Raw genomic sequence first — 57,061 nt, 5'->3', positions numbered from 1 at the left:
GCGGATGGCGCTGGCCTGGCCGATCGGCAGCCAGCTGAAGTAGGGCGACGTCCCCGGCGGGTTGCTGTAGCGCTTGAACTGCCACGCGGCCTTGTAGACCTGGTTGTAGAAGCCGAGTGTGGTCGTGTCGCAGCCGCCGGTGTCGGGGCACGCGAAGCCGGTGGCCTTCTGGTACTGGCCGGCCGTCGGCGAGGTGTCCGTGACCAGGCTCTGCTCCTTCTGGAGCAGGACGAGGATCACCTTCTGGCTGATGCCGCACGCGGCGCCGACGCGGGCGATGATCGTCGCGGCCGACTCATTGGCCGCACCGGTGTAGGCGGCGCACATCGCGTCCGCCGCCCGGGAGTACGTCGACTCGCGGTAGTCCTTGAGGCAGGTGTAGCCGGCGTCGCACGCCGGCACCTGCACGTTGAGCCACGCCTGGATGTTGCCGGCGTCGACCGCACTCCCGTTGTAGAAGTTGGAGTCGCTGATGATGTAGCCGGGCTGGAAGTCCGCCGCGTTCGCCGCCTCGGCCCGCTGGGGCGTCGCGGCGAGGGCGCCGACGAGCACGACCGCCATCACCGAGAGCACGGCGGCGAGCATGCGGAAGGGGTGGCGAGTCGGCGTCACGCGGGCCAGCCTAGCCCGGGGTCGCGCAAGACCCCGGGCGCGACGCACGGAGTGTGCGCTACTCGCTCAGCAGACGCATGAGGTAGCTGCCGTAGCCGCTCTTGACGAGCGGTGCGGCCAGCGCCTCGAGCTGCGCGTCGTCGATCCAGCCCGCGCGCCAGGCGATCTCCTCGATGCAGCCGACCTTGAAGCCCTGCCTGTCTTCGATGACGCGCACGTACTCGGACGCCTGCATCATCGACTCGAACGTCCCGGTGTCGAGCCACGCGGTGCCGCGGTCGAGCACCTGGACCTGCAGGTTGCCGGCCTCCAGGTACCGCTCGTTGACCGTGGAGATCTCCAGCTCGCCGCGCGCGCTGGGCTCGATGGTCTTCGCGATCTCGACCACGCTGTTGTCGTAGAAGTAGAGGCCGGGGACGGCGTACTTGGACTTCGGCTTGGTCGGCTTCTCCTCGATGGAGAGGGCCTTGAAGTCGTCGTCGAACTCGACGACGCCGTACGCGGTCGGGTTGCTGACCTGGTAGGCGAAGATCAGGGCGCCGTCGATGCTGCTGTGGTTGCGCAGCGACGAGCCGAGGCCGGTGCCGTGGAAGATGTTGTCGCCGAGGACGAGCGCGACCGACTCGTCGCCGATGAACTCCTCGCCGATGATGAAGGCCTGCGCGAGGCCGTCGGGCGACTCCTGCACCGCGTACTCGAGGCGGATGCCGAGGTGCGACCCGTCGCCGAGGAGAGCCTTGAACTGCTCGTTGTACTCGGGCGTCGTGATGATCAGGATCTCGTCGATGCCGGCCATCATCAGCGTCGACAGCGGGTAGTAGACCATCGGCTTGTCGTAGATGGGCATGAGCTGCTTCGAGATGCCCTTGGTGATCGGCCACAGCCGGGTGCCGGATCCGCCGGCGAGGATGATGCCGCGCATCGTCAGTTGCCTCCCTTGTCGGTGGATGCGTCGAGCGACGCGTAGTAGGCGCGGGCCGCGTCCCAGGTGGGGAGCAGACCGGCCGCGGCGGCCTCGGCGAGGGACGGCGCCTCAGTGTCCTTCGGGGACAGCAGCGGCTCGCCCGCCTCGTCCGGGAACCGCAGCGCGATGTCCGGGTCGAGCGGGTTGATGCCGTGCTCGCGTCCCGGGTTGTAGACGTCGGTGACGAGGTAGCTCACGGTGGCGTCGTCGGTCAGCGCGACGAAGCAGTGGCCCAGCCCCTCGGCGATGTAGATCGCGCGCCGGTCGGTGTCGTCGAGCAGCACCGAGTCCCACTGGCCGTAGGTCGGCGAGCCGAGGCGGATGTCGATCACGTAGTCCAGCACGGCACCCCGCGTCGCCGTCACGTACTTGGCCTGGCTCGGCGGGATGTCGGCGAAGTGGATGCCGCGCACGGACCCGCGCCGGGACACGGAGGTGTTCGCCTGCCGCAGGTCGAGGCGGTGGCCGACGGCCTCCTCCAGCCGGTCGAAGCGGTACCACTCCAGGAACACGCCACGGTCGTCGGCGTGCTGCTTGGGGGTGATCTCGTACGAGTCGGGGATCGTCAATTCGCGGATCTGCACTCCGAGAGTCTACTGGCAGGCGCTGAGCAACCCCACTTGAGGGCTCACGGCCGTCGTACCGCCGATCAACCCGATCGTCGACGAGCGCTGCGCGTACTGCACAGATCCCGGGTAGACGCACCAGCCCGGGGTGACGAGAAGGGCGTTCTTCGTCTTGGCGGCGAGGGCAGCTCCGGACAGCGCGTCCGGGAAGGCCATTCCCGAGGCGACGTACGTGGTGGGAGTGCTGGACGGGAACGCATCCTTCATAATCGCGAGACTCGTGAGGAAGCGGTCATCGCCGGCGATCCGACCCGCGGTGAATCCCCGCTGCCGGAGGCCGGTGAGGTAGCTGTCGGGAATGACGGTCGTTCCGCCGACGACCGTGGTCTGGGTTACGCCGAGCTTCCGCAGCGTGGCGATGGTCGCCGCGTCAGGCGTGCCGCCGACGACGAGGAGAACCGGGTACCCCTTGGCGCCCGCGGCCGCGCCCGCCGAGAGCGCGTCCGGGAAGTTGAGCCCGTACGCCAGGTACGCCCGAGTGGGATGACTGGTCTGGAAGGCGTCGAGGGCGATCGCCTGCGAGGTCTGGAAGCGGTCCCATCCCGAGATGCGCTTGACGACCTGCCCGGACTTGATCCCAGCGAGCTGCGCGACGGCTGCGTCGGAGACCGACTGCGGGCCGCCGACCACGTAGATCGTCGTCGGCTTGAGGCGACGGAGCTCGGTCATGATGACCGCCGGCACCGCTCCCGCGGTTGTGAGAAGGAGCGGGCCGCCGCGCTTCGCCGCGGCCGGAGCTGCGGCGAGCGCGTCCGGGAACACCATGCCGTTGGCCACATACGCAGCGGCGATGCCGGCACCGGGCGACGGGATCGCCGCGCGCGAGATCGCCGCGGACGTCTCGAACCGGTCCGACCCGGAAGCCCGGGTGACGCCATAGCCCCACCAGGCGTGGAAGAACATCCAGAAGTTGCGGATGCCGTACGCCGAGCAGGCGTCGCCTTCACCGGGGTAATTGTTCAGCGATGCCTGGTTCGGCGTGTAGGGCGTGTAGTAGTACAGCGCGGCGGTCGCCTTGTTCTCGATCAGGACGTTCTTCGTCCCGCAGCTCTTGTCGAGGTTGTACTGGATCGCGCTCGTGGAACCGACCGGGAACCAGTCGAAGTACGGGTCCGATCCGTAGGTCTTGAACTGCCACGCGGCACCGAACACCTGGTTGAAGAAGCCGGTGGACGTCGGCGTGCCGTCACACTGCGGGTCCGCGCCGACATCGGGACAGTTCCACCCCGTGGCGTGGTCGTACATCCACTGCGTGGGCTTGGACGAGTAGACGAGGCCCTGCTCCTTCTGGATGAGGGCGAGCAGGACGACGGGATTGATCCCGCACGCTCGCCCCACACCGGCGATGATCGCGGCGGCGGAAGCGTTCGCCTGGCCCGTGTAGGCGGAGCATGCCGCTCCTGCCGCCTTCGACGGAGTCGTCGCGCGATAGTTGCGAAGGCAGGTCGGCCCACTCGTAGCCTGACAAGTGGGCACCTTGCTCTCGAGGAACGCCTGGATGGTCTCGGCCGGCCACGCGTCCCCGCGGTAGAAGTCCGCATCCTCGACGAGCCGCCCCGCTTTGAACTGCGATGCGTCGGCGACGGGCGCCGCCAAAGCGGACACGCCCGCGTCCCCCAGCGCGTCGCGCACGTTCTTCTCGAGCTGGGCATCATCGGGCGCGCTCGTGCCCTGCGCCTTCGCGACGGCGTCGTAATACTGCGACCGATGCGAGTCGTCCGCCACCGCCGGCGACGCCGTCAGCACCCCCGCAACGACCGCGAACGACAACAGAGCAGTGACCATCGCGCGCACTCCCGCGCGGTTCCCCCCAGAGACCATGATCGGCAGCCTAGCGCGAAATGGTTGCCTGAGATCAAGGGCTTTCGGACCTCATTGGTAGACTCGCCCGGTAATCCACGACTCCGTGAGGCAGGTCACCCATCCCCATGAAGATTCTCGTCACTGGCGGCGCCGGTTTCATCGGCTCCAACTTCGTCCGTCGCACTCTGCAGGACGCGTATCCCGGCCTCGAGGGCGCCGAGGTCGTCGTGCTCGACGCACTGACCTACTCCGGCAACCTGGCCAACCTGGCGCCGGTCGCCGACTCCCCCGCTACACCTTCGTCAAGGGCGACATCCGCGACGGCGGCCTGCTCGACGAGCTGTTCCCGAGCGTGGACGCGGTCGTGCACTTCGCCGCCGAGTCGCACGTCGACCGCTCGGTGCGCGACGCCTCGATCTTCGTCGAGACCAACGTTCTCGGCACCCAGCAGCTGCTCGACGCGGCCCTGCGCAACAACCTGAAGCGCTTCGTCCACGTCTCCACCGACGAGGTCTACGGCTCCATCGCCGAGGGCTCGTGGGCCGAGGACCGCCCGCTCGAGCCGAACTCCCCGTACTCCGCCTCGAAGGCCGGTAGCGACCTGCTCGCCCGCAGCTACTTCCGCACGCACGGCCTCAACCTGTCGATCACGCGCTGCTCGAACAACTACGGGCCGTACCACTTCCCCGAGAAGGTCATCCCGCTGTTCGTCACGAACCTCATCGACGACAAGCACGTTCCGCTGTACGGCGAGGGCAACAACATCCGCGACTGGCTGCACGTCGACGACCACACCCGCGGGATCGCGATGGTGCTCGTGAACGGCCGCGCCGGCGAGATCTACAACATCGGCGGCGGCACCGAGCTAACCAACAAGGAGCTCACCCAGCTGCTCCTCGACGCGACCGGCAAGGACTGGTCGTACGTCGACCGCGTCGCCGACCGCCTCGGCCACGACCTGCGCTACTCGGTCGACATCTCCAAGATCCAGTCGGAGCTCGGCTACGAGCCGCTTGTCCCGTTCCAGCAGGGCCTCGCCGACGTCGTGCAGTGGTACCGCGACAACCGCGCCTGGTGGGAGCCGCTGAAGGCCCGCGCGGCGCTCGACAACTGATGACGCGCTACCTCATCGCCGGGGCGGCCGGGATGCTCGGCCAGGACCTGCAGAAGGCGCTGGCCGGCCGCGACGTGACCGCGCTGTCCCGCGCCGAGCTCGACGTCACCGACCGGGATGCGGTGCTCGCCGCGGTCGCCGGGCACGACGTCGTGATCAACGCCTCCGCGTACACGAAGGTGGACGACGCCGAGACCCACGAGGACGACGCCTACGCCATCAACGCGCTCGGCACCGAAAACCTCGCCATCGCCGCCGCCCGCAACGGCGCACGGTTCGTCACGGTCTCGACCGACTACGTCTTCGACGGGCAGGCGACCGAGCCGTACGCCGAGGACACCCCGCGCGACCCGCTGAACGCGTACGGACGCACCAAGGCCGCGGGCGAAGAGCTCGCCCTGGCCGCGCATCCCGACGGCGCATACGTCGTCCGCACGGCGTGGCTGTACGGCGCCGGTGGCGCCAACTTCGCCAAGACCATGGTGAAGCTCGCGGGCAGCCACGAGACCGTCAGCGTGGTCGACGACCAGGTCGGCCAGCCGACATGGACCGGCGACCTCGCCGCCCAGATCGTCGCACTGGTCGACAGCGACGCGCCGGCCGGGGTCTACCACGGGACTAATTCCGGCCAGACCACCTGGTACGGCTTCGCGCGAGCGGTCTTCGCCGCGGCGGGGCTGGATCCGGAACGCGTGAAGCCGACGGACAGCACCACCTTCGTCCGCCCGGCTCCCCGCCCGTCCTACTCGGTGCTGGGGCACGACGCGTGGACGCGCGCCGGGCTGCAGCCCATGCGGCCGTGGCAGGACGCCCTCGCGGCCGCGACGGCCGACGGCCTCTTCGACTGATCCCGCCGTTCCGTAGGGCCACGAACCCCGGTCTGGGGATTTGCGGGCGATTTCCCCGGCCGTCTAGGTTTGCTCCGACACCATCCGTGCGGGGATCGAAGTGCCCGAATCGCCCCTCGCCTGTGACGAGGGATGCTTTTTCGTGAACCGTGCACTAGTCCTCGCCGTGGCCGCTGCCGTCGGCCTGACGCTGCTGGCCCCGGCGGCCGCATCGGCGCAGTCGGCGACGCCGACGCACGCGGTCGCCGTCGCTGCGCCGTCCACAGCGCCCGACGGGCAAGGTGGGGTCGGGGAGGATGGGGACGGCCCGGACGCGGACGCCACTCCCCCGGCCCTCCCACGCCTGCACCCGCGGTCCGCCGACGCCTTCCGCTCGGCCGCCGACAAGCTCCAGCCCGGGGTCGCCCAGGCGGTCCGTCGCGACCTCCACATCGACCCGGCGCAGTACCTGGCGCAGGCGGCCGCGGCCCAGGATGCGGACGCGCTCGTGGACGCGCTCAAGGATCGGACCGGCGCGACCGTCAGCGCCCACCTCGACGGCACCGCCGTCACCGTCTACGCCTCGGACGCACAGACCGCCTCCCTGGCGCGGGCGGCGGGAGCAACGGCTGTCGTCGGCACCGCGCCGCACCGCGCCCTGCCCCAGGTCGCACTCCGCCCTCTGTCGGGTGAGGTGTACGGCGGCCAGCCCTACATGATCAAGAACCCCTCCGGCGCCTGGCGCTGCTCCGCCGGCTTCCCCGGCTACAGCGTCACCAGCGGTGCGCCGCAGCTGCTGTCGGCCGGCCACTGCGTCGAGCCCGGCTCCACCACCACCGAGCTGACCATGACGGGGCCTCAGAAGTACACCGGATCGGACGGCGCGATCGGCGGCCCCCTCGGCTCCTGGGTGAGCGGCGCGAACCAGTTCGGCAACGACGCGGACTCCTCGCTCATCGCCCTGACCGCCGGTCACACGTCGCAGTCCTCGGTGCTCAGCTGGGGGACGAACGGCGCCGGCGCTCCGCTCGGCAGCCCACCCAGCACCGTGACCCGCGTCGGGGCCGCCGTCGCCGGCGCACCGCTGTGCAAGAGCGGTTCGACGACCGGCTGGACCTGCGGCATCGTCGAGCAGACGGACGTCATCGTGTCGGTCGAGGACGAGAACGGCACGCACTCCGTGAACTCGATCATCGCGACCACCTGCGCCGACCGCGGCGACAGCGGAGGCGCCGCGATGTCGGGCGGCATGGCGATCGGCCTCGTCTCCGCCGGCCCGAATCTTGCGTGCACCGACCCGAACTACTTCACCGCGTTCTACCCGCTGGTCTCGTCGACCGGTGGCTCCAGCGTCATGTCGCGCTACGCCGGGTCGTGGGAGCCGGCCGTGTCGGTGACGGCTACGGTCGCGGTCACCTCGCTGCCCGCGGGCAACCACGTGACGCAGGGCGCCACCATCTCGGGCACCGCCGTCAACGCCGTGCCGGGTTCCACCGTCCGCCTGCAGCTGGCGTCGGAGAGCACGGCGCGCGTGGCGAGCATCGTCAACGGGGCCTGGTCGGTGTCGCTTGCCGGCGCGCCCAACGGCGACACCAGCTTCACCGTCCGTGCGGCGTACGGCACGCGCTCGGTCGGCCCGGCTGTAGGCGGTCCCCTGTCGATCGACGCCATCCCGACGCAGCGCATCGCAGGCTCGGACCGCTTCGACACCAGCGTGAAGATCGCGCAGCAGGCGTACCCGACGACCGCGGACACCGTCTACGTCGCCACCGGGCTCAACTACCCGGATGCTCTGAGTGCCGGGCCGGCGGCGGCGAAGGAGGGCGGTCCGCTGCTGCTCGTCGCCTACACGCTCTCCGATGCCGTGCGGAACGAGATCCTGTCCCTGCACCCGAAAACGATCCGCATCGTCGGCGGTGTCAACGTGGTGCCACCCGCCATCGAATCCGCCCTCGTCGCCGTCGGGAAGCAGGTGGGCGCCACCGTGACGCGCATCGCCGGCTCGGACCGCTTCGAGACGTCCCGCCGGATCGCCACGACCGCCTTCGGCGCCTCCATCCCGACCGCCTTCGTCGCCACCGCCATGAACTTCCCGGACGCCCTCGCCGCGGGAGCCGCCGCCGGTGCGTCCGGCGCGCCCGTTCTGCTGGTCAACGGCGGCGCCTCGTCCATCGACCCCGTCACCACGGCCTACCTCGCCTCGAGGGGCACGAAGAAGGTGACGGTGGTCGGCGGCGTCAACGTGGTCAGTCCCGGCGTCCTCAGCGGCCTCGGCATCAACGGCGTGACGGTCACGCGTCTGTCGGGCAGTGACCGGTTCGAGACGGCGGAGCAGGTCGGACGCGCCTCGTTCCCGACGTTCACCACCGCCTATCTCGCCAGCGGACTCGGCTTCCCCGACGCCCTGGCCGGCTCCGCTCTGGCCGCCGTCAAGGGAGCCCCGTTGTTCACCACGAACGGCGGATGCGTCCCGCGCTCCGTCCTCTCCGACCTCAGCGCTCAGAAGGCGCAACGGGTCTTCCTGCTCGGCGGCACCGCCGTGCTCGGTTCCTCGCTGAACAGTCTCACCGCCTGCTGACGCGCACCCTCGTGCGCTTCCAGCGACTTCCGGGCCGGAGCATGGTTTCATAGGATCCGACATCCGGACGGCAGACAGGAGCGGTATGACGACCCTCAGAGTGATCGTCGACGACCTCGTCGTCGACGCACCCCAGGGGCGCGCCGGTACACGGAGGAGCTGACTCGTCAGCTCATCCTCACCGCTCCTCGCAACTGCGACGTGGAGGCCATCGTTTCGGCCGTGTCGGACCAGCAGCTGGACGAGGTGCGCACCCGCCTCCCCGGCGTCGCGACCGTCACCCGCCTCCCTCTCGCCCGGCGCGAGCTCGCGCTCGCCTGGCAGTCCGGCCTCGCCGTCGGCGGCCCTCCCGGCATCCTGCACGCCCCGACCCTGCTCGCTCCGCTGCGCCGCCACAGTCAGGTGGACGCGCCCGAGCAGGTCGCCGTCACCATCCACGACACGCTCGCCTGGACCCACCCGGATGCCCTGGGCACCCCGACGACGCTGTGGACCAAGGCGATGGCGAAGCGCGCTCGCAAGCACGCCGACGCGATCGTCGTCCCGACGCACGCGGTCGCGAACCGCCTGGCCGACGTGCTCGACTTCGGCGACCGCATCCGGGTGATCGGCGGGGCGCCGGCCACCGCCTTGCGGGTCCCGGCGGACGCCGACGAGCGCGCCGCGCGCCTGGGCCTCCCGGAGCGCTATGCCTTCACGCTGGGCTCGGTCGAGCCGCGCAAGGGCCTCGCCCCGCTCATCCGGGCCATGGCGCGGCCGGAGGTCGAGGGTCTACCGCTGCTGATCGCCGGACCGGACCGTGTCGGCGAGCGCTCCGCCACCGGCGTCGCCGCCGCCGCGGGCCTCCCCGAGGACCGTGTCCGCGCCCTTGGCCGCCTGGAGGATGCGGACCTCGCCGTCGCCCTCGACCGCGCGACGCTGTTCGTCTTCCCGAGCCTGGCGGAGGGCTTCGGCCTGCCGATCGTGGAGGCGTTCAAGTTCGGCCTCCCCGTCATCCACTCGGACGACCCGGCCCTGGTGGAGGTCGCAGCCGGCTCGAGCCTGGTCATCGAGCGTCCGGCGAGCACCGAGGACGACGCTGCCTACACGGAGCGCCTGGCCGAGGCGATCGGACGCGTGCTGACGGACGACGAACTTCGTGCGCGGCTTCGCGTCCTGGCCGCCGACCGCGCCCGGGCGTTCAGCTGGCGCGACTCCGCCGAGCGCGTCTGGCAGCTCCACGCGGACCTCTGAGCTTTCGGCGAGACCGTCGGTTGGTCCCGTTACCGGCTTAGACTGTCGCAGTTCCTCCGCCCCCGACAAAGCCTGAGTGTCAGAGCATCGTGGAACAGGGTCGTCAGACCGCGGCGTCCCTTGACCGCGCGCGCCGCTGCCGATCCGCGCGGCGACCGCGACCGCCCTTCGGCGCGCCGCTCCCTGGCTCGTCTGTGCCGCAGTCCGCCTCGGTGAGCCGGTGCGTCACCTCCGCCGCCGCGGTCTGGCCGGGCGGGAGCGGGGCGAGAGCTGTAACCCAGTCGCTCGCCAGGGCGTCGAGGCCCGGCAGCCCGCGAGCGATGTCCACCCCGTACATCGTCGTCTCACCCGTGTTCGTGACGGTGAACACGAAGCCTGTCGTGGGCGGTTGCTCCGACGTGCGCCGTCTCGCGACCGGGTCGTCCGTCCATGCGGTCACGAGCTCGCCCGGCCGCAGTGTCCCGCGCGACTGCGGCCACCGGTAGGTCAGCGGCGGAAGCGAGACACCGTGGCCGGCGCTCTGGGCGGGCGTCGGCGGTCCCACCCGGGTCGCGGTGAAGGTATACGAGACCTGGTCCCCTACCCGGCCGCGCCCGCCGGCGCGGCCGCGAAGCCGCCCGCCCCACCACGTGTAGAGGCCGATGAGCACGAGCGCGCCGAGGAACGCGACCGCCCACCAGGGAAAGGAGAGCGTCGCCGCGGTCTTGTTGGCCGTGTCCAGGTCTGCGGCCGGTGTGGGGGTGATGCGCTTGCCGGTGACCAGGATCCGGTGGGTGTTGATGCCGAGCGGGGTACAGGTGACCAGCGTCACGAGATCGCGGCCGGCCTCCTGCCGGAGACTGCTGCTGTCGGAAGGCTCCACGACCTTGGTGTCGATGACCTGATAGGTGAGCACCTTGCCGAACGTGGTGATGATGAAGCGATCGCCGACGCCGACCTTGTCGAGGTCGGTGAACATGGTGGAGTCCGCGAGCCCCCGGTGGGCGGTGATGACGGAATGGGTGTCCTTGCCGCCGACCGGCAGGGAGGTCCCTTGCAGATGGCCGGCACCGCGAAGCAGCGAGGCCTCGCTCGTTCCGTGGTAGATCGGGAGGTCGATGCCGACCTTGGGGACCTGGATGCGCGCCATCGTCTCGCTCGGGGTCCGGAGCATCTTCCAGTAGTCGAGCTTGTCGTCCGAACTCGTCCCGTCCCCGGTGGGGACATTGGTGTTGGCTTCGATCAGGGCGCCGGCCGAGAGCGCGTCGTTGTACGCCTTCGCCTGCTCCAGCTGCTCGCTGGCGCTCGGGTCGGCGTCCTTGATGGAGTCGCTGTATTTGCTGACGACAAGGGATTGGTTGTAGTCGTTGAACCAGCTTGCGGCCGGCGAGTATGTCAGGGTTGCTGCGCCGATGACGGCGAGCACCGCCGTGAGGATCAGCACGAAGCTGGGACGCCACCGGCGGCCGGTGCGCGCGGTTCGTTTCGTGCTACGGGGCATGGCAGGTTCTGTCTCGTCGGGAGGGTGAGGGGGCGACCCGAGTGTGGTCGGGCCGCCCCCTCAGTGCCGGGGACGCGGGTTACGCGTTCTCGCGGCGGCTGTTGCGGAAGCGGACGAGCAGAACACCACCCAGCGCGACCACGATCAGCGCGATGCCGCCGATGGTCAGCGCGAGCTGCGCGCTCGAACCGGTGAACGGCAGCTCGGGCGCACCCTGCTGGACGTTCTTGATCTCGACCAGCGGAGTCGAGCCGTTGGCCCCGGTCTTCACCATGACCGGCGTCAGCGCGGCGGTGCTGTTCGGGAGGACGAATCCGGACGGAGCCTTGATCTCCTCGAGGACGTAGCAGCGCTGCTGCAGGTCGTGACCGGTGACGGTCGTGTTCGACACCGTGCCGTCGGCGGCGACCGTCTTCTCGGTGTCACCGACCCACAGACCCGGGACGAACAGCGTGCCGCTGGCGTCGGAGGTGACCTCGAGCGGGTTGCCGGTGGCCGGGTCGTTGACGACCGCCAGGCCGGTGAGGTCGGCCGTGCACTCGCCGACGACGTCGGTCATGCCCATGTGGATGTGGAAGACAGCGCCTCCGAGGCCCTGGGCCGGGTTGGCGTCGCTGACCTTCTTGAAGGTCAGGTCACCCCAGCGGGTGGTGACCGTGCCGGTCGGCGAGCCGTCCGGGCCGTTCGGCGTACCCGGCGTGAGCTCGAAGTCGTTGAGGTTGACGAACGCCTTGTTGTCGATCTCGCCGTCGGCACCGAGGTCCTTGACCGTCGCCTGGAACTCGAAGACCACGTTCTGGCCGGACTGGAGCTTCGCGAGGCCCGCCGGCGTGAAGGTCACGGTCAGCTTGTTGCCTGCCCAGGCCGCGGTGTAGTCGGTACCATCCACGAACGTGGTGGTGCCGGCCTTGACCGTCACCGGCACGCTGGTGGACGGCGTGAGCCGGGCGTCCAGGTCGTCGGTCAGGACCAGCTTGTTGTAGGTCTCACCCGTCGCGAGCGCCGGAATCAGCTGGGTGACCTGGTAGGTCACGGGCGCCCCGAGGGCAGCCCCGTTCGCCGGCTGGTCGACCACGTTCTTCTGCGGACCGGACGCGATCGTGTTCTTCGGGTACACGTTCACGTCGTACTGCCACTCGCCGTCGGAGACCTTGTGGTTCTTCGGGGTCGGCAGGGTGACGATGAACGGCGCCGCCGGAGCGACGATGTTAGACGGTCCGGAGACCTCGCGGACGAAGTACGCGCCCAGCGGGAGGGCCCCCGAGGAGGCCGTTCCGTCCTGAAGCGTCGCCGGGAGTTCGGTGCAGCCCGTGAGCTGGTAGTTCGCCAGCGTCGACACGTTCTGAGCGGCCGAGGCCGTCTTCTCGGCCGCCGTGATGTTGTTGATCGCGTCCCAGCCGGAGTTGTCGCCGTTGAGCAGGTCGATCCCCGCGATGGTGCAGTACTCGAAGACCACGCCCGCGATCGGGGCCGTGTTGGGCTCCGTGCCCTTGCCGTCGGGCTGCTGATCGCCGTTACCGGGGTTCGCGTACTTGTGGACGATGATCGTACCCTGCTGGTTGGTATCGATCGGGGCCGCCATGGCGGCTGCGCCGCCCGCGAAAGCCCCGAGCGCACCGAGCGAGAGCGCCGTTCCCACCGCGAGCGCCGCGCGCCCCGGAGCCGTATGTTTTCCGTCATTGCAGTTCTTCTCTTCCTTTCCTTCTCGCCGCAGGACCCGGCGATAAGCCTTCTTCCCGCTCGCTGAGCGGGGTCAGGGGTCCTCCGGCGTGAGGGAGCGGCGTCGGCTTCAGCACAAAGCCGACGGGGGCCGCGGAGTTCGTCCGCGACTGCTGCGCGGGCGGTGGTCACCGCAGCGACGGCTGCACGCCGCGCGGTGAGCGCTCGTCGCCGGTCAGGCGCGGGAGAATTCGAGAACATCGCAGGTTGTCCCAAGGTCGGAGGATCCGATGACGCTGAATGCGTCCTCACCCTTGGAGACGAGGCGTTGCCGCCTTCGTGACGCGATTTCTCGCTTAAAACATGCTTCGCCTGCTGCGGGCAAAGGCCGAAGGGCTATCGGCGCGACGACGACGCAGACTCGGCCGGCTGCGACGCGGTCGACGACTGCTCCTCGCGCCCGAACCAGGTGCTGTAGCGCTTCGAAGCCCACTGGCCGACGGCCTTCGACCAGCCGTGGCTGCGCTTCTCAATCAGCCAGGTGAAGCCGACCGCGAGCGCGATGGCCACCGGGATGCCGAACAGGAACGGCCCGACGTACCACGCGGCGTCCGCGAAGAGGTAGGTGCTGAAGATGATGATCGGGACGTGCACCAGGTACAGGCTGAAGGAGATCGTGCCGGAGAACTGCACCGGGCGGGTCTCGAGCACCGCGCGCAGCGGCTTCCAGCCGAGCGCCACGACGACGAGGCCGGCCGCGGCGAGCGGCACCATGCCCTTGAGGACGGCCTCGAGCTCCGGGATCTCGCCGACGTTCGGGCCGACCAGCCACGGAGCGATCAGGAGCAGGAGGCTGCCGATGGTCATCGCCGCCCAGAGCAGGTGGCGGTACCAGTGCGTATTGATCCGCTCGGCGACGTTGCGCACGGCGTCGAGGCGGACGGCGATGACGGCACCGACGAAGAACGCCGGCAGGTACTGCAGCTCACCCGAATCGGCGTGCACACCCAGGTAGGTGAGCGCGCAGGCCGCCGCCAGGCCGCCGATCCACCACTTGCGCACGGCAAGCGCGAGCACCGCGAAGATCGGCAGGGCGAGCGAGAAGACGAGCTCCCAGCGCAGAGACCACAGCGGGTTGTTGATCTGACCATCGCCGCCGAGGAGGTCCCACCCCTTGACGATGTACTCCCAGCCGAAGTTCGGCGTCGAGGAGCTGCTGAGCCAGGTGCCGTCGGGCTGCGTCGACTTCTGCGGGATCGCCATGACCCAGACGGCGGCGAGGAGGACGGACGCAATCACGGGCACGAGCAGGCGCACGGCGCGGCGGGGGAAGTACGCGACCCAGTCGAAGCCGCGCTTGCGGATGACCGGGAGGGTGACCACCAGGCCGGAGAGGACGAAGAAGACGATCACCGACTCCACGCCGGCCGTGAAGAGCTTCAGCGGGGTGTAGCTGATCCACCACATCGCCGAGCCGGTCGGCGCGTTCCCGCCGCCGGGTGCTCCCGGGAAGTCGGGGTTCGTGTACATGGCGTGGTGCAACAGGACGACCAGAGCGGCGATACCGCGCAAGCCGTCGAGTGCGGCCAGCCGTCCGCCCTTCACCTGTCCCGTCTTCTGTCCCACGTTTCCATCAGTACCCGTCATAGGCGCTCGAAAATACGGGGTTGCGCTGAGCAGGTCCTGTGACCTATTAAGGGGTCACCTGGACGCGGCAGGGGGTCTTACTTGCCCGTGGGCTTCGCCGTCGCGGGGTGCACCGCCTGCTGCACGAGCTGGTGGATCTGCGTGTAATCCGGGTCCGTCGGATCGATCGTGGGCGGCACGAGCTCCAGCTGCGAGATCGGCAGCTTCCGCGTCTTCATGCCCAGATCGACGAAGTACCCGAGCATCGACTGCGGGATGTCCGTCTTCATCACCTGAGACCCCGCCTTGGCGATGTCCTGGAACTTCGACACCACGTTCACCGGGTTGACCTGCTTGAGGATCGCATCCTGCAACTGCCGCTGGCGTGCCATGCGGTCGTAGTCGCTCGTCCCGTGCCGGGCGCGGGCGTACCACTGGGCGTGATAGCCGTCGAGGTGACGCTGACCCGGCTCGATCCATTCGACGACGCCGTTCAGGTTCTCATCGCCGCCGATCGGGATGCGCTGGCTGACGGTGATGTCCACGCCGCCGAGCGCGTCCACCAGGTCGGCGAAGCCCTGCATGTCGATGAGCACGTAGTACTGGATCTTCAGCCCGGTCGCGCCCTCGAGCGCGTCCCGCATCGCCTCGATGCCCGGCTCGCTCTTGTTCTTGGCGGCGTTCGGGTACAGCTCGGGCTTGTACAGCTCCACCTCGGTGTAGATGGAGTTGAGCTGGCAGACGTCGACGTCGCAGCGGTCCTCGTAGCCGTAGCCGTCGGGGTAGAGCTTGTGGAGCGGCGAGTCCTTCTGGAACGGCACCGGGTCGAGGTCGCGCGGCAGACCGATGGTGACCGCCTGGCCGGTGTTCGCGTCGATGCTGACGATCGACATGCTGTCCGGACGCAGCCCGTCGCGGTCGGGGCCGGCGTCGCCACCGAGCAGCATGATGTTGTAGCGGCCGTCGACAGGAGGCTGCGACGGCCCGGCCGAGAAGATGTCGCCGAGGGCGCCGCGCGCCGAGCCCGCGACGACCGAGGCGTAGCCCGCCGTTCCGGTGACACCGACGAGGACGAGGATGGCGAAGGCGGCGATCCAGCCGCGCGAGTTCTTCGCGGTGCGCACCAGACGCACGAGTCGCAGGGTGTCGAGCGTGAGCACCACCCACAGCACCGCGTACAGAATGAGCGCGGTCTGCAGCACGGTCAGGCTCGCGGACTGCGTGAACAGCATGTAGACCGTGGACGGCGCCGCCAGGTACAGCAGGAGCCCCACGAGGGCGAGCACCCAGAGCGCGAGCGTGGAGAGCACCCCGATGCGCCCGAGCCGCCGGTTGCCGGCGACCAGCTGCGCGGACCCGGGCAGCAGGACGTTCATCAGCACCAGCCACCAGCCGCGGCGCGTCATGGTGTGCGGAGACGACGCGTCCGGATGGCGCAGGGGGTCGCGATCGTGGTCATGCGGTCCTGCTCACAGCTGCGCCTGGAGCGCCCGGTTCTTCTCTTCGACGCTGGCCTCGAGGTCGGCGGCGAACCGCGCGAGCGCTTCGGCGAGCGCGTCGTCGGAGGTGGCGAGGATCTTGACGGCGAGCAGCCCGGCGTTGCGCGCGCCGCCGATGGAGACGGTCGCGACGGGCACGCCCGCGGGCATCTGCACGATGGACAGCAGCGAGTCGAGCCCGTCGAGGCGCGCGAGCGGAACGGGCACGCCGATGACGGGGAGCGTGGTGACGGCGGCGAGCATGCCGGGCAGGTGCGCCGCTCCCCCGCTCCGGCGATGATCGCCTTCACACCGCGGCCGGCGGCGTCCTTGCCGAACGCGATCATCTTCTCGGGCGTGCGGTGGGCCGAGACGACCTCCACCTCGTGAGCGACGCCGAACTCGGTGAGCACGCGCGACGCCTCCTGCATGACGGACCAGTCGGAGTCGGACCCCATCACGACGGAGATGAGCGGTGAAGCGGAGGACGGCATGGCTGACACTTTAAAGGCGTGTCCGCATCCCGGCCGGTTGCCACGCGGGACGCGCTGTTACCCCTCGAAGAACGCCGCGGCGGCGCGGGCGCGGTACACGACGTCGTCGAGGTCGTCCCCGCCCACGGTCACGTGCCCAACCTTCCGTCCGGGACGCGGCGCCTTGCCGTAGCCGTGGAACTTGGCCTCGGGATGCGCGGCGAGCGCCGCCGGGTAGCGGTCCAGCAGAGTCCCCTCGGCAGGTCCTCCCAGGATGTTGACCATCACGGACCAGTCCGCGCGCGGCTCCGTGGACCCGAGCGGCAGGTCGAGGACTGCCCTCAGGTGCTGCTCGAACTGGCTGGTGACGGCGCCTTCGATGGACCAGTGGCCGCTGTTGTGGGGGCGCATGGCGAGCTCGTTGATCAGGACGCGGCCGTCGGTCGTCTCGAACAGCTCCACGGCGAGCACACCGGTGACGCCCAGGCCCTTCGCCACGCGGTGCGCGATGTCGGCGGCCATCTCGGCCACGCGGCCCGCCGATCCCGGCGCCGGCGCCAGCACTTCGGCGCACACACCGTCGCGCTGCACCGTCTCGACGACCGGCCATGCGGCGATCTCGCCGGAGGGACGCCGCGCGACGAGCTGCGCGAGCTCTCGGCGGAAGGGCACCAGCTCTTCGACCAGCAGCGCGCCGCCACGGCCGTCCTCGGCGAGCGCGGCGAACCAGTCGTCGGCGCCGATGGCCTCGGACACGACCCGGACGCCCTTGCCGTCGTAACCGCCGCGGGCCGTCTTCACGACGGCGCGGCCTCCGTGGTCCGCCAGGAACGCGCCCAGCTCGTCGGCCGACTCGACGGCCGCCCAATCCGGCACCGGCAGGCCCAGCTCGCTCAGCTTCGCGCGCATCTGCAGCTTGTCCTGCGCATAGAGGAGCGCATCCGGCCCGGGATGCACCGGGATGCCCCGTGCGATCAGCTCGTTCAGGATCGGCTGCGGCACGTGCTCGTGGTCGAAAGTGATCACGTCGACGGTGTCGGCGAAGGCCAGCACGGTGTCCAGGTCGCGGTAGTCGCCCACACCCGTGGCGGCGATGTCGGCGCTCATGCCCTCGGCCTCCTCGAGCACGCGGATCTCGATGCCGAGCTCGATCGCGGGAGGGATCATCATCCGGGCCAACTGGCCTCCGCCGATCACTCCGACGATCTGACTAGCCATGGACTGCCCGCCTCTCTGATACTTTTCATGCCGGTTGGGGTGATTCACAGGAACGCGAAACCTCGTCCGCGTACCGTGAAGAACGCACTGACCATCTTCCCGCATCTCAGGCAGGGGCATGACGACCGAGACCCGCACCTCAGCGCACAAGGCGCGACTGCTCCCGCAGCTGATCAAGTTCGGCGCGGTCGGTGCCGTCGGATTCGTCGTCAATCTGGTCGTCTTCAACGTGCTGATGCTCTTCGTGCTGGAGAACGTGCCGCACAAGACGCTGTACGCGACCGCCATCGCGACCCTGGTCGCCATCGCCGCCAACTGGCTGGGCAACCGGTACTGGGCGTTCGCGGGCAACCGCAACTCCGACGCGACGCGCGAGGGCATCGAGTTCTTCGTCGTCAGCCTGGCCGGGATGGCCATCCCCCTGCTCTGCGTGTGGGTCTCGCATTACCTGCTGGGCTTCCAGAGCCTGCTGGCCGACAACATCGCCAACAACGTCGTGGGGCTCGCCCTCGGCACGGTGTTCCGCTTCGCGTTCTACCGCTGGTGGGTGTTCTCGCCCGAGCGCGCGGCCGCTCGCGACGAGCGTCGCGCCGGAGCCCGCGGCGCCCTGTCGTCCGGTGCGCACGTCACGCCGCGGACGGCGCGCGAGAAGGCGCCGATCACCGGCTCGACGCTAGCGGCTGCCCCAGACCGTGGTCTCGTCGGTGACTGACTCCGACTGCTGACGACGGACGGCGACGACCGTCTGCGAGTGGTCCATCAGCTCGGAGAGCGCCCGCTGCACCTGGTCGGCCTGCGGCACGTCCTTGAGGACGACCGGGTGGTCGAGCCCGGAGTTGATGAGCACGTCACCGGAGCGGAACGCGCTCTGCAGCCAGGTGCGCCGGACGCTGACGTCGTAGCCGCGGCTGTGCAGCAGCTCCTGCCGGACGCGGACGAAGAACCCGTGCCGGATGATGAGCCGGCGCGTCGTGATCGTGTAGCGGCGGCTCAGCCAGGCCGCGAGCGGCAACAGGAAGAGCAGCAGGACGACGACGGCCGCTGCCGTCCACAGGAGCACGATCTCCCAGACCTCGTCGAGCCGGCCGGCGAAGAAGCCGACGGCGCCCGCGGCCGCGATCAGCACCAGGCTCGGCCAGAACAGCCGGCGAGCGTTGGTCCGCAGCCGGGCGACGACGCGCTCGGGCGGCTGGGCGGGCTGCGCGGAGGTCCCGTCCGGGGTGCTGCTCATGCTCCATTAATACCGCAGGTGCGTCACGTCGCCCGCCGCCACTGCGGTGCGGCCCGCATCCGACTGCACGACGAGCCTGCCGTCCTCGTCGATGCCCACCGCGGTCCCCAGCAGGTCGTCGCCCGAGGGCAGCTGGACGCGCACCGGACGTCCGACGGTGTGGCACGCCTCCACCACTTCATCGCGCAGGGCGCTGCGGATCGGGTCGCCGCCGGCGGACAGGAATTCGCGGTACACCGTGCTCAGCTGGATGAGATACGCGGAGAGCACGAGGTCAGCATCCACCGCCGTGGCCTCGGCGAGCGCCAGGGAGGTGGACGTGTCCGTGGGCAGCTGCTCGCGCGTCTGCGAGAGATTGACCCCTGCGCCGATGACGAGCCCCGAGAGGTCCGGAAGCAGCTCGGCCAGGATGCCGCACACCTTGTCGCCCTCGATGAGGACGTCATTCGGCCACTTCACCTGCACGCCGCCCGGAACCAGCGGCCCGAGCGCCCGGCTCATCGCGAGCCCGGCCAGCAGCGGGAACCAGCCGTACGCGGACGACGGCAGCCCGACCGGCTTGAGCAGCACCGAGATCGCGAGCGCCGTGCCCGGCGGGGTGATCCACTCCCGGCCGAGCCGCCCGCGTCCACCGGTCTGGTTGTCGGTGACCAGCACCGCGAGATCGGGCAGGCCGCCGGCGCGCTGGCGCAGGACATCGTTGGTCGATCCCGCCTCGGGCAGGACCTCGAGCACGGGGACGATGGCACGGCTGCGTCGGAACTCCACGCGCCCAGTCTGTCGCACTGGCTCCCATCCCCAGAGCGGGCGGGCGGATTTGTAGGATTTCGTCAACGGCATGCCCGTTCCACTGGCCGGTAGAGTGAACGGCGTGACCGACACCGAAGACCGTCAGACCGACCAGCTCCCCGACCTGACCACCACCGCCGGCAAGCTCGCCGACCTGAAGGAACGGTTCCACGAGGCCGTGACCGCGAGCGGGCAGGCCGCCATCGAGAAGCAGCACGCCAAGGGCAAGCTGACTGCGCGCGAGCGCATCGACCTGCTGCTCGATCAGGGCTCCTTCGTCGAACTGGACGAGTTCGTCCGCCACCGCACGCACGCCTTCGGTATGGAGGCGAAGCGCCCCTACGGCGACGCGGTCGTCACCGGTGTCGGCACCATCCACGGCCGCAACGTCGCCGTGTTCAGCCAGGACTTCACCATCTTCGGCGGCTCGCTCGGCGAGGTCGCCGGCGAGAAGATCATCAAGGTCATGGACCACGCGCTCAAGACCGGCGTGCCGATGATCGGCATCCTCGACTCCGGCGGCGCCCGCATCCAGGAGGGCGTGGTCGCCCTCGGCAAGTACGGCGAGATCTTCCGCCGCAACACTGCAGCCTCCGGCGTCATCCCGCAGATCTCCATCGTCATGGGCCCGGCGGCCGGCGGTGCGGTGTACTCCCCCGCGCTCACCGACTTCGTGATCATGGTCGACAAGTCGAGCCACATGTTCGTCACCGGCCCGGACGTCATCAAGACGGTCACCGGCGAGGACGTCGGTTTCGAAGAGCTCGGCGGCGCGCTGACGCACAACAAGGTCTCCGGCGTCTCGCACTACCTGGCGAGCGACGAGGAGGACGCGCTCGACTACGCGCGCACTCTGCTCAGCTACCTCCCGCAGAACAACCTCGCCGAGCTGCCGACCTTCCAGTCGGAGCCGGAGCTCGAGATCACGGACGCGGACCGCCGGCTCAACACGGTCATCCCGGACTCCCCCAACCAGCCCTACGACGTCAAGACGATCATCGAGGGCATCGTGGACGAGGGCGAGTTCCTGGAGGTGCAGCCGCTCTTCGCGCCGAACATCGTCATCGGCTTCGCCCGGGTGGAGGGCCGCTCGGTCGGCATCGTCGCGAATCAGCCCAGCGCGATGGCGGGCACGCTCAACATCGACGCCGGTGAGAAGGCCTCGCGGTTCGTGCGCTTCTGCGACGCGTTCGGCATCCCGATCCTGACCCTCGTGGATGTGCCCGGGTACCTGCCCGGCACGGACCAGGAGTGGACGGGCGTGATCCGCCGTGGCGCGAAGCTGCTGTACGCGTACGCCGAGGCGACCGTGCCGCTGGTCACGATCATCACCCGTAAGGCCTACGGCGGCGCCTACATCGTCATGGGCTCCAAGCAGCTCGGCGCCGACATCAACCTGGCCTGGCCGACCGCCGAGATCGCGGTCATGGGCGGCCAGGGCGCGGTCAACATCCTGTACCGCGGCGAGATCAAGCGCGCGGAGGAGGCCGGCGAGGACGTCGCAGCAGTGCGGACGAAGCTCGCCAACGAGTACACCTACAACGTGGCCAGCCCGTTCCTCGCGGCCGAGCGCGGCGAGCTGGACGGCGTGATCGAGCCGGCGGCCACGCGCGTGTCGGTGATCAAGGCGCTGCGGGCCCTGCGCACCAAGCGCGCCTCGCTTCCGCCGAAGAAGCACGGGAACATCCCGCTGTGAGTGGCGCGCACGCTGCCGAGACGAGCCCGGACTCGCCGCTCGACCCGTCCCAGCTCCGGTTCCTCACGCGCGGCGTGACACCGGAGGAGGTCGCTGCCGTGACCGCGGTGCTCGCCGCCGCGGCAGCCGAGCAGGCGGCCGCGGCCAAGGAGGCGCAGGCCGATCAGGGACCGGACGCATGGGCCCGGACCCAGCGCGCGCTGCGCGGCGAGCTGCGCCCCGGGAACGGTGCCTGGCGCTCGTTCTCGGGCTGAGATCGGGCGTTTGTACCCCGACTGATCTGTCCCCCGAAAGCGGGTCAGGCGTCATCTCGCGGGCACACCGTGAACGGGTGTCGTCAGGTGTCCCCCAGGTGTCCTCCAAAATGACGACTATGTATTTTCTGGGCGCCGCACCACTATAGATATTGCTAGGTGTCTCTCCTCGTGAGTCACACCGCCAATCACTCGCCGACTAGGGTAAGCGGGCGAGTGCTTTGGGGGCGAGTCAGGGCGATATTCGGGTTGTCGCCCTGACTCGGGGTTTGAAAAGGGGCCGACAATTCGGGTGTCGGCCCCTTTCTCCCGTTAACGGACGCGTGTGCCCACCGATTCGTGACGAATCGCCGCGGGGAGCAGGGATCAGGCGGCGCCGACCGGACGCGGGATCTCGAGCCACAGGTCGACCTCGTCGTCCTCCGACTCCGCGCCGAGCGCGTTCGCCGCGCCGTCGTCCGACATGCGGAGGCCGACGACCGTCACGGCCGTCTTCGAGGAGCGCGGCACCGTCCGCACGATGAGCTTGTCGGTGGTCGTACCGCGGATCGCCTCCGCCAGCCGCCGCAGCACCGCCTCCAGGCCGCGCTGGTCGAGGTCGTCGATGCCGCCCTCATCGAGCAGGCTGACGACCACACCGCGGCGGCGCGCGTCCATGACCTCGCGGCGCACGTCGTCGTTCAGGAGTCGTCGCCCCCGGATCTCGTCCCGGATGGCGCCCTCCAGGTAGCGGCACTCGCGCCGCTCGGCCTCGGTGAGGTCTCCCCCGCGACGGACGATCTCGGCGAGCATCGGCGCGGCGACGCGGTAGGTCTGCCGCAGCCGCAGCTGCCGTTCCATGACGTGCGCCTCCTGCGCCGCCTGCCATTCCGTCGCCTCGCGCTCCGCGCGGGCGAACTGCAACGCGTCGCGTCCCGCCTTCGCCAGCGAGCTCGAGATGACGACCGCGACGCCGACCCAGACGATCGAGCCGATCACGCCCAGTCCCGCGAGCGCACCCGGGCCGGCCCAGACGACCGTCTGAACGGCCAGGAAGCCGACACCGACCCAGGCGATGATCTGCTGGCGGCGGACCGCGCAGATGGTCATCAGGGTGCCGACGGCGGCGACGTACCAGGTGGCGTAGCCGTTGTCCTTCGCGGGATCCAGCTGACTGGTCACCAGGATGGTCGCCACGACGCTCACGGCGAGGTCGAACGCGGCGAGCCAGAGCGGCATCTTCGTGGGGCTCGTCGGCCAGAGGCTGAGGACGGTCGCGATCCCGTACAGCACCATGGACACGATGACCGGGCCCGTCGCCGCAGGCGTCGACAGCGACGACAGCGCGAGGAACAGGTGGTACGCCGAGAACAGGGCGCCGAGGCTGAGGAAGAGGACGCGGTTGAGGGTGATCACTCGGCCGCCTCCGTCGCCGTGGCCGGAGCCAGCGGGTCATGCAGAGCGGTCGCCGCGGAGGTACCGCCGAGCGCGTTCTGGTCGGCCGACGGCCACAGGATGGTCACCGTCGTGCCCACACCCGGCTCGGACTCGATGCTCGCGCGGCCGCCCACCTTGGCGAGCCTGTCGCGGATGCTGATCCGCAGTCCCAGCCGCTCCGCGGGCACCTCGGACTCGGTGAAGCCGCGTCCGTCGTCGCGCACGACGACCTCCACCGTCGCCGCGGGACTGCCGCCGCGGATCGAGACGCTTCGCTGCACCTCGGGGCCGCCGGCGTGCTGCATGCTGTTCACCATCGCCTGGACCGTGGCCGAGTAGACCGCCTCGGCGACGTTCACCGGAAGCGTGTGCACCTCCACGTCCTGCACCTCGACAGCGAACGGGGACGAGAACGCGTTCGCGGCCGTCACCAGCCGCTCGGTAAGCCGGTCGAGACCGACGGCCGTCTGGTCTTCGGGCGTCGCCGCCTCGGCGGCGTGGAGGTGCCCGATCGCGTCCGCCGCCATCGCTGCCGCGAGCTCCTTCTGCTCGGTGGTGCGCGCAGAGGCCGCCGAGAGCAGGGTGGTGAGGACGCTGTCGTGCACGATCGCATCCACCTGAACGCGCTCCACCTCGGTCGCGTGCTGGCGGACCGCGTTGGCGTACCGGGCGAGCGCCTGGCTCTGCGCGGTGTCGACGGCGCTCGACGCCTGGCGCATCATGGCGATGATGGCGAGGATCACGCCGCCGAGGATGATCGCGTAGATGGTGTCCAGCGCGGCCAGTTCGAAGCCGACGCCGCCGCCCGCGGGGAGCGCTCTCACCACGCCGTAGGCGATCGGGACGAGGAATGTGTAGGCGATGGCCAGCCAGAGCGGGTACGCGACGGCGGCGAACGCGGTGAAGACCGAGCAGAGGAACCAGACCCACGGCTTGTCGGTCTGGAACGCGGCCGGGTTGTCGGCGATGAGGGGCCAGGTGACGATGGCGGCGACGTAGACGACGGAGAGTACGGCCATCGCGATCTTCACGCCGCGCTGGACGACGGCAAGGATCACGGTGAGCGCGAGCCCGCCGAAGACCGTGATCATCCACACCGCGCCCCAGGGCTCCTGCAGGTCCTTCAGCTGCCCGAGCGCGGTCGGCAGCGTCTGGAGTCCGAACACGAGACCGAAGGCGGAGACCGTGCGGTCCGCGATGCGCTCGATGCGCGCACGGCTCAGCGGGTTGCGGGGTTTGGCCGACTCCAGGGGCAGGCCGGGGCGCACCCCGCTAGGAACGCTCATTGCCCGTCTCCGGGTCGAGCCCGGGGAGGATGCCGTCCTCCACCGCCCTGCGGAGGAGATCCACCTTGGTCGGGGCCGGCCGGCCGACCTCCACGTACTTGACGCGGATGCGGTCCAGATACTCGCGGGCCGTGGAGTTCGCGATGCCGAGCTGAGCGGCGACGGCTTTCAGGGGCAGCCCGGAGGCGTAGAGGTGCAGCACGTCGCGCTCGCGGCGCCCGAGCTGGGCCTTCGCGAAATCGCTGTCGGCGTCGATCGCCGTGGCCCACTCCAGGTTGTTGAGCACGTCGCCGCGCGCGACCGTCGCGATGGCGCTGATGACGGTGGTCGTCGGGGAGGACTTCGGGATGACGCCGGCGGCACCCGCGGCCAGCGCCTCGCGGACACTCGCCACCCGGTCCGCGATGCTGTGCACCAGGACCGCCGCACCGGTCGCCTGGGCGCGCTTCACGTTGTCGGTGACCTTCGAGCCGTCGCCGAGCGACAGGTCGAGCACCACGACGTCGCACTCCTGGGAACCGAGCTGGGACACGAAGTCGTCCACCGTCGGAGCGGTCACGACCACGTCGTACCCCGCGTCCTGACAGGCCGCCTTCAGCCCCAGGCGCACGGACTCGTGATCGTCGACGATTGCCACCCGCACCATGGAGACCATCGTAGGGGGTGAATGCATTCGGCCGTGTTCCACCTCAGCGCGTCAGCGTGGCGACGGCCTCGACGTGGTGCGTGTTGGGGAAGAGGTCGAAGGCGCGCAGACCGCGCAGCTCGTACCCGTGCCCGGCGAAGAACGCCAGGTCGCGGGCGAGGGCGACCGGGTCGCAGGCGACGTAGACCACCTGGGCCGGGGTGAGCGACGAGATGGCGTCGACGACGTCGCGGCCGGCACCCGACCGCGGCGGGTCGAGTACGACGGTCGCCGCCCGGAGTCGCGCTCGCTCGGCGGCCGAGGCGTCGGCGGCGAGCCGGGTGATGTACCGCTCCACCCGGTCGGTGATCGCCGAGGCACCCACCCAGTCGGCCAGGTTCTCGGCGGCGTCGTCCGTGGCCGTCTCGCTGCTCTCGACGGAGGTGATGCGGAGGGTGGAGCCGAACCGGTCACCGAGCGCTGCGGCGAGCAGGCCGACGCCCCCGTACAGGTCGAGGTTGGCGGCTCGGGGGTCGAACAGCGGTTCGTCGACGGCGGACTGCACCGCCTCGGTGAGCGTCTGCGCTGCGGCGCGATGCACCTGCCAGAAACCGCGCGCGTCCAGCCGGAACTCGCGGTCGCCGACCCGCTCGCGGATGGGGACCGGCTGCGGACGGGACCGCGGGCGCTGCGGCCGGGCGGAGGCGCGGTTGCGGCCACGGCCGGCGCGGCCGCCGCCGGCGCGATTCCCGCCGGCACCCCGGTTGCCGCCGGGACGCTCCGGCGCGTCGTTGACGAGGACATGCGAGGTTCCGAGCCCCGTCGCCACGACATCCACCGACTCCGCGCCCGGGAACAGCTGCCCGAACGGCGTCGCCTCCTGGACGAGCGCGGTCGCGAGCGGCAGGTCGTCCACGGGGATGACCGTGTGCGACCGTGGCGCGAACGGTCCGAGACGCCCCTGCCGGTCGACCTGCAGGCGGACGCGCGTGCGCCATCCCGTGCCGTCCTCCGTCTCGCCGGCGACCGGCTCGACGGTCACGCGTCCGCCGCCGACTCCGGCCGTGGCCACGGCTTCGGGCGACAGCTTCGCGGTGCGGGTGAGCGCGTCCTCGATCACGCGGTGCTTGAGCTCGCGCTGGTGCTCCAGACGGATGTGACCGAACTCTGCGCCGCCGGCACGCTGCGCCGGCGGGCGCTCGATCGCCGCGGCCTCCCACACGTGCGGCTGCCGCTCGGGCGCCGCCTCCAGCACCTCCACCACCTCACCGCGCCAGAAGCTCTGGTGCCGGGTGTCGCCGATGCGCGCCCGCACCCGCTCCCCCGGCATCGTGTCGGGCACGAAGACGACCCGCCCCTCGTGCCGGGCGACGAACACGCCGCCATGGGCGACGTTGGTAATGTCGAGCTCGACCTCGTGCTGCGCGAGGTCTCCCTCATCGTTCTGGGGCATCCTTCGAGCATTCCATAGGTGACCATGCGCCTCTACCTCGCCTCCACCTCGCCGGCCCGTCTCGCGCTGCTGCGCGCCGCGGGAATCGAGCCGGTGGTCGTGCCCTCGCACGTCGACGAGCCGGCCGCCGTCGCCGCGGCCGAGGCCGAGCACGGACCGCTGAGTGCGGACGCGATGGTGCAGCTCCTGGCGCGCCTGAAGGCGGAGGCCGTGCGCGGCACCCTCGACGGCGAGCCCCTGGACGGCCTCATCTTCGGAGGCGACTCCGCGTTCGCCATCGACGGCGCCATTCACGGCAAGCCGCATCTGCCCGAGGTCGCGCGTGAACGCTGGCTTCAGCAGCGCGGCCGGACCGGCGTTCTCCACTCCGGACATTGGCTCATCGACCACCGCAACGGCCGCGAGAACGCCGCCGCCGGAGCCGTCGCCACCGCCGCCGTCACGTTCGCCGATGTGAGCGACGTCGAGATCGACGCCTACGTGGCCAGCGGCGAGCCGCTGGAAGTCGCCGGAGCGTTCACCATCGACAGTCTGGGCGGACCCTTCATCACCCGGGTGGAGGGCGACCCGAGCACCGTCGTCGGGCTCTCGCTCTCGACGCTGCGCGAGCTGGTGCGCGAGCTCGGCGTCGAGTGGACGTCACTATGGAATCGGAGCCGCTGACGCGGCTCGTTGTAGGCTCCTGGAGTCTTTGGCATCCCATTTTTGTGGGGATCGACCAAATGTCGTTCGATATCGAGCAATAGGCTAGGGAACTGTGCCACGTATCACCAAGGTTTTGATCGCCAACCGCGGCGAGATCGCCGTCCGTGTCATCCGTGCGGCGAAGGACAGCGGTATCGCGTCCGTCGCGGTGTACGCGGACCAGGATCGCGACGCCGTCCACGTCCGCCTTGCCGACGAGGCGTACGCCCTCGACGGGACCACCAGCGCCGACACCTACCTGGTGATCGACAAGCTGCTGTCGGTCGCCCGCCGCTCGGGCGCCGACGCGGTCCACCCCGGCTATGGCTTCCTCGCCGAGAACGCGGACTTCGCGCGCGCTGTGATCGCGGCCGGCCTCACCTGGATCGGCCCGTCGCCGGAGGCCATCGAGCGCCTGGGCGACAAGGTCTCGGCGCGTCACGTCGCCGAGAAGGTGGGCGCTCCGCTCGCCCCCGGAACCCTGAACCCGGTCGCCGACGCGTCCGAAGTGCTCGACTTCGTCGACGTGTACGGCCTCCCGGTCGCCATCAAGGCGGCCTTCGGCGGCGGCGGCCGCGGCCTCAAGGTCGCCCGCACCCGCGAGGAGGTGCCCGAGCTCTTCGAGTCCGCCACCCGCGAGGCGATCGCGGCATTCGGCCGCGGCGAGTGCTTCGTCGAGAAGTACCTGGACCAGCCGCGCCACGTCGAGACCCAGTGCCTCGCCGACGCGTACGGCAACGTGGTCGTGGTCTCCACTCGCGACTGCTCGCTGCAGCGCCGCCACCAGAAGCTCGTCGAGGAGGCTCCCGCGCCGTTCCTCACCCCGGAGCAGATGGACAAGCTGTACTCGTCGTCCAAGGCCATCCTCAAGGAGGTCGGCTACCAGGGCGCCGGAACGTGTGAGTTCCTGATCGGCAAGGACGGCACCGTCTCGTTCCTCGAGGTGAACACCCGCCTGCAGGTCGAACACCCCGTCTCCGAGGAGGTCACCGGCATCGACCTCGTGCGCGAGCAGTTCCGCCTCGCCGAGGGCGGCGAGCTCGACTACGACGACCCGGCTCCGCGCGGACACTCCTTCGAGTTCCGGATCAACGGCGAGGACGCCGGCCGCAACTTCATCCCCTCCCCTGGCCCGGTGCACGTGTTCAAGGCCCCCGGCGGCCCCGGCGTGCGCGTCGACAGCGGCATCCAGGCGGGCGACGTGATCAGCGGCGCCTTCGATTCGATGCTCGCGAAGCTCATCGTGACGGGCTCCAGCCGCGAGGAGGCCCTGGAGCGCTCCCGCCGCGCCCTGGAGGAGTTCGAAGTCGCCGGCCTTCCGACGGTCCTCCCCTTCCACCGCGCGATCGTGCGCGACCCGGCCTTCGCCCCGCAGGACGGCGAGCCGTTCTCGGTGTACACGCGCTGGATCGAGACCGAGTGGGTCAACGACATCGAGCCGTGGTCGGGCGAGCTGGGCGACCAGGCCGCCGCTGAGCGCCGCAGCAACGTCGTGGTCGAGGTCGAGGGCAAGCGCATCGAGGTGTCGCTCCCCGCGCGCCTGCTCGGCGGGGGTTCCGCCGGCGCAGCCGCCGCCCCGGCCCCGCGCCGGCGAGGTGCCGCGCACAGCGTCGAGACGGCGACCGGCGACTCGGTCACCGCTCCGATGCAGGCCACCGTCGTCAAGGTCGCGGTCGCGGACGGCGACCCGGTCGTCAAGGGCGACCTCGTGCTCGTCCTCGAGGCCATGAAGATGGAGCAGCCGCTCACCGCCCACAAGGACGGAACGATCTCCGGCATCAACGCCACGGTCGGCGAGACGGTATCCTCCGGCCACCTGTTGCTCAACATCGTCTGACGCGCGCGGGCAAACGCCCCGCGCCGTCCGAGGAAGAGGAGTCCCCGAGCCGTCCGGCTCGCGGACTCCTCTTTTGCGCGAGGGTTCGTTCGTTGCAGGTCATGAGTCCATCGTCGCGAGCCGCTACCATCGGCGGGCGGCGACGTCCGAATCTGTGGAGAAGTCGGCGCCCGTCCGACCTGTGGAACAGTTCCGGAAGCGGCGGAAGGGGTTAGCCGGTGGCCTCGGTGGGGTCGCCCTTGAGGTCGATGCTGATCTCGTCGGCGTCGAGGTTGGTGAGGGCTCCGGCCAGCACGTCGGCGCTGAAGGTCCCGTCGTCCCGTGCGTCGAGGAGGGCGTCGCGCTGGGCCCTCAGCCGGGCGAGGCGCGCGGCCTTGTGCTCCGCGAAGGCCTCGGGCGTGCGCTCACGCGTGGTCGGCTGCGGGACGGACTTGCCCGCTTCGTACAGCAGCTCCATGAGACGCCGCCGTTCCTCTTTCTCGGCGACAGGATCGGCCGCAGCGGGCTTCACCAGTTTCAGGACGAGCCCGAGCGTGCCGCCCTGGAGCAGGAGCGACCCGGCCGCGATGAGGAACGCTATGAGGACGAGCACGGACCGTCCGGGGGTGTCCTGCGGGAGCGACTGGGCGGCCGCGACGGTCACCGCGCCGCGCATCCCGGCCCAGACGACGATCGCGCCCTCGCGCCAGCCGAGCGGTGCTCCGGTGAAGTACTCGATGTCCGCAATCAGCCGCCGCACGCGCGTACCGAAACGCGCCAGGTTCTCGGTGGTCGGGACGCCGCGGCGGGCGAGGCGCCGCCGACGCCGCTCGGCCTGCTTCGGGGATACCGTCCGGCCGGGATCGCCCGCGGTGAAGGGCGACAAATCTGCGACCGGTGGCTTGTCCGTGCCCGTAGTGAGCGCCGGCGTCTCGGAGGGCGCGATCCGCTGCGCGATCCCGCGCTGCACCGCCTCCGGATCGGACAGGTGTTCCTGCATCTGCTCCAGCCGCGGCCGCATGCGCTGGCCGCGTCGGTGACGTCGCGCCAGCAGCGCCAGGAGCGGCGCGACGAAGGCCGCCCGCACCACGATCGTCAGGACGAGGGCGATCGCCGCGATGCCGATCGCGGGCGCCACGCCGGAATGGTCCTGCTGCACCTTCTGCAGGATGCCGAACAGTTCGAGGCCCATCGTGAGGAAGATCAGGCCCTCGAGGATGAGCTCCACCGTCCGCCAGTTCTGGGCGTCTGACAGCCGGTGCTCGGGCGAGAGGACCCGCGGCGCCCGGCTGCCGGTCACGAGTCCAGCCACCACGGCCGCAACGAGCCCCGACGCCCCGAGCGCTTCGGCCGGGATGGACGCGAGGAACGGCACGGTGAAGGAGATGACGGTGTTGACCGTCGCATCCTTCACCCTCGCGCGCACGAGCAGGTTGAGCCAGCCGATGAGCCCGCCGAACGCGACCGCGATCACGACCGAATAGATGAATGACAGCGTCACCGCACCGACCGTGAACGTCGCCACCGCAGCGGCCGCGACCGCCGCCCGCAGCAGCACCAGCGCGGTCGCGTCGTTCAGCAGGCTCTCGCCCTCCAGGATCGCGACGACGCGGGGCGAGACGCCGGCGCGCTTCACGATGCCGGTCGCGACGGCATCGGTGGGGCTCACAATCGCGCCGAGCGCGACGCCCCAGCCGAGGCCGAGCCCGGGGATGATCCAGGCGAAGAAGATCCCCAGCACTACCGAGCTGACGATGACGAGGAGGACCGACAGTCCGCCGATCGCGCCGAACTCTCGCCGGAATGTCATCGCCGGCATCGAGACCGACGCCGAGTACAGCAAGGGCGGCAGCACGCCGGCGATCACCCATTCCGGCTTGATCTCCAGCACGGGAACGAACGGCAGCAGGCTCACGAGGATGCCGACCACCACGAGGATGAGCGGCGACGCCACCCCGAACTTCGGCCCGATGGTGGTGGCGGCCGCGATCGTCAGGACAGCGAGGACGCCGATGACGAGCGCGGTCTCCATCCCCCGATGCCTTCCGTCAGAGCACGATGTGCATGGCGCGCGCGGCGTCGGTGATCGATCCCGACAGCGAGGGGTAGACCGTGAACGCGCGGGCCACCTGGTCGACCGTGAGGCGCTGTTCCACGGCGAGCGCGAGCGGGAAGATCAGCTCGGACGCGCGCGGTGCGACGATCACGCCGCCGATGACCGTGCCCGACCCGGTGCGCGCGAACAGCTTCACGAACCCGTCGCGGATGCCGAGCATCTTGGCGCGCGGGTTGGACTTCAGCGGCAGCTTGTAGATGTCGCCCTGCGCGATGCCCTCCTCGATCTGCTTCTGGCTCCAGCCGACCGTCGCGATCTCGGGCTGGGTGAAGATGTTGGAGCTGACGTTGCGCAGCTCGATCGGGTTCACGGCGTCTCCCATCGCGTGGAAGACGGCGGTGCGGCCCTGCATCGAGGCGACGGACGCGAGGGGCAGCGAGTCCGAGCAGTCGCCCGCGGCGTAGATGTTGGGGATGGACGTGCGGGCCACGCGGTTGACCCGGATGTGACCGGACGGCGTCACCTGCACTCCCGCCTCCTCCAGGCCGATCCCGGCGGTGTTCGGCACCGAGCCGACTGCCATGAGGCAGTGCGAGCCCTCGATCGTGCGGCCGTCGGTCAACGTCGCGACCACACCGTCCTCGGTGCGGACGACGGACTCGGCACGCGACTTCGACAGCACCTGCATCCCGTTGCGGCGGAAGACGTTCTCGATCACGGCGGCGGCGTCAGCATCCTCGCCCGGCAGCACCTGATCGCGCGACGAGATGAGCGTGACTTTCGAGCCGAGAGCGTTGTAGGCGGACGCGAACTCGGCCCCCGTCACCCCGGACCCGACGACGATCAGGTGCGACGGCACAGTGTGCAGGTCGTACAGCTGGGTCCAGGTGAGGATGCGCTCCCCATCCGGAACCGCCGACGGCAGGATCCGCGGGGTCGCGCCCACCGCGACCACGATCGTGTCGGCCTCGACGCGATCAAAGTCGGTGCCCGAGTCGCCCTTGCCGGTGGAGACGATCACGGCTCCGGCGCCGTCGAGGCGGCCCTCACCGGTCACGATGCGGACGCCGGAGCGCACGAGCTCGGCCCGCATGTCCTCCGACTGCTGCCGCGCGAGCCCGACCAGCCGCTTGTTGACGGCTGCCAGGTTGACCGCGATCTCGGGGCGCACCGGCTTGCCGGTCTCGCCGCGCGAGAAGAACTGCACGCCGAGGTCGGTCGCCTCGCCGATGGAGTTGGTGGCCTCGGCCGTCGCGATGAGGCTCTTCGAGGGCACCACGTCGGTGATGACGGCCGAGCCGCCCACTCCGGAACGCTCCACGATCGTTACGTCGGCACCCAGCTGGGCGCCCGCGAGCGCCGCCTCGTATCCGCCGGGACCCCCGCCGAGCACGGCGAGCCGCTGCTTGCGCTCGAATTCATACGACATGCGCACCATTCTTCCGTATGGGATGCACCGATGCGCATCCGGGACCGCCGCTGTGGAGAACCGGCGGCTCAGTAGAGTTGGGGGCATGTCGGATTCCTTCACCAACCCCCTCGACGACCCCGCGGCCGACCCGTTCGAGATCGCGCGCGAAGCCGCCTCCCAGCTGGCCGAGAAGACGGGCGTGCAGCGCCACGACATCGCGCTGACCCTGGGCAGCGGCTGGGGCAAGGCCGCCGACCTGATCGGCGAGACCGTCGCGACCGTACCGGCCACCGAGATCGTCGGCTTCAGCAAGCCCGCGCTGGAGGGGCACGTGGGCACCCTGCGCTCGATCCGCCTCGCGAACGGCAAGCACGCCCTGGTCATCGGCGCGCGCACCCACTACTACGAGAACCACGGCGTCCGCAGGGTCGTGCACAGCGTCCGCACCGCGGCCGCGGCCGGAGCGACCACGATGGTCCTCACCAACGGCGCCGGCGGCATCAAGGAGCACTGGAAGCCCGGCACCCCCGTGCTCATCAGCGACCACATCAACCTCACCGCCGACTCCCCGCTGGAGGGCGCGACCTTCATCGACCTGACGGACCTCTACTCGCAGCGGCTCCGCGACCTCGCGCGCACCATCGACCCGTCGCTCGACGAGGGCGTGTACACGCAGTTCCGCGGGCCGCACTACGAGACGCCGGCCGAAGTTCAGATGGCGAAAGCGATCGGCGGACACATCGTCGGCATGTCGACCGCCCTCGAAGCGATCGCGGCGCGTCAGGCCGGGATGGAGATCCTGGGCATGTCGCTCGTCACGAACCTCGCGGCCGGCATCCAGAAGACCCCGCTGAGCCACCAGGAGGTCATCGACGCCGGCCGCGCCGCCGAGCCGGTGATCAGCGCCCTGCTCGCCCAGATCGTGGAGGCGCTGTGAGCGACGCGACGAAGGACACCCCGCAGCTCCTCGCCGACGCCCGCGCATGGCTGGCGCAGGACCCGGATCCGGAGACCCGCGAAGAGCTCGAGACGCTGATCGTCGCCGCCGAGGCCGGCTCCGGTGAGGCCGTCGCCGACCTGCACTCGCGCTTCGACGAACGCCTCGCCTTCGGCACCGCCGGCCTCCGCGGCGCGATCGCCGCGGGCCCGAACCGGATGAACCGCGTCCTGGTCGCCCAGGCCGCCGCCGGCTTCGCCCGCTGGCTGCTGGAGCACGCCGAGGGCGGCACGCCGTCGGTCGTCATCGGCTACGACGGCCGCAAGAACTCCGACGTCTTCGCCCGCGACACCGCCGAGCTGATGGCTGGGGCCGGCGTGCACGCGATCCTGCTCCCCCGCCTCCTGCCGACGCCGGTGCTCGCTTTCGCCGTCCGGCACCTGGACGCGAGCGCGGGCGTCATGGTGACCGCCAGCCACAACCCGCCTAACGACAACGGCTACAAGGTCTACCTGGGCGGCGAGAACCACGGTTCCCAGATCGTGTCCCCGGTGGATGCGGAGATCGCCGCCCACATCCTCGACGTCGCCCAGGGCAGCGTGGCCGACCTCCCGCGCTCCGACCGCTACGAGGTCGCCTCCGACGACGTCGAGCAGGCGTACATCGACGCGACCGTCGCGGTCGCCGCCACCGAGACCCCCGGAACGCGGTGTCCTTCATCTACACGGCCATGCACGGCGTCGGCTGGCGCACCGCGCGCGAGGTGTTCGCCCGCGCCGGCTTCGCCGAGCCGACTCCGGTGACCGCGCAGATCGATCCCGATCCCGCGTTCCCGACGGTCGCCTTCCCGAACCCGGAGGAGCCCGGCGCGATGGACCTGTCCTTCGCCGCGGCACGCGAGGCCGGCGCCGACCTGGTGATCGCGAACGACCCCGACGCGGACCGACTCGCCGTCGCCATCCCGGACCCGTCGAGCGCCGACGGCTACCGCCGTCTCTCCGGCAACGAGGTGGGCGCGCTGCTCGGCTGGCGCGCCGCCGAGCTCGCGACCGCGCGCGCGGACGACCGCGGCGCCATCGGCACGCTGGCCTGCTCGATCGTGTCCTCCCCGCCCTCGCCGCCGTCGCCCGCTCCTACAAGCTGGACTTCGCGGATACCCTGACCGGCTTCAAGTGGGTCTCCCGCGCGCCGGGTCTGATCTACGGCTACGAGGAAGCCCTGGGCTACCTCGTGAACCCGGAGACGGTGCGCGACAAGGACGGCATCTCGGCCGCCGTCGCTTTCCTCGACCTGGCGAACGGCCTGGCCGCCGACGGGATCAGCGTGGCCCAGCAGCTGGACGCGTTCGCCGAGCGCTTCGGCTATTTCGCGAGCGACCAGATCTCGCTGCGGGTCACCGAGCTGTCCCGGATCGGCGAGATCATGGCCGCGCTGCGGACCACCCCGCCGAGCCACCTCGGCGAGGTCAAGGTCGCGCAGATCGACGACCTGAAGGACGGCTTCGGCGGCCTCCCGCCGAGCGACGTGCTCCGCATCCTGCTCGAGGACGGTTCCCGTGTCATGGTGCGCCCCAGCGGCACCGAGCCGAAGCTCAAGATCTACATCGACGCCTCGAGCGACGAGGGAACCCTCGAGGAGCGCCGTGCGACCGCGACCTCGCGTGTGGCCGCCCTGGCCGAGGCGATGCGGTTGCTGACCGCGTAGGACGACCGCGGCTCAGGCCGTCACGGTTCGCGGCGTGCGCGCGAGGTATCCGAGCAGGAACACCGCGAGCGCCGCGACCGTGACGACCGCGCCCGCGAGCGGGACGGCCACCGCTCCACCGGCAGCCAGCGCCAGCGTCCCGATCGGCGGCGCGATGGCGATGCCGACGTACATCGCGGTCGAGTACCACGACAGCGCCAGCGCGGCGCTCCCCGGGTCGACGTGCACCAGCCGGTGCTGCACCGGGATGGCGATCGCGAAGGCGGCGACGCCCCAGACCGCGAACACGACGATAGTGGCGACGAACGACGCCTCCGAGAACGCGAGCACGACGAGCGTCAGCGCCTGGGCGCCGAGCGCGATCAGCGCGACGGGCCGGCTGCCGAACCGGTCCGTCAGCGGTCCGGCGATCGCGTTGCCCGCGATGCCGGCGACGCCGTAGGCCAGCAACAGCACGGCGAGCAGCGTCCCGGATCCGCCGGTGGACGCGTGGGTGACGGCCGCCGAGAAGATGTAGACGATGTTGAACCCGGCGATCATCAGCAGGGTCGTGCCGAGCGGGGCGACGATGCGGAGGTCGGCCAGCGGGGCCAGGCGACGCTTGAGCGTCACCGCGGGCGGCACCGGCACATCGCGGACAGCCAGCGGGATGGCGACCACAAGCACCGCCGCGATGCCGACGATGCACCAGAGCGCGAAGCGCCAGCCGGCCATGCCGCCAAGCGCCGTTCCGAACGGCGATCCGACCGCCGTCGCGAGGGTGAAGCCCGCGCCGACGATCGCGAGCGCCTGCCCGCGCTTCTCGGGACGGGCGAGGGACGCTGCGGCCGCGGTCGCCGTCGGGACGAGGGCTGCTCCCCCGAGGCCGGAGAACGTCCGGCCGGCGATGAAGACCGTGAGATCGGGCGCTAGCGCCGAGACGGCGGTGCCTAGGGCGAAGACCGCGAGCCCCGCGGCCATCAGAGTGGCGCGCGGGACGCGCGGAAGGAGGATGGAGACGGCGGGAGCGGCGACGGCCACGACGAGCGAGTAGCTGGTGATCGACCAGCTGACCTGGGTCGCCGTGGCACCGAGCCCGGCGGCGACGCGCGGCAGCAGGCCGGCGATCACGAACGCGTTCGTGCCGACGACGAAGAGCCCCAGAGCGAGCACCAGCAGGGCCGGGAGGGTCTTGCGGTAGGATTGTTCGACGAACGTCATACCGTTACGGTACGACTATTGTTCGATGATTGTCAAACAATTTCTGGTGAGCATGACCGATTACCCCAGCCCCGACATCCAGGATGTGCAGCTCGTCGACGTGCTGCGCGCCGTCGGCGACCCCATCCGGCTTCAGATCGTGCGGGTCCTGGCCGACGGGCGCCCGCATCCCAAGACCCTCACCGAGTGGGGCGTGGACGTGCAGAAGTCGACCATGGCGCACCACTTCAAGACGCTGCGCGAGGCCGGGGTCACCCGCACGATCGTCAGCGGCCGGACGCACGAGATCCAGCTGCGCCGGGACGAGCTCGACGAGCGGTTCCCCGGCCTCATCGAGGCGTTGCTGCGCGGTTAGCCGAGGGCTTCGTCGAGCTTCTGCTCGAGCTCTTCGAGGTCGAAGTAGTTGTGGACGACGATCACGTCGGCGTTGGTCTTGCCGATCCGGTCCACCAGCTCCGGTGAGGTGAGCACGACCTGCGCATCCGCCGCCGCCTCGTCGATGTGGGCCGCATCGGATGCGGTCACGTCGGCGTCGATCCCCAGCCGGTCGAGCACGCGCTCGGCGTTCACCTTCAGGATGCCGGAGGTGCCGACACCCACGCCGCAGATCGCGACGATCTTCACCGCGGCGCCTCTTCTTCGCTCAGCGTCAGGACGCGCTGCACCTCGGCGACGTCGGTCGCCGCGGCCAGCGCCGGGATCGCCTCGGGGTCGTTGAAGACGTTCGCCAGCTCGGCGACGCTCGTCACGTGCGCCTCGGGCGTGGAAACGGCGAGCCCCAGCACGACCGACACGGGGTCGTTGTGCGGGTGGCCGAAGACCACGGGCTCATCGAGGGTGACGACCGACAGGCCGTCCGCGTTGACGTCGGGCCCGGGTCGCGCGTGCGCGAGCGCGAGGCCCGGCGCGATCACGATGTAGGCGCCGAACTCCTCGATCACCTGGATCATCCGCTGCGCGTAGCCCTGCTCCGTCGCTCCCGAACGGGCCAGCGCTTCACCGGCCAGCACGACCGCCTGGCGCCAGTCGTCAGCGTGCGCGCCGACGGTGATGGCGGAATCAGGCAGCGGTGGCAGTGACATATTTCTACAGTAGCGTCCGCGGGTTCACGAACCCTCGAAACCTGCTGTGATGATCTCAGCCAGTTCCTCACGCTCTTCGAGCGGGAGGAAGGCGCCGGCGGCCGCGTTGAGCTGGAAGATCTCCAGGTCGGTGCGGTCATAGGCGAAGGCGTCGGCGAGGATGCTCAGCTCGCGCGTCAGCGTCGTGCCGCTCATCAGGCGGTTGTCGGTGTTCACCGTGACCCGGAAGCCCAGCTGGTAGAGCAGATCGAACGGGTGATCGAGGATGTCGTCGCCCCATGCCGCGATGGCACCGGTCTGCAGGTTGGAGGTCGGGCTCGTCTCGAGCGCGATCTCGCGGTCCTTCACCCACTGGGACAGGTTGCCGAGCGTCACGTAGGTGTTCTCGTCGTCCTGGCGCTCGATCGTGATGTCCTCCGCGAGGCGCACGCCGTGGCCGAGCCGCAGTGCGCGACCGTCGAGCAGGGCGCTGCGGATGCTGTCGAGGCCGTCCGCCTCGCCCGCGTGCACGGTCGCCGGGAAGAACTCCGCCGCGAGGTAGTCGAACGCGGCGCGAAGGTTCGAGGGCGGGAAACCCGCCTCGGGGCCGGCGATGTCGAAGCCGACGACGCCGCGGTCGCGGTGACGGACGGCGAGCTCGGCGATCTCCAGCCCGCGGTCGTTGTGCCGCATCGCGGTGACCAGCTGGCCGACGCGGATGCGGCCGCCGGCGTTCCGGACATCCTGGATGCCCTGCTCGACGCCCTCCTGCACGGCCTCGACGGTCTCGTCCAGCGACAGCCCGCGGCTCAGGTGCTGCTCCGGCGCCCAGCGGATCTCGCCGTAGACCACACCGTCGTCGCCGAGGTCCTGCACGAACTCGCGCGCGACGCGGCTCAGGCCCTCGCGGGTCTGCATCACGGCGGTGGTGAGATCGAACGTCTTCAGATACTCGACGAGCGAACCCGAGTTCGACTTCTCGGCGAACCAGCGGCCGAGCTCGGTCGCATCCTGCGCCGGAAGCTCCAGGCCGATCTCGGCACCCAGCTCCAGCACCGTCGAGGGGCGGAGGCCGCCGTCGAGGTGGTCGTGCAGGGAGACCTTGGGCAGCGGACGGATCTCGGTGCCGTCGGCCAGCGCGTACTCGTTCCAGGCGTCGCTCATGAGGTCAACCCTAGGCGATCCGGTCGGCGATCAGCGGGCCGCGCTCGAACGGGGTGCCCGTCGGCGCGATCCGGTAGGCGCCGTCCAGCGCCTCGAGCGCGCGCTCGAAGCGGGCCGGCTCGTCGGCGGACAGCGTGAACAGCGGCTGGCCCTTGCGGACAGTGTCGCCCGGCTTCGCGTGCAGGTCGATGCCTGCGGCGTGCTGCACCGGGTCCTGCTTGCGGGCGCGGCCGGCGCCGAGGCGCCAGGCGGCGATACCGAACGGCAGCGCCTGCTGCTCGACGAGGATGCCGTCCTCCTCCGCCACGACGGTGTGCGTGTCCGTCGCGACCGGCAGCGGGGCGTCGGGGTCGCCGCCCTGGGCGCGGATGACCTCGCGCCACTTGTCCATCGCGCGGCCGTCCTTGAGGGCCGCCTCGACATCCTCATCCGGGCGGCCGGCGAGGGTCAGCATCTCGCGCGCCAGGGCGACGGTCAGCTCGACGATGTCGGCCGGTCCCCCACCGGCAAGCACCTCGACCGACTCGCGGACCTCGTTCGCGTTGCCGATCGTGAGACCCAGCGGGACGTTCATGTCGGTCAGCAGCGCGGACGTCGCGACCCCCGCATCCCGACCCAGCTCGACCATGGTGCGGGCGAGCTCGCGGGAGCGCTCGATGTCCTTGAGGAACGCGCCGGAGCCGAACTTCACGTCGAGCACCAGCGCGCTCGTCCCCTCGGCGATCTTCTTCGACATGATCGACGATGCGATCAGCGGAATGGCCTCGACCGTCCCTGTGATGTCGCGCAGCGCGTAGAGCTTGCCGTCCGCCGGCGCCAGCCCCGAGCCGGCGGCGCAGATGACGCCGCCCTCGTTCTGCAGCTGGGCGAACATCTCCGCGTTGCTGAGGCTCGCGCGCCAGCCCGGGATGCTCTCCAGCTTGTCCAGGGTGCCGCCGGTGTGACCGAGGCCGCGGCCGGAGAGCTGCGGGACCGCCACGCCGAAGGTCGCGACCAGCGGCATCAGCGGCAGGGTGATCTTGTCGCCCACGCCGCCGGTGGAGTGCTTGTCGGCGGTCGGCTTGCCGAGCCCCGAGAAGTCCATCCGCTCGCCGGACGCGATCATCGCGAGGGTGAGGTCCTTGATCTCACGCCGGGTCATCCCGTTGAGGAAGATCGCCATGGTCATCGCCGACATCTGCTCGTCGCCGACGTAGCCGCGCGTGTACGCGTCCACCAGCCAGTCGATCTCGGCGGTGCTGAGCTCGCCGCGGTCGCGCTTGGTCCTGATCAGGTCGACGGCGTCGAACGCCTCGACCTCTCCTGCAAGGTCGGTCACGAAGGTGTTCCTGTTCAGTCGTTCTCGTGCTCGGCCGCGTAGGCGGCGAGCTGGCGCGGCCCGAACGCGTCGGGCAGCACCTGGTCGATGGTGCGGATGCCGGAGACGGTCTCCAGCAGCATCCCCTCGGCCGAGTGCTCGTACAGCAGCTGACGACAGCGGCCGCACGGCATGAGCGTCGCGCCGTCGCCGTCGACGCACGTGAAGGCGACGAGGTGGCCGCCGCCGGTCATCGCGAGCGACGACACGAGGCCGCACTCGGCGCACAGCGTCACGCCGTAGCTGGCGTTCTCGACGTTGCAGCCGCTGACGATGCGTCCGTCGTCGACGAGCGCGGCCGCTCCCACCGGGAAGTTCGAGTAGGGGGCGTAGGCGCGGTGCATCGCGTCGGTCGCGGCGGCGCGCAGCGCCTCCCAGTCGATGGACTCTGCGTTCGGGAGCTCGGTCATGACTTGATGTACGGCTTTCCGTCGGCAGCTGGAGCACGCGAGAGGCCGACGAGTCCGGCGACCGCGAAGATCGTGACGACATACGGCAGCATCAGCATGAACTCGCTCGGGACGGGCGAGCCGATGATGCCGAGCACGTTCTGCAGGTTCGACGCGAAGCCGAACAGGAGGGCCGCGAGGGTCGCGCGGATCGGGTCCCACCGTCCGAAGATGACGGCCGCGAGGGCGATGAAGCCCTGACCGGCAGTCATCTCCTTGGAGAACGCGCCGACCGATCCCAGCGTGAAGTACGCGCCGCCGAGTCCGGCGACGGCTCCCGCGAGCGAGACGTTCCAGAACCGCGTGCTGTTGACGTTGATGCCCACGGTGTCGGCGGCCTCCGGGTGCTCGCCGACCGAGCGGAGGCGGAGGCCCCAGCGGGTCTTGAACAGGCCGAACCACACGGCGAAGACCGCGATGTACATGAGGTATTCGATGATGGTCTGGCGGAACAGCACCGGGCCGATGATCGGGATCTCGCTGAGCACCGGGATCGGCCACTCCGGCAGTCGCGGCGGGTGGTTGAGCAGCTGCGGGTTGCCGGCGAGCACCTGCGAGTACAGGAAGCTCGTGAGTCCGGTGACCAGCACGTTCAGCACGACGCCGACGATCACCTGGTCGACCAGGTACTTGATCGAGAACGCGGCGAGCACGAACGAGACGAGCACACCCGCGACGAGCGCGGCCAGCAGGCCGACCACCCAGCTGCCGGTGAGCGTCGCGGTCATGGCCGAGACGAAGGCACCGGCGAGCAGCTGGCCCTCGATCGCGACGTTGACCACGCCGCCGCGCTCGGAGATGACGCCGCCGAGGGCACCGAACACGAGCGGTACCGAGAGGCTGATCGTGCCGAGCAGCAGGCCGGTGACCGGGACGGGGAGCTCGCCCGATCCGGCCCAGGCGAGGAAGCCGAACATGAACAGCAGGGCGAAGACGATGACCAGCCAGATCGGCGTCTTGCGCGCCCGATAGGAGTAGTACGCGCTGAGCGCCGTCAGCGCGATGAGCAGGATGGTCACGATCGTCGTGGTGACGAAGGTGTCGACCGTGAGGTTCGCGATCTTGACGACATCCGACGTCTCGGAGAACCGGAAGGTGCTCTGGCCGTGCCGCGCGAAGCCGAAGAACAGCACCAGGCTGATCACGACGAAGACCGCGAGGGCGATCGGTGCCTTCCAGGAGCGGATCTCCGCCTTCTCGAGGACGATCGGCGAGGAGTCGGGGACGACGGGGGCGGTGGTGCTCACTTGGCCTCCACCTCCTTCGTGACGATGGGACGCGGTCTCCGGGGCGTGCTCCCCGGCGTCGGGAGGCGGAAGATCGCCCGCACCAGCGGCGGCGCCGCGACGAAGAGCACGATCAGCGACTGCAGGATGAGGATGATGTCGATCGGGATGTCGTTGGCCGCCTGGATGGTGTAGCCACCGGCCTTGAGCGCGCCGAACAGCAGACCGGCAATGAACACGCCCCACGGCCGCGACCGGCCGAGGAGGGCGACGGTGATGGCGTCGAAGCCGATCCCCGCATCCACGCCGGAACTGATGCCCTGGGGGAAGACGCCGAGGGCCTGGCTGGCGCCGGCGATCCCGACGAGACCACCCGCGATGAGCATCGCGTAGAGGTAGATGTTCTTGACGTTGATGCCCGCGACGCGCGCCGCGTTCGGGTTCTCGCCGACCGCGCGGAAGCGGAAGCCGAGGCTGGACCGGTTGATCAGCCACCACACGAACACGGTCGCGGCGATGACGACGACGAACGCCCACGTGAGGTTGTACTGCTCGCCGAACAGCGGCGGGAAGATCGCGTTCGCCTTCACCGGCGGCGCCTTCGGGTTGTTCGAGCCCGGCGCCTGGAGGAGGCCCTGGGTGCGCAGCATGTACGCGATCAGGTAGAACGCGATGTAGTTGAGCATGATCGTGACGATCACCTCGTGCGCACCCGTCCGCGCCTTGAGCGCTCCCACGATGCCGGCCCAGATCGCGCCGCCGACGATGCCCGCGACGACCGCGAGCACCAGGTGGAGAACCGGCGGCAGGTTGAACGAGAAGCCGACCCACGCGGACGCGGCGGCGGCGATGAGGATCTGGCCCTGCGCACCGATGTTGAACAGGCCGACGCGGAACGCCAGCGCGACGCCGAGACCGCTGACGATCAGCGGCGTGGCGAAGGTCAGCGTCTCGGTCAGTGGACGGATGCCCGCCGCGAATGTGGGCCGGCGGAAGTTGTAGATCGCGCCCTGGAACATCGAGACGTAGGCGTTCGACACCGACGTCCAGATCGCCGAGAACGTGTCGCCCGGGCGGGCGAAGAAGTATCCGGCTGCGCGCTGCACCCCAGGGTCGGTGATCGCGATCAGGATCGCGCCGACGATGAGCGCGAGCACGACGGCCAGGATCGAGATGACCACCGGGCCGCCCATGATGTCGCGGATCGCCTGGTTCCAGCGCGAGTCGTCCTTGTCGCCGGCGGGCGCGGGGGCCGGCGTCTGCGGGTTCACGGGCTGGGCCGGCGCCGTGTCGGTCCCGGTCATGCTGCTGCTCCTGCCTGCTCCGGCGACTCGCCGGCCATCATGAGGCCGAGCACGTCACGAGACGTGTTGCCCGGCACGATTCCTACGATCCCGCCGCGGTACATCACGGCGATGCGGTCGGCGAGCGCGGCGACCTCGTCGAGCTCGGTCGAGACGACGATCACGGGCACACCCGCATCCCGGGTCTCGACGATGCGCTTGTGGACGAACTCAATCGATCCGACGTCGAGACCACGGGTCGGCTGCGCCGCGACGAACAACCGCAGTTCGCGGCTCAGCTCGCGGGCGAGGACGACCTTCTGCGCGTTACCGCCCGACAGCCGGCCGACCTTGGTGTCGATGGACTGGGTGCGCACGTCGAACTCGCGCACCTTCTCCTCGGCGAAGTCCCTGAGGTACGAGAACTGGATGTTGCCGCCCTTGACGAACGGATCGCCGGTGGAGCGGTCCAGCATCAGGTTCTCCTGGATGGTGAACTCGCCGACCAGGCCGTCCTCGTTGCGGTCCTCGGGCACGAAGCCGACGCCCGCGTCGAGCACCTTGCGGACGCTGTGACCCTGGATGGGCGTCCCGTCGAGCAGGATCTCGCCCTGGACCCGCGGCTGGAGGCCGATGATCGCCTCGGTCAGCTCGGTCTGGCCGTTGCCCTGCACGCCTGCGATGGCCAGGATCTCGCCCGCGCGGACCTCGAAGCTCACGTTGTTGACGACGATCTGGCCGATCTGGTCGATCACCGAGAGGTCCTTGACCACGAGCGCCGGGCCGCCGGGCGTCGCCGGCTCCTTCGACACGGTCAGCGACACTGCGCGGCCGACCATCATCGACGCCATCTCGGCGTTGGTCGCCGTGGGCTCGGCCTCGCCGATCACCTTGCCGAGACGGATGACCGTGATGCGGTCCGCGACCTCGCGGACCTCGCGCAGCTTGTGCGTGATGAAGATGATCGCGGTGCCCTGCTCCTTGAGCTGGCGCATGATCGCCATCAGCTCGTCGGTCTCCTGCGGCGTGAGGACCGCGGTCGGCTCGTCGAACACCAGCACCTTCGCGTCCTGCGACAGCGCCTTGATGATCTCGACACGCTGCTGGACGCCGACCGGCAGGTCTTCGACCAGTGCGTCCGGGTCGACGTCGAAGCCGAACCGCGCCGAGATCTCGCGCACCTTCGCGCGAGCGGCGTTGAGGTCGAGGCGGCCGCCGAACTTGGTCTGCTCGTGTCCGAGCATGACGTTCTCGGCGACGGTGAAGACGGGGATGAGCATGAAGTGCTGGTGCACCATGCCGATGCCCGCCTTCATGGCGTCACCGGGGCCCGAGAAGTGCTGGACGACGTCGTCCAGCAGGATCTCGCCCTCGTCGGCCTGGTAGAAGCCGTAGAGCACGTTCATGAGGGTGGACTTGCCTGCGCCGTTCTCGCCGAGCAGACAGTGGATCTCGCCGGGTTCGACGGTGAGGTCGATGTGGTCGTTCGCGACCAGGGCACCGAACCGTTTGGTGATGCCGCGGAGTTCGAGCTTCATTTCGGGTGGGTTTCCTTCTCTACTCGCCCGTGAGCGAAGACAGCGCGGAACGGCTGGTGGCCTCGACGCGCGTCTTCACGATACCTGCTTGCACATTTGTCAGTGTGTGCGCAGATGAGCAGCGATGACAAGAGCGGAACGCAACAGGGAGGCCAGCCGTGGCTGACCTCCCCGTCGAGCGTTCTGTCGCTGATTACTGCTTCGGCGACGAAGGCGAGGTGACCTTGATCGAGCCGTCGATGATGCCGGCCTTGATCTTGTCGAGCTCACCCTGCAGACCCGAGTCGACCTTGGACTCGAAGTCGTGGAACGGCGCGATGCCGACACCGTCGTTCTTCAGCGTGCCCACGTACGGGGTGCTGTCGAACTTGCCCTTGGCGGCCTGGGTGACGACGTCGTTGGTCGCCGGCTTCATGCCCTTCATGACCGAGGTGAGGAGCAGGTCCTTCACGGTCGGGTCGGACTCGTAGACGTCCGCGTCGACACCGATCATCGCGATCGGCTTGCCGGAGTCCTTGATCGCCTGCGCGGCCGACTGGTAGATCGGGCCGCCGACCGGCATGATCACGTCGGCGTTCTGGTCGAGGATGCCCTGAGCCGTGTTCTTCGCGGTCTCGTTGGCGTCGAAGCCACCGGTGAAGGAGCCGTTCTGCTTGTCGACGTCCCAGCCGACGACCTTGACCGACTTGCCCTTCTGGTCGTTGAAGTACTTCACGCCGTCCGCGAAGCCGTCCATGAAGATGGTGACGGTCGGGATCTGCATGCCGCCGAAGGTGCCGACGATGCCGGTCTTCGAGTAGCTGGCCGCCGCGTAGCCCGCGAGGAACGCGGCCTGAGCGGTGTCGAAGATGATCGGCTTGACGTTCTTCGCCTGGATCTCGTTGTCGTCGATGATCGCGAAGTTCACGTCCGGGTTGGACTTCGCGGCCTTCTCGGTGGCGTCCTTCAGCAGGAAGCCGACGGTGACGACGAGGTTGCAGTTCGCGTCGACCATGCTCTGGATGTTCGGGGCGAAGTCGTTCTCGCTCTTCGACTCGGCCGACTTCGGCGTGACGTTGAGCGACTTCGCGGCCTGCTGCAGACCCTCGTAGCCGAGCTGGTTGAACGAGTGGTCGTCGAATCCACCGGAGTCGGAGACCATGCAGGGCAGGAAGTCGCTCTTCGCGGCACCGGTCGAGTTGTCCGACGGAGCAGCCGAGCAGGCGGCGAGCAGCGACATGACGCCGACCGCCGCGAGGCCGAGGAGACCGGCCTTTCGGGCTGTGATTGACAAGGTTGTTCCTCCAAGATGCGTAAGCCTGTGCGGGTGCTCGCAGGCTTGTGCGGTTCACGTTACCGAATGTGACGAACCGCTCCGTTCGAAAATCCGGCTTCTTCATGCAAGCGTTACAAACGCTCACGCGATTGGCACGCGCTCATTCGAGCACGCTGTCACCCGTTCGGGGAGGGGCGGTCAGAGCCACCCGCGCTTCTTGAAGATGCCGTACAAGAGCCCGCTCAACCCGACCATCGCGAGCACCGCCAGCGGGTACCCGAGCGGCCACTCCAACTCGGGCATGTGGGTGAAGTTCATCCCGTAGATGCCGGCGATCAGCGTCGGCGCGAACAGGATGGCCGCCCACGACGAGATCTTCTTGACCTCTTCGCCCTGCCGGTTGCTGGAGTGCGCCAGCCGGGTCATCTCCTCGTTCTGGCGTTCCGACACGAGCGTGGAGTTCACCGTGAGGATGTCGCGAAGCAGGTAGCGGAAGCCGTCGACGCGCTCGTTGACCTGCGTGAGGTGGTCGGCGACGTCGCGCAGGCGGCGCTCCAGCTCCTGCGTCACCCCGTACTTCGCCGAGCCGCGCTCGAGCGCGAGCATCACCGCCGAGAGCGGATGCGTTGCCCGCTGGAAGTCGATGACCTCGCGCGACAGCTCGTAGATGCGGCGGGAGACCAGCGCGTCCCCGCCGAACACCTGCGTCTCGATCTCGTCGATGTCGTTGGCGAGACCGGCGACGACCGGGCTGTACGCATCCACCACCGCGTCGATGATCGCGTAGAGGATGGCCTGCGGGCCGAGCGCGAGCAGTTCCGGCTCGCCCTCCATCCGCTGCCGGACGTGGGAGAGGTCGGGCGACTCGCTGTGGCGGACGGTGATGACGAAGTTCGGTCCGACGAAGAGGTGCAGCTCGCCGAAGTCGACCTCCTCCGGCACGTCCAGGTAGTTGGCCGCCTTGAGCACGACGAAGAGGACGGTGTCGTACCGCTCCAGCTTGGGACGCTGGTGGGCGACGATGGCGTCCTCGATCGCCAGCGGGTGGAGTTCGAACTCCTCCGACAGCGACATCAGCTCCTGCTCGGTGGGCCGGTAGAGGCCGATCCACGCGACACCGCCGGGCGTCCGGTCGAGGGCGGCGTACGTCTCGGCCAGCGTCGTCGGGGAGGCGACGCGCACGCCGTTCGCGTAGATCGCGGAGTCGACCATGCTGCGACGGCCGGGCGTCGGCTCCTGCGCCGGCTGCGTCACCCGGGGAGACGGAGGCTCGACCCGGCGGGTGCGCGTGACGAAGGGCATGGGGATGCCGCGTCGATTCTGGTTGGCCATCGGTCACCTCCAGGGTGTTCCAGGAGCGGACGTCGCAAGCGACGGTGGGCGGCCCGGATGGGCCACCTAACTGTACGCTCGTGTCCCCGCGGAACGCTGGAGGCCGCTCGCGGCGGCCGCGGCCACTGCATCCACGATGACCCGCTCGTAGTGGCCGGTGAGCTCGCGGCACACGACATCCCAGCTGCGGCCGAGCACCGCACGGCGGCCGGCCTCTCCCATCCGCCGCCGCAGCGCGCCGTCCCGGACGAGCATCGAGACCGCCGCGCGCAGAGCGCGGTCGTCGGACGGCGGGAAGAGCAGGCCGTCGACGCCGTGCTCAACGAGGTCGATCGGGCCGCCAGCACGCGGGGCCACGACGGGGAGGCCGGACGCGTGCGCCTCCTGCACCGTCTGGCCGAACGTCTCCTCGGACCCGGTGTGCACGAACAGGTCGAAGGCGGCGTAGGCGGCGGCAAGGTCCTCGCCGCCGAGCCGTCCCAGCCAGTGGACGTTCACCCCGCGCAGCTCGCGGGCGACCGCCTCGCGCGCCGGACCGTCGCCCACGATCGCGACGGAGACGCCGCCGACGCCGCGGAGCGCCCGTAGCCGCTCCACCTGCTTCTCCGGCGCGATGCGCCCGACGTAGCCGACGACGGTCTCGCCGTCCGGCGACAGCCGCTCGCGGAGCGCGATCGCGGACGCCGCTCTCCTCTTATTGGGGTGGTACCGCTCCAGGTCGACGCCGCGGCCCCAGCGGCCGAGGCGGCTGACGCCTGCTGTGCGGAGGTCGTACTCGCTCGCCGCCGACGGCGCGAGCGTCAGATCGGCGCCCTCGTGCACCCAGCGCACGTACTTCCAGGCGATGGCGGACGTCATCCCGAGGCCGTTGCGGCGGGCGAATCCGGCGACGTCGGTCTGGTAGATCGCGACGGACGGCACCCCGAGCCGGTTGGCGGCGGCGATCGCCTGCGCGCCCAGGAAGAAGGGAGAGGCCGCGTGGAGCACATCCGGCGCGAATCCGGTCAGGATGCGCTGCACCTGCGGGCTCGGCAGCCCGACCGGGAACTGCCGGTACGCGATCGACGGCACCTGATGGATCCGGAAGCCCGCGTACTCCGCCGGCGCCCCCGCGTCCGGACAGATGACGATCGCCTCGTGTCCCTCGGCCGCGAGGTGGTCCAGCACCCGCAGCACGCTCGTCGTGACCCCATTGACCGTGGGGAGGAAGCTCTCACTGACGACCGCGACCCGCATGTTTCCGACGCTAGGAGCGGCCGGTGTCGCGGCCGTGAACGGCCGGTGTCCGGGACCGCTCGGTATTCTTTCGGCATGACGCCGCGCAGGATCACCCAGGGCCCTCCCATCGACCGCTTCTACAGCGTGATCCCGGCCGGAGGCATCGGGTCGCGGCTGTGGCCGCTGTCGCGGGCGGATGCGCCGAAGTTCCTCCACGACCTCACCGGCTCCGGCCAGACGCTGCTGCGCGACACCTGGGACCGGCTGGTCCCTCTGTCCGGCGAGCAGCGGATCATGGTCGTCACGGGACGCGCCCACCGCGCCGCGGTCGAGCAGCAGCTCCCCGCGCTGGCCGACCCGAACGTCGTGCTCGAATCCGAGCCGCGCGACTCCACCGCCGCGATCGGCCTGGCCGCCGCCATCCTCGAGCGGCGCGAGCCCGGCGTGATCATCGGTTCCTTCGCGGCCGACCACGTGATCCACAACCTGCCCCTGTTCCAGGCGGCGGTCCGCGAGGCCGTCGCGGCGGCAGAGGCGGGCTACATCACGACGGTCGGTATCCGCCCGACGGAGCCCGCGGTCGGATTCGGCTACATCCACTACGGCGACCGTCTGGAGGTCGAGGGGGCGCCGAGCGCGCTGACCGTCGACTCCTTCAAGGAGAAGCCGGACCTCGCGACGGCCGAGCGCTACCTCGAGAGCGGCGACTACCTCTGGAACGCGAGCATGTTCATCGCTCGCGCCGACCGCCTGCTGGAGGAGATCGGCCGGAACAAGCCGACCCTCCTGGCAGGGCTGCTCGAGCTCGCGGAGGCCTGGGACGACCCCGCGACCCGCGGCCCCGCGGTCGACCGCATCTGGCCGGAACTCGAGAAGATCGCGATCGACTACACCGTCGCGGAGCCTGCCGCTGCGGCCGGCCGCCTCGCGGTCATCCCCGGCTACTTCGACTGGGACGACGTGGGCGACTTCGCCTCGCTCGCCAAGCTCAACTCCGGCGGCCGCAAGTCGGACCTCGCCATCCTCGGCGAGAACGCCCGCGTCCTGGCGGACGCCTCCAGCGGCATCGTCGTCAGCCAGAGCAAGCGCGTGATCAGCCTCATCGGCGTGAAGGACATCGTCGTGGTGGACACTCCGGATGCGCTGCTCGTGACCACGAGCGAGAACGCGCAGCGGGTGAAGTCGGTGGTGGACGCGCTGAAGATCACCGGGTCGACGGACGTGCTGTAGGCGGGTGGGTCAGTCGACCACCGACGGCCCGCTCTGGATGTCCGTGACCAGCCGCGAGATCTCCTCGTCGGACACCTGCAGCCCGGCCTCCCCGAGGCGCTGCCGGAGAAGCTGCTCGGCGTCCTCCTGACGGCGGAGCTGGACGTCGGCGCGCACCTGCTCCACGATGCCGGCGACCTTCGACTCGTCGGTCGCCTCAGTGCTGCCGTGCATGATCGGTTCGTCCTGCGTCATGCCGTGGACGGTACGCCGCGGGCGGGGCGCCGTCGAGGCCGGGTTATCTCGACATCGAGATAACTGAGGGCACCCTAAGAGGCGACCGGGACGGTCCCGGCATAGACTTGCGGTGCGCTCGATGCGCCCATGAAGCGATCCGCAACCAGGGAGGGTTGTCCCGTGTCCACTCAGACGACAGGGACGCTGCAGCCGGCCAAGACCCGGCCCGGCGGCACTCTGTACCGAGGCCGCGAGGGGATGTGGTCGTGGGTCCTCCACCGCATCACCGGCGTCGCCATCTTCTTCTTCCTTCTGGTCCACATCCTGGACACGTCGCTGATCCGCGTGAGCCCCGAGGCCTACAACGCGGTGATCGGCACCTACAAGAACCCGATCATGGGGCTCGGCGAGATCGCCCTGGTCGCAGCCATCGTGTTCCACGCCTTCAACGGCCTGCGCATCATCCTGATCGACTTCTGGAGCAAGGGCGTCAAGTACCAGAAGGTCATGTTCTGGATCGTCATCGCCCTCTGGGTCATCCTCATGGCCGGGTTCGTGCCCGTGCAGCTCGTGCACATCTTCTCGGAGGTGAACTGACGTGACGACCATCGAAGCGCCGCGCACCCCCGCCGCCCGCACCTCCCGCGGCAAGAACTGGGAGAAGTGGGGCTGGATCTACATGCGGTTCTCCGGGCTGCTGCTCGTGATCCTCATCTTCGGCCACCTGCTGATCAACCTCGTCCTCGGCGACGGCGTGAAGCAGATCGACTTCGCGTTCGTGGCGGGCAAGTACGCCACCCCGTTCTGGCAGGTCTGGGACCTCCTGATGCTGTGGCTCGCGCTGATCCACGGCGGCAACGGGATGCGCACCCTGGTCAACGACTACGCCTACAACCGGATCGTCAACCGCGTGCTGAAGTGGGCCATCCTCGCCGCCGTCGTCGTGCTGCTGGTGCTCGGAACGCTCGTGATCTTCACGTTCGACCCCTGCCCCGCGGGCGCCGCGGCGAACACCCTGCCGTCCTTCTGCCCGGCACGCTGATCCTTCGACAACGGAAGACCTGTGACAACGGAAGCTACTGAATCGACCGTCATCGACGGCGTCCACTACCACGAGTTCGACATCGTCATCGTCGGCGCCGGCGGCGCCGGAATGCGCGCGGCGATCGAGGCGGGCCCGCACGCCCGCACCGCCGTGATCTCGAAGCTCTACCCCACCCGCTCCCACACCGGCGCGGCGCAGGGCGGCATGGCCGCGGCGCTCGCGAACGTCGAGGAGGACAGCTGGGAGTGGCACACCTTCGACACCGTCAAGGGCGGCGACTACCTCGTCGACCAGGACGCGGCCGAGATCCTGGCCAAGGAAGCCATCGACGCGGTCATCGACCTTGAGAACATGGGCCTGCCGTTCAACCGCACGCCCGAGGGCAAGATCGACCAGCGGCGCTTCGGCGGTCACACCCGCGACCACGGCAAGGCGCCGGTCCGCCGGGCCTGCTACGCGGCCGACCGCACCGGCCACATGATCCTGCAGACGCTGTTCCAGAACTGCGTCAAGCTCGGCATCAACTTCTTCAACGAGTTCTACGTGCTCGACGTGATCATGAACGAGGTCGACGGCGTCCCGCAGCCGGCCGGCGTCGTCGCGTACGAGCTGGCGACCGGCGAGCTGCACGTCTTCCACTCGAAGGCGATCATCTTCGCGACCGGCGGCTTCGGCAAGATCTTCAAGACCACGTCCAACGCCCACACCCTCACGGGCGACGGCGTCGGCATCATCTGGCGCAAGGGCCTGCCGCTGGAGGACATGGAGTTCTTCCAGTTCCACCCGACCGGTCTCGCCGGCCTCGGCATCCTCCTCACCGAGGGCGCCCGCGGTGAAGGCGCGATCCTGCGCAACGCCTCGGGCGAGCGGTTCATGGAGCGCTACGCCCCGACCATCAAAGACCTCGCGCCCCGCGACATCGTCGCCCGCTGCATGGTCCAGGAGGTCGCGGAGGGACGCGGCGCCGGCCCGCACAAGGACTACGTGCTCCTCGACTGCACCCACCTGGGCGCCGAGGTGCTGGAGACCAAGCTGCCGGACATCACCGAGTTCGCCCGCACGTACCTGGGCGTCGACCCGGTCGTCGAGCCGGTCCCGGTCATGCCGACCGCGCACTACGCGATGGGCGGCATCCCGACCAACACGGCCGCCGAAGTGCTGCGCGACAACACCACGGTCGTCCCCGGCCTCTACGCCGCGGGTGAGTGCGCGTGCGTCTCGGTCCACGGCTCCAACCGCCTCGGCACCAACTCGCTCCTCGACATCAACGTCTTCGGCAAGCGAGCCGGAAACAACGCGGTCGAGTACATCAAGACGGCGGAGTTCGTCCCGCTGCCCGAGGACCCGGCCGCCGGCGTCCGCGAGATGATCGGCGACCTGCGCGGCTCCACCGGCACCGAGCGCATCGCGGCCATCCGCAAGGAGCTGCAGGACGAGATGGACCGGAACGCGCAGGTGTTCCGGACCGACGAGTCCCTGGCCCAGGTGACCGAGACCATCCACCAGCTGCGCGAGCGCTACCGCAACGTGCAGGTGCAGGACAAGGGCAAGCGCTACAACACCGACCTGCTGGAGGCCGTCGAGCTCGGCTTCCTGCTCGACCTCGCCGAGGTCGTCGTCTACTCCGCGCGCAACCGCAAGGAGTCGCGCGGCGGCCACATGCGCGACGACTTCCCGAAGCGCGACGACGAGAACTACATGAAGCACACCATGGCCTACCTCACCGGCGACCCGCACTCGTCGGACGCGGCAGACCACATCACGCTCGACTGGAAGCCCGTCGTCGTGACCCGCTATCAGCCGATGGAGAGGAAGTACTGATGTCGAACGCCGTGCTCGAGACTCCCCGGCCCCCGAGGCGCCGGTCGAGTCGTTCACCGTGACCCTGATCATCCGCCGCTTCGACCCGGATGTGGACTCGGAGCCGCGCTGGCAGGACTTCGACGTCGAGCTCTACCCGACCGACCGCATCCTGGACGCGCTGCACAAGATCAAGTGGGAGCAGGACGGCTCGCTGACCTTCCGCCGCTCGTGCGCCCACGGCATCTGCGGCTCGGACGCGATGCGCATCAACGGCCGTAACCGCCTCGCCTGCAAGACGCTGATCAAGGACCTGGACATCTCCAAGCCGATCTACGTCGAGGCGATCAAGGGTCTGCCGCTCGAGAAGGACCTCATCGTCGACATGGAGCCCTTCTTCGAGTCGTACCGTGAGGTGCAGCCGTTCCTCGTCGCCAACTCCAAGCCGGAGAAGGGCAAGGAGCGCATCCAGTCGGTCGCCGACCGCGCCCGCTTCGACGACACCACCAAGTGCATCCTCTGCGCCGCGTGCACCTCGTCCTGCCCCGTGTTCTGGACCGACGGCCAGTACTTCGGCCCCGCGGCCATCGTCAACGCGCACCGCTTCATCTTCGACTCGCGCGACGACAACTCGCAGGTGCGCCTCGACATCCTCAACGACAAGGAGGGCGTGTGGCGCTGCCGCACGACCTTCAACTGCACCGACGCATGCCCGCGCGGCATCCAGGTGACGCAGGCGATCGCCGAGGTCAAGCAGGCGATCATGCGCGGACGCCGCTGAGCGGCACCACCGATCGACCCCGAGCCCGGGCGCGCTCAGCGCCGGGCTCCGTCGTATCCGCGGGCGTGCCGCGTCGCTATCCTGACGGCGTGGCCAAGAAGTCCAGACCCGCGCCGGTGGTGCCCGACCCCGAGCTCCAGCGCGCCGAAGGGGATGTGCCTCCCGAGCACACGCTGAAGGAGCGACTGATCGAGCGGGCCGACCCGCTGCGGAAGCGGCTGCAGAAGCCGGTGGCGCGCGTCTCCGGCTGGGCCAAGTGGGTGGAGGCGCTGCGGCCGTACCGCGTGTACATCAACTACTCGCACTCGGACGGCAACCTCCGTGCAGCGGGGATGGGCTATCAGTCGCTGTTCGCCGTCTTCGCCGCCGTCTGGCTGGGCTTCTCCGTCTACAGCGTCTGGCTCGGCAACGACGAACGGCTCTTCGACGCGATGGTCGCTCTCATCAATCGCGCCGTGCCCGGTCTGATCTCGACCGGGACGCAGGAGGGCGTCATCTCGCAGGAGCAGCTGCAGGCGGCGACCGGCTTCGGTTGGACGGGTGTGATCGCCGCCGTCGGCCTGATCTGGACCGCCATCGGCTGGTTGTACTACACGCGGCAGGCGGTGCGCGCCGTGTTCGGCCTCTCGCGGGATACGACGAATTACGTGCTGCAGAAGATCCGCGACTTCGGGCTCGCCCTCATCTTCGGCGTGCTGTTCGTGCTGTCGGCGCTGTTCAGCATCCTGAGCACGCAGGCGCTCACCGTCCTGCTCGACTGGGCAGGCCTCAGCTCCGACTCGTTCTGGACGACCGCCGCCTACCGTTTCTCCGGGCTTCTCGTCTCGGTCGCCCTGAACATCGTCACTCTGGGTGCCATGTTCCGGGTGATGTCGCGGGTGTTCATCCCGTGGCGCAACCTCTTCTTCGGCGCGTTCCTCGGCGCGGCGACCCTCGCCGGGCTGAGCGCCCTCGGCGGCCTGCTGCTGGGCTACACGTCGAAGAACCCGCTGCTCGCCACCTTCACCGTCTTCATCGGCCTGCTGCTGTGGTTCAACCTGATCTCGAAGGTGATCCTCCTGTCCGCCTCCTGGATCGCGGTCGGGATGTTCGACAGCGGTCTGTCGCCGCGCCTGATGACGGAGGAGCAGCGCGAGGCCGAGCAGGCGGCGGCCGAGCACGAGGCGCGCGTGCTCGTCGCGAAGGCCGAGCTGTCGGATGCGCGGGAGGAGCTGGCCCACGCCCGCTGGTTCGCGCGATTCCCGGCGCAGCGGCGCGTCGAGAAGGCGGAGGCGCGTCTCAACGACCTGATCGACGCCGGCCCGGGCGCCGAGACCGCTGTCGGCGCCCGCCGGTAGGCTGGAGGCATGCCCTCGAACCGCCTGCGCATCGCGACGATCAACGCCAACGGCATCCGCGCCGCCTTCCGCAAGGGCATGGGGTCGTGGCTCGAGGCGCGCGACGTCGACATCCTGGCGATCCAGGAGGTGCGCGCCTCCACGGAGGACGTGCAGGGCCTGCTCGGGGACGAGTGGGACATCGTGCACGACCCCGCGACGGCGAAGGGCCGCGCAGGGGTCGCGATCGCGAGCCGCCACCGCGCCGCGATCCACCGTGTCGAGCTAGGCCCGACCGACTTCGACAGCGCCGGCCGCTGGCTCGAGGCCGATTACGAGGTCGACGGCACCGTCGTCACGGTGGTGAGCGCGTACGTCCACTCGGGCGAGGCGGGCACGGACAAGCAGGTCGAGAAGTACCGTTTCCTCGACGCGATGGAGGCGCGCCTCCCCGATCTGCAGAAGCACAACGAGCTGGCCGTGGTGATGGGCGACCTCAACGTCGGCCACCGCACGCTCGACATCCGCAACTGGAAGGGCAACGTCAAGCGCGCCGGCTTCCTGCCGGAGGAGCGCGCGTACTTCGACCGCATCCTGGGTGCCGAGGGCGACGAGGCGTACAACGCGGGCGCCGGGCTCGGCTGGGTGGATGTCGTCCGCCGTCACGCGGGCGACGTCGAGGGGCCGTACACGTGGTGGTCGTGGCGCGGCAAGGCGTTCGACAACGACTCGGGCTGGCGGATCGACTACCAGCTCGCGACACCGGCACTGGCCGCCCGGGTGCAGGACGTCGCGGTCGACCGCGCGGCCGCGTACGACGAGCGATGGTCCGACCACACTCCTGTGGTCGTCGACTACGCGCTCTGACGCGCCGATCAGCGCCGGCCCTCCGCATCCACCTCCTCACGACTTCGAAAGCAGAACCATGAACCCTCGTCCCCGCCTCTACTCGGGCATGCAGCCCTCGGCCGACTCCCTGCACCTCGGCAACTACATCGGGGCCCTCCTGCAGTGGAAGGAGCTGCAGGGCAGCCACGACGCCTTCTTCTCCGTCGTCGACCTGCACGCGATCACCGTCCAGCAAGACCCGGCCGAACTCCGCGAGAAGACCCGCCGAACGGCCGCGCAGTACATCGCCGCGGGCATCGACCCGTCCGCCTCCACGCTGTACGTGCAGTCTCACGTTCCTGCGCACGCGCAGCTCGCCTGGGTGCTCAACACCATCACCGGCTTCGGCGAGGCGTCGCGCATGACGCAGTTCAAGGACAAGTCGGCCAAGCAGGGGCGGACGCCACCTCGGTCGGTCTCTTCGCCTATCCGGTGCTCATGGCCGCCGACATCCTGCTGTACGACACCGAGATCGTGCCCGTCGGCGACGACCAGCGGCAGCACGTCGAGCTGACGCGCGACCTGGCGGAGCGGTTCAACAGCCGCTTCGGGCAGACGTTCGTCGTGCCGCAGGCGATGATCCTGAAGGACAGCGCGCGCATCTACGACCTGCAGAACCCGACCTCGAAGATGTCGAAGTCGGCGGAGTCGGGCGCCGGCATCATCTGGATGCTCGACGAGCCCGACGTGACGCGCAAGAAGATCATGCGCGCCGTCACCGACACCGACGGCGTCGTGGCGTTCGACCGCGAGGGCAAGCCCGGCATCTCCAACCTGCTGAGCATCTACTCGGCGCTGACCGGCCGCTCCATCGAGTCCGTCGAGCTGGAGTACGAGGGCAAGGGCTACGGCGACTTCAAGAAGGGCCTCGTGGAGGTCGTGGTCGAGGAGTTCGCACCGGTCCGCCAGCGTGCCCTCGACCTGCTCGCCGACCCGGCCGAGCTCGACCGCATCCTCGCAGTGAACGCCGACCGGGCGAGCGAGATCGCCGAGGCCACCCTGGCGAAGGCCTACGAGCGCGTCGGGTTCCTGCGGCGGGCCCGCTGATGCCCAAGCCGGTCGTGCTGTCCGGCGAGCGGGTCGTGCTGTCCGTACCGACCGAGGCGGACATCGACCGCATCGCCGAGCTGTGCGCCGACCCGGCCATAGCCCGATGGACCACCGTGCCCGCGCCGTACCGGCGTCAGCACGCGGTCGGTTTCGTCACGGGTGTCGTGCCCGACGGCTGGGCGAGCGGCCGGGTGTTGACCTGGGCGATCCGGACCGGTGGCGTACTGGTCGGCATGGTCAGCATCGGCGACATCCACCAGCACCGCGGTGAGATCGGGTTCTGGCTGGCGCCGGAGGCCCGCGGCCTCGGCGTGATGTCGGAGGCTGTCCGGGTCGTGATCGACTACGGTTTCGCCCCGGAGGGGCTGCGGTTGCGGCGCATGGTGTGGCGAGCGATGGCGGGCAACGCCGCCAGCGCCGCGGTGGCGCGGCGCGCCGGGTTCCACTGGGACGGCGTGATGCCCGGCGGCGCGGAGCAGCGTGGCGAGCGCTTCGACGAGTGGCGCGCGACCCTCCTGCCGGACGACCCCCGCGAACCTGCGGGCGACTGGCCCGACGTCACCTACGTTCAGGCGGCACTGTGATCCGCGTCGTCCTGTTCGA

General features: G+C 69.8%; 48 protein-coding genes and 5 pseudogenes (2 of these 53 cut by a window edge). 22 read left to right on the top strand and 31 right to left on the bottom strand.

The window, feature by feature from the left end; genetic code table 11:
• The 4 genes in view from ACRAWB_RS01070 to ACRAWB_RS01055 are tightly spaced (at most 58 nt apart) and all read right to left on the bottom strand, a layout consistent with a single transcriptional unit that may run on beyond the window.
• Nucleotides 1-612, bottom strand: partial view of a cell wall-binding repeat-containing protein gene (locus ACRAWB_RS01070; RefSeq protein ID WP_431351668.1) — the start only. It extends 1,449 nt beyond the left edge of the window; 612 of the gene's 2,061 nt are visible here — the first part of the coding sequence; it begins with the start codon at nt 610-612; the stop codon falls past the left edge of the window.
• Nucleotides 613-670: 58 nt separating this feature from the next.
• Entirely contained in the window at nt 671-1,534 is an 864-nt protein-coding gene (gene rfbA / locus ACRAWB_RS01065; RefSeq protein ID WP_431351667.1) for a glucose-1-phosphate thymidylyltransferase RfbA, read from the bottom strand.
• Between the two features lie 2 nt (nt 1,535-1,536).
• Nucleotides 1,537-2,160, bottom strand: a complete 624-nt coding sequence (locus tag ACRAWB_RS01060; protein WP_431351666.1) for a dTDP-4-dehydrorhamnose 3,5-epimerase family protein — start codon at nt 2,158-2,160, stop codon at nt 1,537-1,539.
• A gap of 9 nt (nt 2,161-2,169) precedes the next feature.
• Nucleotides 2,170-4,023, bottom strand: coding sequence for a cell wall-binding repeat-containing protein (locus tag ACRAWB_RS01055; RefSeq protein WP_431351665.1), 1,854 nt, complete (start codon nt 4,021-4,023; stop codon nt 2,170-2,172).
• Nucleotides 4,024-4,130: 107 nt separating this feature from the next.
• Here ACRAWB_RS01055 and rfbB point away from each other — a divergent pair.
• The 4 genes and pseudogenes from rfbB to ACRAWB_RS01035 all read left to right on the top strand — a co-directional run bounded on the left by rfbB (nt 4,131) and on the right by ACRAWB_RS01035 (nt 9,757).
• Nucleotides 4,131-5,119 (top strand): annotated as a pseudogene (gene rfbB / locus ACRAWB_RS01050) (dTDP-glucose 4,6-dehydratase).
• Nucleotides 5,119-5,967, top strand: coding sequence for a dTDP-4-dehydrorhamnose reductase (gene rfbD / locus ACRAWB_RS01045; RefSeq protein WP_431351664.1), 849 nt, complete (start codon nt 5,119-5,121; stop codon nt 5,965-5,967). Before rfbB ends, rfbD begins: the two are co-directional and overlap by 1 nt.
• Before the next feature lie 142 nt (nt 5,968-6,109).
• A complete protein-coding gene (locus ACRAWB_RS01040) occupies nt 6,110-8,524 on the top strand; it encodes a cell wall-binding repeat-containing protein (RefSeq protein WP_431351663.1) in 2,415 nt (804 codons plus the stop codon).
• 85 nt (nt 8,525-8,609) lie between these two features.
• Nucleotides 8,610-9,757: pseudogene (locus ACRAWB_RS01035) on the top strand (glycosyltransferase family 4 protein).
• A 103-nt stretch (nt 9,758-9,860) separates the two neighbouring features.
• On the opposite strand, the gene ACRAWB_RS01030 reads toward ACRAWB_RS01035, so the two are convergent.
• From ACRAWB_RS01030 to ACRAWB_RS01005, 6 genes and pseudogenes are all read right to left on the bottom strand, one after another.
• On the bottom strand, nt 9,861-11,237 hold the full coding sequence (locus ACRAWB_RS01030) for a class C sortase (protein WP_431351662.1): 1,377 nt from the start codon (nt 11,235-11,237) through the stop codon (nt 9,861-9,863).
• A 79-nt stretch (nt 11,238-11,316) separates the two neighbouring features.
• Nucleotides 11,317-12,876 carry a SpaH/EbpB family LPXTG-anchored major pilin gene (locus ACRAWB_RS01025; protein ID WP_431351661.1) on the bottom strand — a complete coding sequence of 520 codons (1,560 nt, stop codon included), beginning with the start codon at nt 12,874-12,876 and terminating at the stop codon, nt 11,317-11,319.
• A gap of 416 nt (nt 12,877-13,292) precedes the next feature.
• The gene (locus tag ACRAWB_RS01020; protein WP_431351660.1) at nt 13,293-14,522 is read right to left on the bottom strand and encodes an acyltransferase family protein; all 1,230 of its coding nucleotides are present in this window, start codon (nt 14,520-14,522) and stop codon (nt 13,293-13,295) included.
• Between the two features lie 98 nt (nt 14,523-14,620).
• The gene (locus ACRAWB_RS01015) at nt 14,621-15,928 is read right to left on the bottom strand and encodes an LCP family protein (protein WP_431351659.1); all 1,308 of its coding nucleotides are present in this window, start codon (nt 15,926-15,928) and stop codon (nt 14,621-14,623) included.
• A gap of 63 nt (nt 15,929-15,991) precedes the next feature.
• Nucleotides 15,992-16,494: pseudogene (purE, locus tag ACRAWB_RS01010) on the bottom strand (5-(carboxyamino)imidazole ribonucleotide mutase).
• 57 nt (nt 16,495-16,551) lie between these two features.
• A complete protein-coding gene (locus ACRAWB_RS01005) occupies nt 16,552-17,796 on the bottom strand; it encodes a 5-(carboxyamino)imidazole ribonucleotide synthase (RefSeq protein WP_431351658.1) in 1,245 nt (414 codons plus the stop codon).
• 13 nt (nt 17,797-17,809) lie between these two features.
• Here ACRAWB_RS01005 and ACRAWB_RS01000 point away from each other — a divergent pair, with 13 nt between their 5' ends.
• On the top strand, nt 17,810-18,403 hold the full coding sequence (locus ACRAWB_RS01000) for a GtrA family protein (RefSeq protein ID WP_431351657.1): 594 nt from the start codon (nt 17,810-17,812) through the stop codon (nt 18,401-18,403).
• Here ACRAWB_RS01000 and ACRAWB_RS00995 read toward each other — a convergent pair.
• Both ACRAWB_RS00995 and ACRAWB_RS00990 read right to left on the bottom strand, forming a co-directional pair.
• Nucleotides 18,365-18,922: a PH domain-containing protein gene (locus ACRAWB_RS00995; protein WP_431351656.1), complete on the bottom strand. Its 558-nt coding sequence runs from the start codon at nt 18,920-18,922 to the stop codon at nt 18,365-18,367. The genes ACRAWB_RS01000 and ACRAWB_RS00995 overlap by 39 nt on opposite strands.
• 6 nt (nt 18,923-18,928) lie before the next feature.
• A complete protein-coding gene (locus ACRAWB_RS00990) occupies nt 18,929-19,690 on the bottom strand; it encodes a biotin--[acetyl-CoA-carboxylase] ligase (protein WP_431351655.1) in 762 nt (253 codons plus the stop codon).
• A 70-nt stretch (nt 19,691-19,760) separates the two neighbouring features.
• Here ACRAWB_RS00990 and ACRAWB_RS00985 point away from each other — a divergent pair, with 70 nt between their 5' ends.
• Entirely contained in the window at nt 19,761-21,407 is a 1,647-nt protein-coding gene (locus ACRAWB_RS00985; RefSeq protein WP_431351654.1) for an acyl-CoA carboxylase subunit beta, read from the top strand.
• Nucleotides 21,404-21,661: an acyl-CoA carboxylase epsilon subunit gene (locus tag ACRAWB_RS00980; protein WP_431351653.1), complete on the top strand. Its 258-nt coding sequence runs from the start codon at nt 21,404-21,406 to the stop codon at nt 21,659-21,661. Before ACRAWB_RS00985 ends, ACRAWB_RS00980 begins: the two co-directional genes overlap by 4 nt.
• Nucleotides 21,662-22,027: 366 nt before the next feature.
• Here the strand turns inward: ACRAWB_RS00980 and ACRAWB_RS00975 are convergent, their stop codons facing one another.
• The 4 genes from ACRAWB_RS00975 to ACRAWB_RS00960 are packed head-to-tail and all read right to left on the bottom strand — an operon-like array spanning nt 22,028 to nt 26,441.
• A complete protein-coding gene (locus tag ACRAWB_RS00975) occupies nt 22,028-23,056 on the bottom strand; it encodes a hypothetical protein (protein WP_431351652.1) in 1,029 nt (342 codons plus the stop codon).
• A complete protein-coding gene (locus ACRAWB_RS00970) occupies nt 23,053-24,363 on the bottom strand; it encodes a sensor histidine kinase (RefSeq protein WP_431351651.1) in 1,311 nt (436 codons plus the stop codon). The genes ACRAWB_RS00975 and ACRAWB_RS00970 overlap by 4 nt, the downstream gene beginning before the upstream one ends.
• Entirely contained in the window at nt 24,350-25,009 is a 660-nt protein-coding gene (locus tag ACRAWB_RS00965) for a response regulator transcription factor (protein WP_064111132.1), read from the bottom strand. Before ACRAWB_RS00965 ends, ACRAWB_RS00970 begins: the two co-directional genes overlap by 14 nt.
• A 43-nt stretch (nt 25,010-25,052) precedes the next feature.
• On the bottom strand, nt 25,053-26,441 hold the full coding sequence (locus ACRAWB_RS00960) for a class I SAM-dependent RNA methyltransferase (RefSeq protein ID WP_431351650.1): 1,389 nt from the start codon (nt 26,439-26,441) through the stop codon (nt 25,053-25,055).
• A 24-nt stretch (nt 26,442-26,465) separates the two neighbouring features.
• On the opposite strand from ACRAWB_RS00960, the gene ACRAWB_RS00955 reads away from it, so the two are divergent.
• Entirely contained in the window at nt 26,466-27,104 is a 639-nt protein-coding gene (locus ACRAWB_RS00955) for a Maf family protein (protein ID WP_431352685.1), read from the top strand.
• A 94-nt stretch (nt 27,105-27,198) separates the two neighbouring features.
• Nucleotides 27,199-28,962, top strand: a complete 1,764-nt coding sequence (locus ACRAWB_RS00950) for an acetyl/propionyl/methylcrotonyl-CoA carboxylase subunit alpha (RefSeq protein WP_431351649.1) — start codon at nt 27,199-27,201, stop codon at nt 28,960-28,962.
• 211 nt (nt 28,963-29,173) lie between these two features.
• Here ACRAWB_RS00950 and ACRAWB_RS00945 read toward each other — a convergent pair whose 3' ends face one another.
• Nucleotides 29,174-30,973, bottom strand: a complete 1,800-nt coding sequence (locus tag ACRAWB_RS00945; protein WP_431351648.1) for a cation:proton antiporter — start codon at nt 30,971-30,973, stop codon at nt 29,174-29,176.
• Between the two features lie 16 nt (nt 30,974-30,989).
• A complete protein-coding gene (locus tag ACRAWB_RS00940) occupies nt 30,990-32,426 on the bottom strand; it encodes an NAD(P)H-quinone dehydrogenase (protein WP_431351647.1) in 1,437 nt (478 codons plus the stop codon).
• Between the two features lie 85 nt (nt 32,427-32,511).
• Here ACRAWB_RS00940 and ACRAWB_RS00935 point away from each other — a divergent pair, with 85 nt between their 5' ends.
• On the top strand, nt 32,512-33,345 hold the full coding sequence (locus ACRAWB_RS00935; protein ID WP_431351646.1) for a purine-nucleoside phosphorylase: 834 nt from the start codon (nt 32,512-32,514) through the stop codon (nt 33,343-33,345).
• Nucleotides 33,342-35,049: pseudogene (locus ACRAWB_RS00930) on the top strand (phospho-sugar mutase). Before ACRAWB_RS00935 ends, ACRAWB_RS00930 begins: the two are co-directional and overlap by 4 nt.
• 12 nt (nt 35,050-35,061) lie before the next feature.
• Here the strand turns inward: ACRAWB_RS00930 and ACRAWB_RS00925 are convergent.
• Nucleotides 35,062-36,249 carry an MFS transporter gene (locus ACRAWB_RS00925; RefSeq protein ID WP_431351645.1) on the bottom strand — a complete coding sequence of 396 codons (1,188 nt, stop codon included), beginning with the start codon at nt 36,247-36,249 and terminating at the stop codon, nt 35,062-35,064.
• 52 nt (nt 36,250-36,301) lie between these two features.
• Here ACRAWB_RS00925 and ACRAWB_RS00920 point away from each other — a divergent pair, with 52 nt between their 5' ends.
• Nucleotides 36,302-36,604 carry an ArsR/SmtB family transcription factor gene (locus tag ACRAWB_RS00920; RefSeq protein ID WP_431352684.1) on the top strand — a complete coding sequence of 101 codons (303 nt, stop codon included), beginning with the start codon at nt 36,302-36,304 and terminating at the stop codon, nt 36,602-36,604.
• Here the strand turns inward: ACRAWB_RS00920 and ACRAWB_RS00915 are convergent.
• The 11 genes from ACRAWB_RS00915 to ACRAWB_RS00865 form a co-directional block, all read right to left on the bottom strand.
• Nucleotides 36,601-36,873, bottom strand: a complete 273-nt coding sequence (locus ACRAWB_RS00915; protein WP_431351644.1) for a PTS sugar transporter subunit IIB — start codon at nt 36,871-36,873, stop codon at nt 36,601-36,603. The two genes, ACRAWB_RS00920 and ACRAWB_RS00915, sit on opposite strands and share 4 nt — an antisense overlap.
• The gene (locus ACRAWB_RS00910) at nt 36,870-37,331 is read right to left on the bottom strand and encodes a PTS sugar transporter subunit IIA (RefSeq protein WP_431351643.1); all 462 of its coding nucleotides are present in this window, start codon (nt 37,329-37,331) and stop codon (nt 36,870-36,872) included. The genes ACRAWB_RS00915 and ACRAWB_RS00910 overlap by 4 nt, the downstream gene beginning before the upstream one ends.
• Before the next feature lie 24 nt (nt 37,332-37,355).
• Complete coding sequence (locus tag ACRAWB_RS00905; protein ID WP_431351642.1) at nt 37,356-38,474, bottom strand: adenosine deaminase; 1,119 nt, start codon at nt 38,472-38,474, stop codon at nt 37,356-37,358.
• Between the two features lie 10 nt (nt 38,475-38,484).
• Nucleotides 38,485-39,792 (bottom strand): thymidine phosphorylase, encoded by a 1,308-nt coding sequence (locus ACRAWB_RS00900; RefSeq protein WP_431351641.1) that lies wholly within the window; start codon nt 39,790-39,792, stop codon nt 38,485-38,487.
• Nucleotides 39,793-39,806: 14 nt separating this feature from the next.
• Entirely contained in the window at nt 39,807-40,241 is a 435-nt protein-coding gene (locus tag ACRAWB_RS00895; protein ID WP_363807604.1) for a cytidine deaminase, read from the bottom strand.
• Nucleotides 40,238-41,527 carry an ABC transporter permease gene (locus tag ACRAWB_RS00890; protein WP_431351640.1) on the bottom strand — a complete coding sequence of 430 codons (1,290 nt, stop codon included), beginning with the start codon at nt 41,525-41,527 and terminating at the stop codon, nt 40,238-40,240. The genes ACRAWB_RS00895 and ACRAWB_RS00890 overlap by 4 nt, the downstream gene beginning before the upstream one ends.
• Nucleotides 41,524-42,810 carry an ABC transporter permease gene (locus ACRAWB_RS00885; protein ID WP_431351639.1) on the bottom strand — a complete coding sequence of 429 codons (1,287 nt, stop codon included), beginning with the start codon at nt 42,808-42,810 and terminating at the stop codon, nt 41,524-41,526. The genes ACRAWB_RS00890 and ACRAWB_RS00885 overlap by 4 nt, the downstream gene beginning before the upstream one ends.
• A complete protein-coding gene (locus ACRAWB_RS00880; protein WP_431351638.1) occupies nt 42,807-44,327 on the bottom strand; it encodes an ABC transporter ATP-binding protein in 1,521 nt (506 codons plus the stop codon). The genes ACRAWB_RS00885 and ACRAWB_RS00880 overlap by 4 nt, the downstream gene beginning before the upstream one ends.
• A gap of 193 nt (nt 44,328-44,520) precedes the next feature.
• Nucleotides 44,521-45,600 (bottom strand): BMP family lipoprotein, encoded by a 1,080-nt coding sequence (locus ACRAWB_RS00875; protein WP_431351637.1) that lies wholly within the window; start codon nt 45,598-45,600, stop codon nt 44,521-44,523.
• Nucleotides 45,601-45,780: 180 nt separating this feature from the next.
• Nucleotides 45,781-46,914, bottom strand: a complete 1,134-nt coding sequence (locus ACRAWB_RS00870) for a magnesium and cobalt transport protein CorA (RefSeq protein WP_431351636.1) — start codon at nt 46,912-46,914, stop codon at nt 45,781-45,783.
• Nucleotides 46,915-46,980: 66 nt separating this feature from the next.
• A complete protein-coding gene (locus ACRAWB_RS00865; protein WP_431351635.1) occupies nt 46,981-48,150 on the bottom strand; it encodes a glycosyltransferase family 4 protein in 1,170 nt (389 codons plus the stop codon).
• Nucleotides 48,151-48,225: 75 nt separating this feature from the next.
• On the opposite strand from ACRAWB_RS00865, the gene ACRAWB_RS00860 reads away from it, so the two are divergent.
• Nucleotides 48,226-49,362, top strand: a complete 1,137-nt coding sequence (locus ACRAWB_RS00860) for a mannose-1-phosphate guanylyltransferase (RefSeq protein WP_431351634.1) — start codon at nt 48,226-48,228, stop codon at nt 49,360-49,362.
• 9 nt (nt 49,363-49,371) lie between these two features.
• Here ACRAWB_RS00860 and ACRAWB_RS00855 read toward each other — a convergent pair whose 3' ends face one another.
• Complete coding sequence (locus tag ACRAWB_RS00855; protein ID WP_431351633.1) at nt 49,372-49,596, bottom strand: hypothetical protein; 225 nt, start codon at nt 49,594-49,596, stop codon at nt 49,372-49,374.
• A gap of 240 nt (nt 49,597-49,836) precedes the next feature.
• Between ACRAWB_RS00855 and sdhC the strand changes: the two genes are divergently transcribed.
• From sdhC to ACRAWB_RS00810, 9 genes and pseudogenes are all read left to right on the top strand, one after another.
• Nucleotides 49,837-50,175, top strand: coding sequence for a succinate dehydrogenase, cytochrome b556 subunit (gene sdhC / locus ACRAWB_RS00850; RefSeq protein ID WP_249776421.1), 339 nt, complete (start codon nt 49,837-49,839; stop codon nt 50,173-50,175).
• 1 nt (nt 50,176) lies between these two features.
• Nucleotides 50,177-50,620 (top strand): succinate dehydrogenase hydrophobic membrane anchor subunit, encoded by a 444-nt coding sequence (locus ACRAWB_RS00845; RefSeq protein ID WP_431351632.1) that lies wholly within the window; start codon nt 50,177-50,179, stop codon nt 50,618-50,620.
• A gap of 21 nt (nt 50,621-50,641) precedes the next feature.
• On the top strand, nt 50,642-52,444 hold the full coding sequence (sdhA, locus tag ACRAWB_RS00840) for a succinate dehydrogenase flavoprotein subunit (protein ID WP_431351631.1): 1,803 nt from the start codon (nt 50,642-50,644) through the stop codon (nt 52,442-52,444).
• Nucleotides 52,419-53,204, top strand: a complete 786-nt coding sequence (locus ACRAWB_RS00835) for a succinate dehydrogenase iron-sulfur subunit (RefSeq protein ID WP_431352683.1) — start codon at nt 52,419-52,421, stop codon at nt 53,202-53,204. Before sdhA ends, ACRAWB_RS00835 begins: the two co-directional genes overlap by 26 nt.
• Before the next feature lie 89 nt (nt 53,205-53,293).
• Nucleotides 53,294-54,541, top strand: coding sequence for a YihY/virulence factor BrkB family protein (locus ACRAWB_RS00830; protein WP_431351630.1), 1,248 nt, complete (start codon nt 53,294-53,296; stop codon nt 54,539-54,541).
• 9 nt (nt 54,542-54,550) lie between these two features.
• Nucleotides 54,551-55,387, top strand: a complete 837-nt coding sequence (locus ACRAWB_RS00825; RefSeq protein ID WP_431351629.1) for an exodeoxyribonuclease III — start codon at nt 54,551-54,553, stop codon at nt 55,385-55,387.
• A gap of 58 nt (nt 55,388-55,445) precedes the next feature.
• Nucleotides 55,446-56,455: pseudogene (trpS, locus tag ACRAWB_RS00820) on the top strand (tryptophan--tRNA ligase).
• Nucleotides 56,455-57,042, top strand: coding sequence for a GNAT family N-acetyltransferase (locus ACRAWB_RS00815; protein WP_431351628.1), 588 nt, complete (start codon nt 56,455-56,457; stop codon nt 57,040-57,042). The pseudogene trpS and the gene ACRAWB_RS00815 overlap by 1 nt, the downstream one beginning before the upstream one ends.
• Nucleotides 57,039-57,061, top strand: partial view of an HAD family hydrolase gene (locus tag ACRAWB_RS00810; RefSeq protein ID WP_431351627.1) — the beginning only. Its footprint extends 703 nt past the window's final position; only the first 23 of its 726 coding nucleotides appear in the window; it begins with the start codon at nt 57,039-57,041; the stop codon falls past the right edge of the window. Before ACRAWB_RS00815 ends, ACRAWB_RS00810 begins: the two co-directional genes overlap by 4 nt.

It is taken from the genome of Leifsonia poae (assembly GCF_050632865.1).
Lineage (GTDB): Bacteria > Actinomycetota > Actinomycetes > Actinomycetales > Microbacteriaceae > Leifsonia > Leifsonia poae_B.
The sequence above is the reverse complement of the archived record's forward strand: the minus strand, read 5'-3'. Positions and strand labels throughout refer to the sequence as shown.

Excerpts from the sequence above, each read along its gene's own strand:
- rfbA (WP_431351667.1), bottom strand. The coding sequence starts at position 1,534 with ATGCGCGGCATCATCCTCGCCGGCGGATCCGGCACCCGGCTGTGGCCG.
- ACRAWB_RS01055 (WP_431351665.1), bottom strand. The coding sequence starts at position 4,023 with ATGGTCTCTGGGGGGAACCGCGCGGGAGTGCGCGCGATGGTCACTGCT.
- rfbD (WP_431351664.1), top strand. The coding sequence starts at position 5,119 with ATGACGCGCTACCTCATCGCCGGGGCGGCCGGGATGCTCGGCCAGGAC.
- ACRAWB_RS01030 (WP_431351662.1), bottom strand. The coding sequence starts at position 11,237 with ATGCCCCGTAGCACGAAACGAACCGCGCGCACCGGCCGCCGGTGGCGT.
- ACRAWB_RS01015 (WP_431351659.1), bottom strand. The coding sequence starts at position 15,928 with ATGACGCGCCGCGGCTGGTGGCTGGTGCTGATGAACGTCCTGCTGCCC.
- ACRAWB_RS01005 (WP_431351658.1), bottom strand. The coding sequence starts at position 17,796 with ATGCGGGAAGATGGTCAGTGCGTTCTTCACGGTACGCGGACGAGGTTT.
- ACRAWB_RS01000 (WP_431351657.1), top strand. The coding sequence starts at position 17,810 with ATGACGACCGAGACCCGCACCTCAGCGCACAAGGCGCGACTGCTCCCG.
- ACRAWB_RS00995 (WP_431351656.1), bottom strand. The coding sequence starts at position 18,922 with ATGAGCAGCACCCCGGACGGGACCTCCGCGCAGCCCGCCCAGCCGCCC.
- ACRAWB_RS00985 (WP_431351654.1), top strand. The coding sequence starts at position 19,761 with ATGCCCGTTCCACTGGCCGGTAGAGTGAACGGCGTGACCGACACCGAA.
- ACRAWB_RS00970 (WP_431351651.1), bottom strand. The coding sequence starts at position 24,363 with ATGAGCGTTCCTAGCGGGGTGCGCCCCGGCCTGCCCCTGGAGTCGGCC.
- ACRAWB_RS00965 (WP_064111132.1), bottom strand. The coding sequence starts at position 25,009 with ATGGTGCGGGTGGCAATCGTCGACGATCACGAGTCCGTGCGCCTGGGG.
- ACRAWB_RS00960 (WP_431351650.1), bottom strand. The coding sequence starts at position 26,441 with ATGCCCCAGAACGATGAGGGAGACCTCGCGCAGCACGAGGTCGAGCTC.
- ACRAWB_RS00955 (WP_431352685.1), top strand. The coding sequence starts at position 26,466 with ATGCGCCTCTACCTCGCCTCCACCTCGCCGGCCCGTCTCGCGCTGCTG.
- ACRAWB_RS00945 (WP_431351648.1), bottom strand. The coding sequence starts at position 30,973 with ATGGAGACCGCGCTCGTCATCGGCGTCCTCGCTGTCCTGACGATCGCG.
- ACRAWB_RS00940 (WP_431351647.1), bottom strand. The coding sequence starts at position 32,426 with ATGTCGTATGAATTCGAGCGCAAGCAGCGGCTCGCCGTGCTCGGCGGG.
- ACRAWB_RS00935 (WP_431351646.1), top strand. The coding sequence starts at position 32,512 with ATGTCGGATTCCTTCACCAACCCCCTCGACGACCCCGCGGCCGACCCG.
- ACRAWB_RS00925 (WP_431351645.1), bottom strand. The coding sequence starts at position 36,249 with ATGACGTTCGTCGAACAATCCTACCGCAAGACCCTCCCGGCCCTGCTG.
- ACRAWB_RS00920 (WP_431352684.1), top strand. The coding sequence starts at position 36,302 with ATGACCGATTACCCCAGCCCCGACATCCAGGATGTGCAGCTCGTCGAC.
- ACRAWB_RS00910 (WP_431351643.1), bottom strand. The coding sequence starts at position 37,331 with ATGTCACTGCCACCGCTGCCTGATTCCGCCATCACCGTCGGCGCGCAC.
- ACRAWB_RS00905 (WP_431351642.1), bottom strand. The coding sequence starts at position 38,474 with ATGAGCGACGCCTGGAACGAGTACGCGCTGGCCGACGGCACCGAGATC.
- ACRAWB_RS00895 (WP_363807604.1), bottom strand. The coding sequence starts at position 40,241 with ATGACCGAGCTCCCGAACGCAGAGTCCATCGACTGGGAGGCGCTGCGC.
- ACRAWB_RS00885 (WP_431351639.1), bottom strand. The coding sequence starts at position 42,810 with ATGACCGGGACCGACACGGCGCCGGCCCAGCCCGTGAACCCGCAGACG.
- ACRAWB_RS00880 (WP_431351638.1), bottom strand. The coding sequence starts at position 44,327 with ATGAAGCTCGAACTCCGCGGCATCACCAAACGGTTCGGTGCCCTGGTC.
- ACRAWB_RS00870 (WP_431351636.1), bottom strand. The coding sequence starts at position 46,914 with ATGGCCAACCAGAATCGACGCGGCATCCCCATGCCCTTCGTCACGCGC.
- ACRAWB_RS00865 (WP_431351635.1), bottom strand. The coding sequence starts at position 48,150 with ATGCGGGTCGCGGTCGTCAGTGAGAGCTTCCTCCCCACGGTCAATGGG.
- ACRAWB_RS00860 (WP_431351634.1), top strand. The coding sequence starts at position 48,226 with ATGACGCCGCGCAGGATCACCCAGGGCCCTCCCATCGACCGCTTCTAC.
- ACRAWB_RS00855 (WP_431351633.1), bottom strand. The coding sequence starts at position 49,596 with ATGACGCAGGACGAACCGATCATGCACGGCAGCACTGAGGCGACCGAC.
- sdhC (WP_249776421.1), top strand. The coding sequence starts at position 49,837 with ATGTGGTCGTGGGTCCTCCACCGCATCACCGGCGTCGCCATCTTCTTC.
- ACRAWB_RS00825 (WP_431351629.1), top strand. The coding sequence starts at position 54,551 with ATGCCCTCGAACCGCCTGCGCATCGCGACGATCAACGCCAACGGCATC.
- ACRAWB_RS00815 (WP_431351628.1), top strand. The coding sequence starts at position 56,455 with ATGCCCAAGCCGGTCGTGCTGTCCGGCGAGCGGGTCGTGCTGTCCGTA.